59 protein-coding genes and 2 tRNA genes (1 of these 61 cut by a window edge) are annotated in these 56,015 nt (G+C 75.6%); 36 read left to right on the top strand and 25 right to left on the bottom strand.

Features of this window, described 5'->3' with window-relative positions; translation table 11 throughout:
• The 6 genes from FN207_RS15090 to nudC all read left to right on the top strand — a co-directional run.
• On the top strand, positions 1-591 hold the 3' end of the coding sequence (locus FN207_RS15090) for a M20/M25/M40 family metallo-hydrolase (RefSeq protein WP_142459285.1). 813 nt of this gene lie to the left of the window's left edge; the window shows 591 of its 1,404 coding nt (coding positions 814-1,404); the start codon falls outside the window, past its left edge; it ends in the stop codon at positions 589-591.
• Complete coding sequence (locus FN207_RS15085) at positions 588-2,204, top strand: serine/threonine-protein kinase (RefSeq protein WP_142459284.1); 1,617 nt, start codon at positions 588-590, stop codon at positions 2,202-2,204. Before FN207_RS15090 ends, FN207_RS15085 begins: the two co-directional genes overlap by 4 nt.
• A gap of 55 nt (positions 2,205-2,259) precedes the next feature.
• Entirely contained in the window at positions 2,260-3,171 is a 912-nt protein-coding gene (locus FN207_RS15080; RefSeq protein WP_142459283.1) for a DUF2510 domain-containing protein, read from the top strand.
• A 352-nt stretch (positions 3,172-3,523) separates the two neighbouring features.
• Positions 3,524-4,837 (top strand): M16 family metallopeptidase, encoded by a 1,314-nt coding sequence (locus FN207_RS15075; protein ID WP_142459282.1) that lies wholly within the window; start codon positions 3,524-3,526, stop codon positions 4,835-4,837.
• The gene (locus FN207_RS15070) at positions 4,834-6,213 is read left to right on the top strand and encodes a M16 family metallopeptidase (RefSeq protein ID WP_142459281.1); all 1,380 of its coding nucleotides are present in this window, start codon (positions 4,834-4,836) and stop codon (positions 6,211-6,213) included. Before FN207_RS15075 ends, FN207_RS15070 begins: the two co-directional genes overlap by 4 nt.
• A complete protein-coding gene (gene nudC, locus FN207_RS15065) occupies positions 6,210-7,175 on the top strand; it encodes an NAD(+) diphosphatase (RefSeq protein ID WP_142459280.1) in 966 nt (321 codons plus the stop codon). The genes FN207_RS15070 and nudC overlap by 4 nt, the downstream gene beginning before the upstream one ends.
• On the opposite strand, the gene FN207_RS15060 is transcribed toward nudC, so the two are convergent.
• From FN207_RS15060 to FN207_RS15050, 3 genes are all read right to left on the bottom strand, one after another.
• Positions 7,168-7,743: a nucleoside/nucleotide kinase family protein gene (locus tag FN207_RS15060; protein WP_246066075.1), complete on the bottom strand. Its 576-nt coding sequence runs from the start codon at positions 7,741-7,743 to the stop codon at positions 7,168-7,170. The two genes, nudC and FN207_RS15060, sit on opposite strands and share 8 nt — an antisense overlap.
• Positions 7,744-7,814: 71 nt before the next feature.
• Positions 7,815-8,420, bottom strand: coding sequence for an ANTAR domain-containing protein (locus tag FN207_RS15055; protein ID WP_246066074.1), 606 nt, complete (start codon positions 8,418-8,420; stop codon positions 7,815-7,817).
• A gap of 121 nt (positions 8,421-8,541) precedes the next feature.
• Positions 8,542-8,805, bottom strand: a complete 264-nt coding sequence (locus FN207_RS15050; RefSeq protein WP_221888211.1) for a mycoredoxin — start codon at positions 8,803-8,805, stop codon at positions 8,542-8,544.
• A gap of 206 nt (positions 8,806-9,011) precedes the next feature.
• On the opposite strand from FN207_RS15050, the gene FN207_RS15045 reads away from it, so the two are divergent.
• The 4 genes from FN207_RS15045 (at position 9,012) to FN207_RS26315 (ending at position 12,293) form a co-directional block, all read left to right on the top strand.
• Positions 9,012-11,042 (top strand): ATP-dependent helicase, encoded by a 2,031-nt coding sequence (locus tag FN207_RS15045; protein WP_142459279.1) that lies wholly within the window; start codon positions 9,012-9,014, stop codon positions 11,040-11,042.
• 193 nt (positions 11,043-11,235) lie between these two features.
• Positions 11,236-11,547: a hypothetical protein gene (locus FN207_RS15040; protein ID WP_142459278.1), complete on the top strand. Its 312-nt coding sequence runs from the start codon at positions 11,236-11,238 to the stop codon at positions 11,545-11,547.
• A gap of 144 nt (positions 11,548-11,691) precedes the next feature.
• The gene (locus tag FN207_RS15035; RefSeq protein WP_281282143.1) at positions 11,692-12,039 is read left to right on the top strand and encodes a WhiB family transcriptional regulator; all 348 of its coding nucleotides are present in this window, start codon (positions 11,692-11,694) and stop codon (positions 12,037-12,039) included.
• An 89-nt stretch (positions 12,040-12,128) separates the two neighbouring features.
• Positions 12,129-12,293, top strand: coding sequence for a hypothetical protein (locus FN207_RS26315; RefSeq protein WP_185938350.1), 165 nt, complete (start codon positions 12,129-12,131; stop codon positions 12,291-12,293).
• A 129-nt stretch (positions 12,294-12,422) separates the two neighbouring features.
• On the opposite strand, the gene FN207_RS15030 is transcribed toward FN207_RS26315, so the two are convergent.
• The 3 genes from FN207_RS15030 to FN207_RS26310 form a co-directional block, all read right to left on the bottom strand.
• Positions 12,423-13,745 carry an ABC1 kinase family protein gene (locus FN207_RS15030; RefSeq protein WP_142459277.1) on the bottom strand — a complete coding sequence of 441 codons (1,323 nt, stop codon included), beginning with the start codon at positions 13,743-13,745 and terminating at the stop codon, positions 12,423-12,425.
• Between the two features lie 53 nt (positions 13,746-13,798).
• Positions 13,799-14,851 (bottom strand): ThiF family adenylyltransferase, encoded by a 1,053-nt coding sequence (locus FN207_RS15025; RefSeq protein WP_142459276.1) that lies wholly within the window; start codon positions 14,849-14,851, stop codon positions 13,799-13,801.
• Positions 14,852-14,969: 118 nt separating this feature from the next.
• The gene (locus FN207_RS26310) at positions 14,970-15,122 is read right to left on the bottom strand and encodes a DUF5679 domain-containing protein (protein ID WP_012950213.1); all 153 of its coding nucleotides are present in this window, start codon (positions 15,120-15,122) and stop codon (positions 14,970-14,972) included.
• Between the two features lie 370 nt (positions 15,123-15,492).
• On the opposite strand from FN207_RS26310, the gene FN207_RS15020 reads away from it, so the two are divergent.
• On the top strand, positions 15,493-16,071 hold the full coding sequence (locus FN207_RS15020) for a M48 metallopeptidase family protein (protein WP_185938349.1): 579 nt from the start codon (positions 15,493-15,495) through the stop codon (positions 16,069-16,071).
• 134 nt (positions 16,072-16,205) lie between these two features.
• On the opposite strand, the gene FN207_RS15015 is transcribed toward FN207_RS15020, so the two are convergent.
• On the bottom strand, positions 16,206-17,591 hold the full coding sequence (locus FN207_RS15015) for a zinc-dependent metalloprotease (RefSeq protein WP_142459275.1): 1,386 nt from the start codon (positions 17,589-17,591) through the stop codon (positions 16,206-16,208).
• 107 nt (positions 17,592-17,698) lie between these two features.
• Between FN207_RS15015 and FN207_RS15010 the strand changes: the two genes are divergently transcribed.
• The 4 genes from FN207_RS15010 to FN207_RS14995 all read left to right on the top strand — a co-directional run bounded on the left by FN207_RS15010 (position 17,699) and on the right by FN207_RS14995 (position 23,880).
• Positions 17,699-18,724, top strand: a complete 1,026-nt coding sequence (locus tag FN207_RS15010; protein WP_142459274.1) for a YlbL family protein — start codon at positions 17,699-17,701, stop codon at positions 18,722-18,724.
• Between the two features lie 260 nt (positions 18,725-18,984).
• Positions 18,985-21,948, top strand: a complete 2,964-nt coding sequence (locus FN207_RS15005; protein ID WP_246066072.1) for a UPF0182 family membrane protein — start codon at positions 18,985-18,987, stop codon at positions 21,946-21,948.
• A 149-nt stretch (positions 21,949-22,097) separates the two neighbouring features.
• Positions 22,098-23,729, top strand: coding sequence for a glucose-6-phosphate isomerase (gene pgi / locus FN207_RS15000; RefSeq protein WP_142459272.1), 1,632 nt, complete (start codon positions 22,098-22,100; stop codon positions 23,727-23,729).
• Positions 23,730-23,803: 74 nt separating this feature from the next.
• Positions 23,804-23,880 (top strand) — tRNA-Met (locus FN207_RS14995).
• A gap of 76 nt (positions 23,881-23,956) precedes the next feature.
• Here FN207_RS14995 and FN207_RS14990 read toward each other — a convergent pair.
• The 4 genes from FN207_RS14990 to FN207_RS14975 form a co-directional block, all read right to left on the bottom strand.
• A complete protein-coding gene (locus tag FN207_RS14990) occupies positions 23,957-24,442 on the bottom strand; it encodes a methylated-DNA--[protein]-cysteine S-methyltransferase (protein ID WP_142459271.1) in 486 nt (161 codons plus the stop codon).
• A 110-nt stretch (positions 24,443-24,552) separates the two neighbouring features.
• Positions 24,553-25,671: a serine hydrolase domain-containing protein gene (locus tag FN207_RS14985; RefSeq protein ID WP_142459270.1), complete on the bottom strand. Its 1,119-nt coding sequence runs from the start codon at positions 25,669-25,671 to the stop codon at positions 24,553-24,555.
• Positions 25,672-25,677: 6 nt separating this feature from the next.
• Positions 25,678-26,436, bottom strand: a complete 759-nt coding sequence (locus FN207_RS14980) for an aspartate/glutamate racemase family protein (RefSeq protein WP_246066071.1) — start codon at positions 26,434-26,436, stop codon at positions 25,678-25,680.
• An 83-nt stretch (positions 26,437-26,519) separates the two neighbouring features.
• Positions 26,520-27,086, bottom strand: coding sequence for a hemerythrin domain-containing protein (locus FN207_RS14975; protein ID WP_185938348.1), 567 nt, complete (start codon positions 27,084-27,086; stop codon positions 26,520-26,522).
• A 125-nt stretch (positions 27,087-27,211) separates the two neighbouring features.
• Here FN207_RS14975 and FN207_RS14970 point away from each other — a divergent pair.
• The 5 genes from FN207_RS14970 to FN207_RS14950 all read left to right on the top strand — a co-directional run bounded on the left by FN207_RS14970 (position 27,212) and on the right by FN207_RS14950 (position 30,147).
• Positions 27,212-27,285: transfer RNA gene (locus tag FN207_RS14970), tRNA-Met, on the top strand.
• A gap of 98 nt (positions 27,286-27,383) precedes the next feature.
• On the top strand, positions 27,384-27,662 hold the full coding sequence (locus FN207_RS14965) for a GNAT family N-acetyltransferase (RefSeq protein ID WP_221888210.1): 279 nt from the start codon (positions 27,384-27,386) through the stop codon (positions 27,660-27,662).
• A gap of 59 nt (positions 27,663-27,721) precedes the next feature.
• On the top strand, positions 27,722-28,591 hold the full coding sequence (locus FN207_RS14960) for a polysaccharide pyruvyl transferase family protein (RefSeq protein ID WP_142459267.1): 870 nt from the start codon (positions 27,722-27,724) through the stop codon (positions 28,589-28,591).
• Positions 28,592-28,672: 81 nt separating this feature from the next.
• Entirely contained in the window at positions 28,673-29,962 is a 1,290-nt protein-coding gene (locus tag FN207_RS14955) for a cytochrome P450 (RefSeq protein ID WP_221888209.1), read from the top strand.
• Positions 29,962-30,147 carry a ferredoxin gene (locus FN207_RS14950; protein WP_142459266.1) on the top strand — a complete coding sequence of 62 codons (186 nt, stop codon included), beginning with the start codon at positions 29,962-29,964 and terminating at the stop codon, positions 30,145-30,147. The genes FN207_RS14955 and FN207_RS14950 overlap by 1 nt, the downstream gene beginning before the upstream one ends.
• 62 nt (positions 30,148-30,209) lie before the next feature.
• On the opposite strand, the gene FN207_RS14945 is transcribed toward FN207_RS14950, so the two are convergent.
• Entirely contained in the window at positions 30,210-31,352 is a 1,143-nt protein-coding gene (locus FN207_RS14945; protein ID WP_142459265.1) for a cystathionine gamma-synthase, read from the bottom strand.
• Positions 31,349-32,731 carry a cystathionine beta-synthase gene (locus tag FN207_RS14940; RefSeq protein WP_142459264.1) on the bottom strand — a complete coding sequence of 461 codons (1,383 nt, stop codon included), beginning with the start codon at positions 32,729-32,731 and terminating at the stop codon, positions 31,349-31,351. The genes FN207_RS14945 and FN207_RS14940 overlap by 4 nt, the downstream gene beginning before the upstream one ends.
• Before the next feature lie 95 nt (positions 32,732-32,826).
• Here FN207_RS14940 and FN207_RS14935 point away from each other — a divergent pair, with 95 nt between their 5' ends.
• Positions 32,827-33,642 (top strand): alpha/beta fold hydrolase, encoded by an 816-nt coding sequence (locus tag FN207_RS14935; protein WP_142459263.1) that lies wholly within the window; start codon positions 32,827-32,829, stop codon positions 33,640-33,642.
• Here the strand turns inward: FN207_RS14935 and FN207_RS14930 are convergent.
• Entirely contained in the window at positions 33,635-34,219 is a 585-nt protein-coding gene (locus tag FN207_RS14930; protein WP_142459262.1) for a hypothetical protein, read from the bottom strand. The two genes, FN207_RS14935 and FN207_RS14930, sit on opposite strands and share 8 nt — an antisense overlap.
• Before the next feature lie 99 nt (positions 34,220-34,318).
• Between FN207_RS14930 and FN207_RS14925 the strand changes: the two genes are divergently transcribed.
• From FN207_RS14925 to FN207_RS14905, 5 genes are all read left to right on the top strand, one after another.
• Positions 34,319-35,329: an aldo/keto reductase gene (locus tag FN207_RS14925; protein ID WP_142459261.1), complete on the top strand. Its 1,011-nt coding sequence runs from the start codon at positions 34,319-34,321 to the stop codon at positions 35,327-35,329.
• Positions 35,326-36,111: an alpha/beta fold hydrolase gene (locus FN207_RS14920; protein ID WP_142459260.1), complete on the top strand. Its 786-nt coding sequence runs from the start codon at positions 35,326-35,328 to the stop codon at positions 36,109-36,111. Before FN207_RS14925 ends, FN207_RS14920 begins: the two co-directional genes overlap by 4 nt.
• Positions 36,108-36,557 carry an XdhC family protein gene (locus FN207_RS14915; RefSeq protein ID WP_142459259.1) on the top strand — a complete coding sequence of 150 codons (450 nt, stop codon included), beginning with the start codon at positions 36,108-36,110 and terminating at the stop codon, positions 36,555-36,557. The genes FN207_RS14920 and FN207_RS14915 overlap by 4 nt, the downstream gene beginning before the upstream one ends.
• 11 nt (positions 36,558-36,568) lie before the next feature.
• Positions 36,569-37,903: an FGGY family carbohydrate kinase gene (locus FN207_RS14910; protein ID WP_246066070.1), complete on the top strand. Its 1,335-nt coding sequence runs from the start codon at positions 36,569-36,571 to the stop codon at positions 37,901-37,903.
• A 92-nt stretch (positions 37,904-37,995) separates the two neighbouring features.
• Positions 37,996-38,190, top strand: a complete 195-nt coding sequence (locus tag FN207_RS14905; RefSeq protein ID WP_142459257.1) for a hypothetical protein — start codon at positions 37,996-37,998, stop codon at positions 38,188-38,190.
• A 69-nt stretch (positions 38,191-38,259) separates the two neighbouring features.
• Here the strand turns inward: FN207_RS14905 and hisN are convergent, their stop codons facing one another.
• Complete coding sequence (gene hisN, locus FN207_RS14900) at positions 38,260-39,066, bottom strand: histidinol-phosphatase (protein ID WP_142459256.1); 807 nt, start codon at positions 39,064-39,066, stop codon at positions 38,260-38,262.
• A 22-nt stretch (positions 39,067-39,088) separates the two neighbouring features.
• The gene (locus tag FN207_RS14895; RefSeq protein WP_142459255.1) at positions 39,089-39,265 is read right to left on the bottom strand and encodes a DUF2795 domain-containing protein; all 177 of its coding nucleotides are present in this window, start codon (positions 39,263-39,265) and stop codon (positions 39,089-39,091) included.
• A 53-nt stretch (positions 39,266-39,318) separates the two neighbouring features.
• Here FN207_RS14895 and FN207_RS14890 point away from each other — a divergent pair, with 53 nt between their 5' ends.
• Both FN207_RS14890 and FN207_RS14885 read left to right on the top strand, forming a co-directional pair.
• Positions 39,319-39,861 (top strand): DUF2087 domain-containing protein, encoded by a 543-nt coding sequence (locus FN207_RS14890; protein WP_110905505.1) that lies wholly within the window; start codon positions 39,319-39,321, stop codon positions 39,859-39,861.
• 95 nt (positions 39,862-39,956) lie between these two features.
• A complete protein-coding gene (locus FN207_RS14885; RefSeq protein ID WP_142459254.1) occupies positions 39,957-40,598 on the top strand; it encodes a hypothetical protein in 642 nt (213 codons plus the stop codon).
• Here the strand turns inward: FN207_RS14885 and FN207_RS14880 are convergent.
• The 4 genes from FN207_RS14880 to FN207_RS14865 form a co-directional block, all read right to left on the bottom strand.
• The gene (locus FN207_RS14880) at positions 40,595-41,026 is read right to left on the bottom strand and encodes a VOC family protein (protein WP_142459253.1); all 432 of its coding nucleotides are present in this window, start codon (positions 41,024-41,026) and stop codon (positions 40,595-40,597) included. The genes FN207_RS14885 and FN207_RS14880 overlap by 4 nt on opposite strands.
• A 10-nt stretch (positions 41,027-41,036) precedes the next feature.
• Positions 41,037-41,933: a ribosome small subunit-dependent GTPase A gene (gene rsgA / locus FN207_RS14875; RefSeq protein WP_246066069.1), complete on the bottom strand. Its 897-nt coding sequence runs from the start codon at positions 41,931-41,933 to the stop codon at positions 41,037-41,039.
• 116 nt (positions 41,934-42,049) lie between these two features.
• Positions 42,050-43,330: a 3-phosphoshikimate 1-carboxyvinyltransferase gene (aroA, locus tag FN207_RS14870; RefSeq protein ID WP_142459252.1), complete on the bottom strand. Its 1,281-nt coding sequence runs from the start codon at positions 43,328-43,330 to the stop codon at positions 42,050-42,052.
• A 42-nt stretch (positions 43,331-43,372) separates the two neighbouring features.
• Positions 43,373-44,836 carry an NAD-dependent succinate-semialdehyde dehydrogenase gene (locus tag FN207_RS14865; RefSeq protein ID WP_142459251.1) on the bottom strand — a complete coding sequence of 488 codons (1,464 nt, stop codon included), beginning with the start codon at positions 44,834-44,836 and terminating at the stop codon, positions 43,373-43,375.
• 148 nt (positions 44,837-44,984) lie between these two features.
• Here FN207_RS14865 and FN207_RS14860 point away from each other — a divergent pair, with 148 nt between their 5' ends.
• Both FN207_RS14860 and FN207_RS14855 read left to right on the top strand, forming a co-directional pair.
• Complete coding sequence (locus tag FN207_RS14860) at positions 44,985-45,731, top strand: SOS response-associated peptidase (RefSeq protein WP_142459250.1); 747 nt, start codon at positions 44,985-44,987, stop codon at positions 45,729-45,731.
• A 113-nt stretch (positions 45,732-45,844) separates the two neighbouring features.
• On the top strand, positions 45,845-47,284 hold the full coding sequence (locus FN207_RS14855) for a fused MFS/spermidine synthase (RefSeq protein WP_142459249.1): 1,440 nt from the start codon (positions 45,845-45,847) through the stop codon (positions 47,282-47,284).
• Positions 47,285-47,367: 83 nt separating this feature from the next.
• On the opposite strand, the gene ybaK is transcribed toward FN207_RS14855, so the two are convergent.
• Positions 47,368-47,844, bottom strand: coding sequence for a Cys-tRNA(Pro) deacylase (ybaK, locus tag FN207_RS14850; RefSeq protein WP_142459248.1), 477 nt, complete (start codon positions 47,842-47,844; stop codon positions 47,368-47,370).
• Between the two features lie 219 nt (positions 47,845-48,063).
• Between ybaK and FN207_RS14845 the strand changes: the two genes are divergently transcribed.
• Both FN207_RS14845 and rsrA read left to right on the top strand, forming a co-directional pair.
• Positions 48,064-48,759: a sigma-70 family RNA polymerase sigma factor gene (locus tag FN207_RS14845; protein ID WP_110905497.1), complete on the top strand. Its 696-nt coding sequence runs from the start codon at positions 48,064-48,066 to the stop codon at positions 48,757-48,759.
• A complete protein-coding gene (gene rsrA, locus FN207_RS14840; protein ID WP_142459247.1) occupies positions 48,756-49,085 on the top strand; it encodes a mycothiol system anti-sigma-R factor in 330 nt (109 codons plus the stop codon). The genes FN207_RS14845 and rsrA overlap by 4 nt, the downstream gene beginning before the upstream one ends.
• Before the next feature lie 66 nt (positions 49,086-49,151).
• Here the strand turns inward: rsrA and FN207_RS27540 are convergent, their stop codons facing one another.
• The gene (locus FN207_RS27540; protein ID WP_099459150.1) at positions 49,152-49,226 is read right to left on the bottom strand and encodes a 50S ribosomal protein bL37; all 75 of its coding nucleotides are present in this window, start codon (positions 49,224-49,226) and stop codon (positions 49,152-49,154) included.
• A gap of 167 nt (positions 49,227-49,393) precedes the next feature.
• Here FN207_RS27540 and FN207_RS14835 point away from each other — a divergent pair, with 167 nt between their 5' ends.
• Positions 49,394-50,443 carry a biotin carboxylase N-terminal domain-containing protein gene (locus tag FN207_RS14835; RefSeq protein ID WP_142459246.1) on the top strand — a complete coding sequence of 350 codons (1,050 nt, stop codon included), beginning with the start codon at positions 49,394-49,396 and terminating at the stop codon, positions 50,441-50,443.
• Positions 50,444-50,505: 62 nt separating this feature from the next.
• Positions 50,506-50,730 carry a biotin/lipoyl-binding carrier protein gene (locus FN207_RS14830; protein WP_221888208.1) on the top strand — a complete coding sequence of 75 codons (225 nt, stop codon included), beginning with the start codon at positions 50,506-50,508 and terminating at the stop codon, positions 50,728-50,730.
• A gap of 3 nt (positions 50,731-50,733) precedes the next feature.
• Here FN207_RS14830 and FN207_RS14825 read toward each other — a convergent pair whose 3' ends face one another.
• Positions 50,734-51,525 carry an esterase/lipase family protein gene (locus tag FN207_RS14825; RefSeq protein ID WP_142459244.1) on the bottom strand — a complete coding sequence of 264 codons (792 nt, stop codon included), beginning with the start codon at positions 51,523-51,525 and terminating at the stop codon, positions 50,734-50,736.
• Between the two features lie 134 nt (positions 51,526-51,659).
• Between FN207_RS14825 and FN207_RS14820 the strand changes: the two genes are divergently transcribed.
• Positions 51,660-53,240, top strand: coding sequence for a WS/DGAT/MGAT family O-acyltransferase (locus FN207_RS14820; protein WP_142459243.1), 1,581 nt, complete (start codon positions 51,660-51,662; stop codon positions 53,238-53,240).
• A gap of 9 nt (positions 53,241-53,249) precedes the next feature.
• On the opposite strand, the gene FN207_RS14815 is transcribed toward FN207_RS14820, so the two are convergent.
• A complete protein-coding gene (locus tag FN207_RS14815; protein ID WP_246066068.1) occupies positions 53,250-53,756 on the bottom strand; it encodes a GNAT family N-acetyltransferase in 507 nt (168 codons plus the stop codon).
• Positions 53,757-53,799: 43 nt separating this feature from the next.
• Here FN207_RS14815 and FN207_RS14810 point away from each other — a divergent pair, with 43 nt between their 5' ends.
• Positions 53,800-55,299, top strand: coding sequence for a sensor histidine kinase (locus FN207_RS14810; RefSeq protein WP_142459242.1), 1,500 nt, complete (start codon positions 53,800-53,802; stop codon positions 55,297-55,299).
• A 186-nt stretch (positions 55,300-55,485) separates the two neighbouring features.
• Here FN207_RS14810 and FN207_RS14805 read toward each other — a convergent pair whose 3' ends face one another.
• Positions 55,486-55,785, bottom strand: a complete 300-nt coding sequence (locus tag FN207_RS14805; protein ID WP_425459852.1) for a WhiB family transcriptional regulator — start codon at positions 55,783-55,785, stop codon at positions 55,486-55,488.
• Positions 55,786-56,015: the final 230 nt, after the last annotated feature.

The raw sequence follows: 56,015 nt of genomic DNA, 5'->3' as shown, positions 1-56,015 counted from the left end.
CGGGTGCCCTTCGACGAGGCCGCCTGGCTGGCCGGCCCGGCCGCCTCGCGCGCCACCGCGGGGGAGGCGGGCTTCAGCACGCTGGAGCGGATCGGTGCCCGGCCGACCGCCGAGGTCAACGGCATGTGGGGCGGCTACACCGGCCCCGGCCACAAGACGATCGTCCCGGCCGAGGCGCACGCCAAGCTCACCTTCCGGCTGGTGGCCGACCAGCGCCCGGAGGACGTCGGCCCGCTGCTGCGGCAGTGGGTCGACGAGCGCGTGCCCGAGGGCATCGTGGCCGAGGTGCACACCCCGCCCGGCGGCGTCTCCCCGTGCGCCAGCGACCTCGACTCCCCGCACATGGGCGCGCTGCTGCGGGCCATCGGGCAGGCCTTCGACACCGCACCGGACGACGTCCTGTTCACCCGCGAGGGCGGCAGCGGCCCCGAGGCCGACCTGGTCGAGGTGCTCGGCGCCCCGCTGGTGTTCCTCGGCGCGGGGCTGCCCACCGACCGCATCCACTCGCCGAACGAGCGCGTGCTGCTGCCGATGCTGTACCGCGGCGCCGAGGCGGCGGCCCACCTGTGGCGGGAGCTGGCGGCCCGGTGACCGCCCCGGAGCCCGGCGGGCGCTTCGGTCCCTACCGCGTCCTCGGCGTGCTCGGCACCGGCGGCATGGGGTCGGTGCTGCGGGCGCACGACGACGAGCACGAGCGCGACGTCGCGCTGAAGGTCCTGCACCAGCAGTGGGCCACCGACGAGGGCTACCGCGAGCGGTTCCGCCGTGAGGCCCGCATCGCCGCCCGCCTCAACGAGCCGCACGTCGTCCCGATCCACCGCTTCGGCGAGATCGACGGGCAGCTGTTCCTCGACATGCGGCTGGTCGAGGGGGAGGACCTCGCCTCGCTGCTGCGCCGCTCGGGTCGGCTGGCCCCGGCGCGCGCCGTCGACGTCGTCGGCCAGGTGGCCCGCGCGCTCGACGCGGCGCACGCCGGCGGCCTGGTGCACCGCGACGTCAAGCCCTCCAACGTGCTGCTGGTCGCCCGGAGCGACGGCGGCGACCTCGCCGGCTCCACGCCCGGCGAGGACTTCTGCTACCTCGCCGACTTCGGCATCGCGCGCACCTCCGAGGACGCCGGCCCGGCCCTCACCGGCACCGGGATGGCCGTGGGCAGCACCGAGTACATGGCGCCCGAGCGGTTCGGCTCGACGCCGCTCGACGCCCGCGTCGACGTCTACTCCCTCGCCTGCGTGCTCTTCGAGGCGCTCACCGGCCGGCGGGTGTTCCCCGCCAACGAGCCGGTCGCCCTGATGGCCGCGCACATGCACTCCCCGCCGTCCCCGCCGTCGGCGCTGGCGCCCGGCATCCCGCCGGCGCTGGACGCCGTGGTGCTGCGCGGGCTGGCCAAGGACCGCGAGGAGCGCTGGCCGACCGCCGGCGCCATGGCCGCGGCCGCGCGCGCCGCGCTGGCCGACAGCGGCGTCCCGGTGCCCAGCCCCGACGCGGGGACGGCAGTGGGCCCGGGGGCCGGGAACGGCCGGGCGGCCACGCGCCGGCAGCAGGCCGCGCCCCGCCCGTTCGCGCCGCCCACGACCGTCGGACCGCGACCGCCGGCGGTGCCCGCCGAGCCGCGCCCCGCCCGCCTGCCGTGGGTGCTCGCCGCGCTCGGCGCGGTCCTGTCCCTGGCCCTCGCCGTCGCCCTCGTGGTGGTCGCCGTCCGGTCCGACGACGCCGGCGACGCCGCTGCCGGAGCCGGGCAGCGGCTCCTGGCGGCCACCCTGCCGGCCGGTCTGGACCCCGCCGACTGCTCCGTCGAGGAGCCCGCCGACGGCGTGCTGCGGGAGCTCAGCTGCCCGGCCGACCCCGAGGGTGTGCCCACCAGCAGCACCTTCACCGCCCACGAGGGCGACGGCGCGGCGCGGTCACTGGCCGCCGTCGTCGAGGGCCAGCAGCTCGCCGAGCTCGAGGACCGCTACGACTGCGGGTCGAGCAGCAGCGGCCCCGCCGGGTGGTTCGCCGTCGTCGACGGGGACCTCGACGACGGCGGGTCCGAGGTCGGCCGCGTGGCCTGCTGGGTCGACGGCGACGGTGACGCGGTGCTCGCCTGGGCCTGGAACGACCTGGGCACGTACGCGGAGGCCGAGGTCCGCGGCGGCGGCGAGTCGGCCCTGGCCGACCTGCGCACCTGGTGGGACAGCGGAGCCGACCGCGGCCACACCTGAGCGCCGGCGCCGCGGGAACCCGGATCGGGGCGCCGCCCGTCCTACGCTGCCCCCCGTGACCGGACCTGGGCTGACGACCGCGCCCGCGGGGTGGTACCCCGACCCCGACGGTGCCGCCGGGATGGTGCGCTGGTGGAACGGGGAGACCTGGTCGGACGTCACGACGCCGGCCGGCCCGGGTGTCGCCGTCCAGGCGCCCCCGGTGTCCGCCCCGCCGCGCCCGCCGGCGCCGTCGACGTGGGCGAGCGACGCCTGGCAGCCCGGCCCGGCGTCGGAGCCCCGCCCGCGCAGCCGCACGGCCTGGTGGATCGGCGGCTCGGTGCTGGCCGTGGTCGCCGTCGTCGTCCTCGCGCTCGTCGTCGGGCTCTCCGGCGGCGGCCCCGCCGGACCGGGCGCGGTCACCGACCCGCCCGTGGCGAGCTCCCCGCCGGCCGGCAGCACCTTCCCGCCGGGCACCGTGCGGATCATCGACGAGGACGCGGGCATCTCCTACCCGTTCCTCGGCAACGGCTGGTACGAGTACGACCGCGGCCTGATGCCCGAGACCCGCACCATCGCCGGGCAGTACTTCATCACCCAGGAGCAGACGCCCGACGGCGGCAACTTCATCGCCCAGTGCACGTCCGGACCGGTGGCCGACGGCTACGGCTGGGCCGGCCCGGGCAGCGAGCAGGCCACGGTGACCGCGCTGGCCGACAGCGTGCGCGCGGCCTACTACCCGTACCCGAACGAGCGGGAGGTGCTGCGCGACGAGGCCCTCACCGTCGACGGCCACGCCGCGCACCTCATCGAGTTCCAGCTGACCTGGGACGTCGAGGGCTACGACTCGACCGGTGAGCGCGCGGCGCTGCTGGTCGTCGACGTCGGCCGGCCCGACCCCGCGCTGCTCTACGTCTCGATCCCGAACACGCACGCCGAGCTCTACGGGACCATCGACCGGGTCATCGCCGACATCGACGTGCTCTGACATCGTCGGCCTACCGGCCGACACCGCCACCACGAGCTGTCCCCGGCCCGCGCTGAGCCGTTCCGCCGCACCCGGCGAGGACCCTCCGGGCCCGTCCCCGGGCACGGCCCCCGCAGGGCGGCTCACCCCTGCGGCGCGGCCACGAGCCGTCCCGGCCTGCGCTGAGCCGTTCCGCCGCACCCGGCGAGGACTCTCCGGGCCCGTCCCCGGGCACGGCCCCCGCAGGGCGGCTCACCCCTGCGGCGCGGCCAGGTGCCGTCCCCGGCCTGCGCTGAGCCGCTGCGGCCGCGTCCCTCCTCGGGGACCCTCCGGGCCCCGCTCGTCGGTCGCACACGACGGTTAGGGTCGGTGCGTGACAGCAGCGACTGGGGCCGACCTGACACTGCGGCACCCGGTGGAGCGCTTCACGCTCGACAACGGGCTGCGGGTCGTCCTCGCGCCCGACCGCAGCGTGCCGGTCGTCGCCGTGACCGTCTTCTACGACGTGGGCATGCGCAACGAGCCGGAGGGCCGCACCGGGTTCGCCCACCTCTTCGAGCACGTGATGTTCCAGGGCTCGGCGCACGTGCCGAAGATGGAGCACGCCCGCCTGGTGCAGGCCGCCGGCGGCACGTTCAACGGCTCGACCCACCAGGACTTCACGAACTACTACGAGGCGCTGCCGTCCGAGGCACTCGAGCGCGCGCTGTTCCTCGAGGCCGACCGGATGGCCGCCCCGGCCATCACCGAGGAGAACCTCCGCAACCAGATCGACGTGGTGAAGGAGGAGATCCGGGTCAACGTGCTCAACCGGCCCTACGGCGCCTTTCCCTGGCTGCAGTTGCCGCAGGTCGCGTTCGAGAGCTTCGCCAACACCCACGACGGCTACGGCTCCTTCGTCGACCTGGAGAGCTCCACCGTCGAGGACGCCACGGACTTCTTCTCCCGCTACTACGCGCCGGGCAACGCGGTCCTGTGCATCGGCGGGGACCTCGACGTCGGTGAGACCGAGCGGCTGGTCCGTCGCTGGTTCGGCCAGGTCGACGCCCGCGAGGTGCCGCCGACGCCGAACACCGGCGAGCCCTCGCCCACGACCGTGCGCCGCGACGTCGTCGAGGACCGGCTGGCCCCCGCGCCCGCCGTCGCCCTGGGCTGGCGGGTACCCGATCCGGTCGGTGATCTCGACACCTACCTCGGCACCGTGCTGCTCGCCGAGCTGCTCAGCGAGGGCGACGCCTCCCGCCTTGAGCGCCGGTTGGTGCACGACGACCGGCTGGCCGTGGCGCAGAGCAGCTACGTCGGGCTGTTCGGTGACCCCTTCGACGTCCGGGACGCCACGCTGCTCACCACCCAGGTCCACCACCCGGCCGCCGTCGGTGTCGACGACGTGATCGCCGCCGTGCACGACGAGATCGGCCGGGTCGCCACCGAGGGCGTGAGCGCCGAGGAGCTGGCCCGCGTGCAGGCCCGCACCAGCGCGCAGCTGCTGCGCCAGGCCGACTCCGTGCTCGGCCGCACGCTCGCCTTCGCCGGCGCCGAGCTGGTCCACGGCCGCGCCGAGCTGGCCGGTGAGCTCGCCGCCCGGCTGGCCGCCGTCACCCCGGACGCCGTGCAGGTCGCCGCCAAGGGACTCGATCCCGGCACCGCCGCCGTGCTGGAGCTGCGCGCCACCGGAGGAGCCAAGTGAGCGCCGCCGTGCTCGACCTCGACCTCGTCCCGCCGCTGGGTGAGCCGCGGCCGCACCCGGTCCCGGAGGTGGCGACGACGACGCTGCCCAGCGGGCTGTCCGTCGTCGTGGTCCCACGGCCCGGCGTCCCGCTCGTGGAGCTGCGGCTGCGCGTGCCGTTCGCCGCCACCTCCCCGCGCGGCGCGCTCCAGCACGTCGCCCGCGCCTCGGTGCTCTCCGGCGCGGTGCTCCTGGGCACCGCGCAGCGCGATGCGATCGGCATCGCCGAGGCACTGCAGGGCCACGGCGCCGAGCTGTCGGTCGCCGCCGACCCCGACCGGCTGCTGGTCTCCACCACGTTGCTGGCCGAGGGGCTGGCGCCGGTCCTCGGCGTGCTGGCCGAGGTGCTCATCTCCGCCGCCTACCCGGGCGACCAGGTCGAGGCCGAGCGCGACCGGGTGGCCGAGCGGATCGCCATCGCCCGCTCGCAGCCGGGCGTCATCGCCCGCAACGCGCTGGCCGCCCGCCGCTACGGCACCCACCCCTACGCCGCCCAGCTGCCCGCACCCGACCTGGTCGGCAAGGTCACCGCCGCCGCGCTGCGCAAGCTGCACCGCGAGCGGCTGCTGCCCGCCGGCAGCACGCTGGTCCTCGTCGGCGACCTCGACGCCGCCGCGGCCACCGACGCCGTCGCCGCCGCCCTCGGCGGGTGGACGGGAGAGGGGACCGCCGCCGGCGCCCCGCCCGCACCGACGCTCGCCCCTGGCCACCTGGAGGTCGTCGACCGGCCGGGCGCGGTGCAGTCCAACATCCGCCTCGGCGGCCCCGCGCCGGCCCGCACCGACCCCGACCTGCCCGCCGTCCGGCTGGCCAGCATGGTCTTCGGCGGCTACTTCTCCTCGCGGCTGGTCGAGAACATCCGCGAGAAGCGCGGCTACTCCTACAGCCCGCGCAGCGCCGTCGACCACCTGGCCGCCGCCTCGTCGTTCCTCGTCGAGGCCGACGTCGCCACCGAGGTGACCGGCGCGGCGTTCCTCGAGACCTGGGCCGAGCTCGGCCGGATGGCGCTCGCCCCGGTCACCGAGGCCGAGCTCGACGCCGCCCGCCGCTACGTGCTCGGCAGCATGGCGCTGTCGACCGCCACCCACGCCGGGCTGGCCAGCACGCTGTCGGCGCTGGCCGGGTCGGGGCTGTCGGCGGAGTGGCTCGCCGAGCACCAGCGGGCGCTGGCCGAGGTCACCGTCGAGCAGGTCCAGGAGGCCTCCCGCCGCTACCTGGCGCCGGCCGCGCTGACCGCCGTCGTCGTCGGCGACGCCGAGAAGGTGACCGACGCGCTGCGGGCCCTCGGCCCGGTCGACGTCACCGCCAGCGCCGCCGCCGTGCCGGACCCCGCGTGAGCGTCCCGCCGGGCGGCAGCACCGCGGCCGACAACCCGCCGGAGGCCGTGCGCGGGTTCTGGCCGGCCGGCACGCCCGACACCACCGGCACGGTGCCGGTGCTGTCCCGCTCGGCGCACGACCGCGACCACCTCGGCCGCTCGCTCGAGGACCCCACCCGCGGCCGCCCGGTGCGGGTGCTCACCGTCGACGAGCGCCGCGCCGTCCCCGTGCGCGAGACCGAGGGCGGTCCCGAGCTGGTCTGGGACGAGCAGCCGACCCTGCCGCTGGGCGCGGTCTACCTCGGCGAGGCCGGCGGGGTGCCCTACGCCGCCGTCCGCGGGGAGCGGGCGCTCACGGTCAACGGCCGGCCGGTGGACCTGTGGACCGGGCTGCGCGAGGTCGGCAGCGAGCTGGGCGACCTCGACGCCGGCCTGCTCGCCGAGGCCGTCGGCATCCTGGAGTGGCACGAGCGGGCCCGCTTCAGCCCGCTGTCCGGCGCCCCGACGACGATCGAGCGGGCCGGCTGGGTGCAGCGCGACCCGGTCACCGGTGCCGAGCTGTTCCCCCGCACCGACCCTGCGGTGATCATGCTGGTCCACGACGGCGGCGACCGCTGCGTGCTGGGCCGGCAGGCGGTGTGGCCGCCCGGGCGCTTCTCGATCCTCGCCGGGTTCGTCGAGCCGGGGGAGTCCGCCGAGGGAGCGGTGGCCCGCGAGGTCGCCGAGGAGGTCGGGCTGCAGGTCACCGACGTCCGCTACGTGAGCAGCCAGCCGTGGCCGTTCCCGCAGTCGCTGATGCTCGGCTTCACCGCCCGCCTCGACGGCGACGACACCCTCCGGCTGGACCCCACGGAGATCGAGGAGGCCCGCTGGTGGACCCGCGACGAGCTCCGCTCGGGCCGCGGTCCCGAGGCGCTGCCGCCGCCGGTGTCGATCGCCCGGCACATCATCGACCGCTGGGTGGCCGGCGAGCTCAGCTGAAGCGGCCCTGCAGCACCAGCGCCGGGTGCTCGGGGCGGTCGGCGAGCACGACGGCGTCGGCCAGCGCGACGGGGTCGACCTCGTCGTCGTAGCGGTCGAAGACGGGAAGCTCCCACGCCTGCTCGGCGGGGAAGCGCCGCCGACGGGCGGCCGGCGCCACCCGCAGGTGCACGACGACGTCGAAGGCCAGCCCCACGCCCTGCAGCAGCGGGCCGGGGACGAGCAGCACCCCGCGCGGCGGCATCGGGCGGTAGGCGGCCCGGGCGGCGCGGTCGCGGGCGACGTCCCACAGCACCGGCAGGTACTCCGCCGGCCCGCCGGGACCCACCCGGTCGAGGACCTCGCGGGCCAGCGCGCCGGCGTCGAGCCAGTCGGTGTACCGGGCGTCGGGATCGGTGCGGCCGTGCTCGAGCCGCACCGACGCCGGGCGCAGGAAACCGCCGGCCAGCACGACGACGGCCGGCCGGCCCAGGGCGGGCAGCCGCTCGGCGACCGCCGCGGCCAGGTCGCCCGGTGCCGCGACGTCGGGACCGTCGACGGCGACCCGCACCGCGGCCGCCCCCGGCACGGGTTCGACGTCGGAAAGGAGGGCGGCCAGCCGGTCGGCCAGCGCGCCCGGGGTCAGCGGCTCCGGACCGCTCAGCGGCGGCCCTCCGCCGGGACCGACGAGCCGTGCCGGGCGGCGCCGCGCTCGACACGGCGGCCCGGCGGGCGGCGGGGGACCGGCGGCAGCGACGCGACCGGCTCGGCGGGCGACGCCGCGGCCGCCCGGTCGAGCGCGGTGAGGACCTCGCGGGCCAGCTCGTGCACCGGCCGCCCGAGCGAGCGGGCCTGACCGCGCAGCGCCTCGAACGCCGCCCGCGGCGACGTGGTGTTCCGCTCGGCGAGCACGCCGATGGCCCGCTCGGTCGCGACCCGGGAGGCGAGCGCGTGCTCGAGCTGGGCGACGGTCCGCTCGAGCGCGGCGATCCGGGCGTCCCGCGGGTCGCCCGCGGCCTCGTCCTCCGCGGTGCCGCGGGCGGCGCGGCGGGTGGCGCGGTCGGGATCGGCGGGGCCGTCGAGCTCCTCGGTCACGAGGTCGGCCAGCGAGAGGCCCTCGAGCAGGTCGGCGACGTCGTCGGCCCGGCCGGGGGAGAGCAGGCTCCACCCCCGGCCGGTGCGCGCGAGCACGACGGAGGGCTGGTCGGCGGGGACCTCCTCCGCGGCCGGTCCGGGCGCGGGGAGGTGCACGGCGTCCGAGGTCACGTCAGCGGCTCCCGCGGGTGCTCCGGCCGGTGGCCGGGGGACGGTCGGCGCGTCACGGTCGCGACCCGCCGGGGGACGATGATGCACCGCCGGTGTCCGCGCCGTGTGAAGCACCCGCCGGTCAGGCCCCCGGCTGCTGCGCGAGCTGGGCCTTCACCTGGTCGATGCTCGGGTTGGTGAGGGCGCTGCCGTCGGCGAAGACCAGGGTCGGGACGGTGCGGTTGCCCCCGTTGGCCTGCATCACGACGTCGGCCGCGGTGGCGTCGCGCTCGATGTCGACCTCGGCGTAGTCGATGCCCTCGACCTGCATGAGCTTCTTGAGTCGCACGCAGTACCCGCACCAGGTGGTGGTGTACATGGTCACGGCGGCGGGTGCGGCAGTCACTCGGGGTCCTCCCAGGGACGGGTCGGTCGGGGCGGGACGGACGACGTCCCGGGGGAGCCAACGCCCGGGCGGCGTCCCCTCTTCCCCAGGTGTCCCCGCCGTCCACCGGTGCGGGGTGTCCCCGCCGTCTGTCGCTGCCGGCTGGGACACTCGCGGGTGCGGCCGGCCGGCCGCCGCTCGACCCCCGCCCGTGGAGGACGCACCGCATGCTCCGGACAGCCGACGCGCGCCCCGTGGCCCCGGGGACCCCCGCCGGCGCCGAGGCGGTACTGGCCGGCCTGGACGAGGAGCAGCGCACCGCGGCGTCGGCGGTCTCCGGCCCCGTGTGCATCCTGGCCGGCGCCGGCACGGGCAAGACGCGCACGATCACCCACCGCATCGCCTACGGCGTGCACACCGGCGCGTTCGTCCCCGAGCAGGTGCTCGCGGTGACCTTCACCGCCCGCGCGGCCGGGGAGCTGCGCACCCGGCTGGCCGGTCTCGGCGTCGGCGGGGTGCAGGCGCGCACCTTCCACGCCGCGGCGATGCGCCAGCTGCGCTACTTCGCCCCGCGGGTGCTCGGCGGGCCGCTGCCGCCCCTGGTGGAGAACAAGCTGCGGGTGGTCGCCTCCGCGGCCACGCGCAACCGGCTGACCACCGACCGCACCAGCCTGCGCGACCTCGCCAGCGAGATCGAGTGGGCCAAGACCACGCTGGCCACCCCCGACGACTACCCCGTCCGCGCCGCGGCCGCCGGGCGCGAGCCGCCGTTCGACGCCGAGACCGTCGCGCGGGTGTACGCCTCCTACGAGTCGGCCAAGCAGCGCGACGGCGCCCTCGACTTCGAGGACCTGCTGCTGGTCACCGCGTACGCGCTCGAGGAGCACCCCGATGTCGCCCGGCAGGTGCGCGGGCAGTACCGCCACTTCGTCGTCGACGAGTACCAGGACGTCAACCCGCTGCAGCAGCGCCTGCTCGACGCGTGGCTCGGCGGCCGGGCCGACGTCTGCGTCGTCGGCGACCCGAACCAGACGATCTACTCCTTCACCGGGGCCGACCCCGACCACCTGCTCGGCTTCGCCGACCGCTATCCCGACGCCGCGGTGGTCAAGCTGGAGCGGGACTACCGGTCGACGCCGCAGGTCGTGGCGCTGGCCAACAAGCTCATCGGCCAGGCGCCGCCGCGCAAGGGGCTGCCCGGGCTCCGGCTGCTCGGCCAGCGCGCCGAGGGCCCGGCGCCGCGGTTCTTCGAGCACGCCGACGAGCCGGCCGAGGCCGCCGCCGTCGCCCAGGCGTGCCGGGCGCTGATCGAGGCGGGCACCCCGGCGTCGGAGATCGCCGTCCTGTTCCGCATCAACGCCCAGTCGCAGGTCTACGAGTCGGCGCTGGCCGACGTCGGTGTGCCCTACGTGCTCAAGGGCGGCGAGCGGTTCTTCGAGCGGCCCGAGGTCCGCGAGGCCATCGTCCTGCTGCGCGGCGCGGCCGCCGGCGGGAGCGACCCCGGCGCGCTGGTGCCCACGGTGCGCGACGTGCTGGCCTCGACCGGCTGGGTCGAGCACCGCCCGCCGGCCGGGGGAGCCGCGCGCGACCGCTGGCAGTCGCTGGCCGCGCTGGTCGACCTCGCCGTCGACCTGGTGGCCGAGGACCCGACCACCGACCTCCCGCGGTTCGTCGCCCACCTCGCCGAGCGGGCCGACGCCCAGCACGCGCCGACCGTCCAGGGCGTCACGCTGGCGTCGATGCACGCGGCCAAGGGCCTGGAGTGGGACGCCGTCTTCGTCGTCGGCCTCGTCGACGGCGTGCTGCCGATATCGCAGTCCCTGTCCCGTCCCGAGGCGGTCGAGGAGGAGCGCCGGCTGCTCTACGTGGCCGTCACCCGGGCCCGCGAGCAGCTCACCCTGTCCTGGTCGCTGGCGCGCAACCCCGGTGCCAAGCGGGCCCGGCCGCGCAGCCGGTTCCTCGACGGGCTGGTGCCCGGGTCGACGCCCACGGCACCGCCGCCGCAGCGGAAGGCGAAGAAGGCCAAGGTCGTCCTCGAGGGCGAGGCCGGCGAGATCTTCGAGCGCCTGCGGGCCTGGCGCAGCACGACGGCGCAGGCCGCCTCCGTGCCCGCCTACGTCGTGTTCAGCGACGCCGTCCTGCAGGCCATCGCCGAGGCCAAGCCCACGAGCGTCCGCGAGCTCTCCGGCCTGCCGGGCATCGGCGCCCGCAAACTGGAGATGTACGGCGAGGACGTCCTCGCCACCGTCAGCGGCTGACCCGTCACGGGCCGTGCAGACCGCACGGCCGCTCCGGCGTGTTCCCCGACACGGGGGAACGCGCCCGTTAAATGCGTTGCGCCGCTCGCGTGACCTTCCCTACTGTCCTCATCGCGCCCGACGGACGACCGCGGGCGCGCCAGACCGAGACCGGCCCGACCGCCGGACTCCGACCCCGGGAGGAGGGGGAACGATGATCGACATGCGCTGCGCCTTCGCCCCCGCCGGGGTCTCCGCCTGGGGCGCCCTCGTCGTGCGTCCGGCTGCCGGCGGCGCCGTCCTGACGGCACGCCCGCGCTACGCCGTGGTCCGGACCCTGACGCCGTTCGACCTGACCGGCACGGCCACTGCTGCGCCCACCGCTCCGTTCCAGGGGACCGGTCTGCCCGCTGCCGGCCAGTTCGGCATCGGCACCGGCGTCCTCGGCACCGATGCGCCCACCACCGACATCTCCCACACGCGCCACACCCTCGGGATCCACTCCCCGGGGAGACCGCAGAGCTAACCGCTCGACCGGTCCTCCTCGAGGCCGCGGAACCCGAACCCCGGGATCCGCGGCCTTCGTCTTTCTCCGCGGCACCCGGCCCCGACCACCCGGTCGGCGGGCCCCCGCCGGCCGCGCAGACGACGAGTACGAGGAGGAGCGGCAGTGCAGCAGACGATCGACCGCCCGACGTCCCACCGCCGACCCGGGCTCCCCCGGACCGGTGGTGCCACCCCGAGGGCACCGCACACCCCCCTGGCTCCGGCCCCGATCCGGCGTCCCCTGCCGTGCCGCGGGACCGACGACCCGGACCTGTGGTTCGCCGAGAGCCCCGCGCTGCTCGAGCAGGCCAAGGTCCTGTGCGGGGAGTGCCCGGTCCGCGACGCCTGCCTGGCCGGCGCCATGGACCGCGGCGAGCCGTGGGGCGTGTGGGGCGGCGAGATCTTCGAGCGGGGTGTGGTCATCCCGCGCAAGCGCCCGCGGGGCCGTCCCCGCAAGGTCGTCGCGGCGTGACCGCGACGGCGACGACCCGGACCACCGACATCCGACACCGATCCCCATCCGATCGGGCACCGACGCCCGGCGAACACCGAGGACCAGTCATGAACACCCACGAGTACGACCTGGCCACCACGCGGCTGCGCGAGCTGCGCGCCGAGGCCGACACCGCCGGCCGCGTGCGCCGGCTGCGGGCCGCCCGCCGGTGGGCCCGTCGCGCGGAGTACGCCTCCCGGCGTGCCGCACGCGCCAGCGCCGCCGTCCGGTAAGGGCGGGGCCATCCCTGGTCCGGCCCTGCGCCGGACCCCTCCGGTCGAGGCCGGGCTCCCGACGCTCCCGGTGCGTCGGGGGCCCGGCCTCCTGTCGTCGGGGTCCCTCCGGCTCCCCGGAGGAACTCCTCAGGCCTTGAAGCCGGGCAGCCACTCCTCGAGGACGCCGCGGTAGCCGGCGGCGGCGTCGAGCTGGCAGAGCACGCCGATGGAGCCGACCGTCACCCGGTGGATGAGCAGGTAGGCCGGGGGCAGGTTGAGTAGGCGGCCCAGCTTGTTGGCCTCGCTGCGGGGGTCGGCGAGGCGGGCGGCCTGCTCCTGCATCCAGGCGCGGGTGAAGCGGAAGGTCGCGCTCTCGATCGGCTCGAGCATCGGCCGCAGGTAGTCGAGCACGGCCTGGGCGTCGACCTGGATCCCCGGCCGGACGAACCCCTCGGCGCGCAGGTCGGTCAGCACCTCCTCGGCGCGGCCCTCGAGGGCCCACCGGACCAGGCGGCCGATCGGCTCGGGCAGCCCGTCGGGGAGCCGCGCGGTGGCGCCGAAGTCGATGACGCCGAGCCGGTCGCCGTCGACGAGCCGGAAGTTGCCCGGGTGCGGGTCGGCGTGCAGCAGCCCGGCCCGGCTCGGCGCGGAGAAGTGCAGCTGCGCCATGAGGTGGCCGGCGCGGTCGCGCTGCTCGCGGGTGCCGTCGGTGATGACCCGGGACAGCGGCAGGCCCTCCAGCCACTCGGAGACGATCACCTTGGGCGCGCTGGCCACCACGCGCGGGACGACGATCTCCGGGTCGCCCGCGTAGGCGGCGGAGAACTGCCGTTGCGCGTCGGCCTCCAGCCCGTAGTCGAGCTCCTCGACCACCCGGGCCTTGAGCTCGGCGATGAGCGGCTTGACGTCCATGCCGGGGAACACCGCGGCGAACAGGCGGGCGAAGCGGGCCAGTTGGTTGAGGTCGGCCATCAGCGCGGTGGCCGCACCCGGGTACTGGATCTTGACGGCGACGTCGCGGCCGTCGCGCCAGGTGGCGCGGTGCACCTGGCCGATGCTCGCCGCCGCGGCCGGCTGGTCGTCGAACTCGCGGAACCGGGTGCGCCACGTCCCGCCGAGCTGCTGGGCGAGCACCGCGTGCACGGTGCGCACCGGCATCGGGGGCGCCTCCTCCTGGAGCTTGACCAGCGCCTGCCGGTAGGGCGCGGCCACCTCCTCGGGGACCGCGGCCTCGAACACCGACAGCGTCTGGCCGAGCTTCATCGCGCCGCCCTTGAGCTGGCCGAGGACGGCGAACAGCTGCTCGGCGGTGCGCTGCTGCAGCTCGGCGGTCACGGCGTCGGGCGACTGGCCCGACAGCCGCTTGCCGATGCCGAGCGTCGCGCGGCCCGCCGCACCGAGGGGCAGCGAGGCCAGCCGCGCGGTGCGCGAGATCGAGCCCCTGGGGATCCCCCGTGCGTCGTCGGTCACGCTCCCATTGTCCCCGACGCGGTGCCCGGACCGCTGGTGGAGCGTGTCCGCCGTCACCCGGAGGGACTGGTGGCGCCCGTGCACCCGCAGGAGGGGTGCGCCGGCCGGCGCCGCAGCCGCGGCACCAGCCCCGGCGGGCACAGCTCCACCGACGCCGAGAGCGCCGCCGGGCTGCCGCTGCCGTCGAGGTAGGCCAGGGCCTGCTGCGCCGCGACCACCGCCGTCGCCCAGCAGGTGAGGGTGGCCCCGCCCGGCGCGCCGGCCGCGGTGAGCTGGGCGGCGAGCACCGGCCAGTGCGGGTCGGCGTCGCGGCGGTGCAGGTCGGCGCAGCGCAGGCAGCTGGTGACCCCCGGGACCACCAGCGGGCCGACGACGCCGGTGTCCCCGCGGACGGTGGCCACCAGGTGCGCGACGCCGGCGTCCTGCAGGCCGGCGAGCAGGGGGTCGGAGGCCGCCCACGGGCGGGCGAGGACCACGAGGTCGGGGGCGGTGCCCGGCGGCAGGGGGCGCAGGTCGGTCAGCGGGCTGGCGCGGCGGACGGCGTCGGCGGCGGCGAGCGCCCGCGGCCGGCCCTCGTCGGAGGCGGCCAGTCCGCCGGCGACGGCGTCGCCCGCGGTGGCCACGCCGTCGTCGCGGACGCCGACCCGGCCCACGCCGCTGGCGGCCAGCAGCGTGGCCAGCGGGACGCCGACCCGGGTGGCGCCCTCGACCACGACTGACGCCCGGCGCCGGACGTGCCAGCGCACCGCGCCGTCGGGATCGCGGGCGGCGGGCAGTTCGGCGGCGGTGCGGGCCGCGGCGGCCGGCCCGGCGTCGGAGGCCAGCAGGTCGGCGGCGTCGAGGTCGACCAACGCCCCGGTGACGCGGAGGTGGTCGAGGAGGGCAGCGACCGAGCGGGGTTCCAGACCGGCGTCGGCGGCGTCGGCGACGACGGCCCCCTGGGTGCGCCGGCCGTCGAGGCCGCGCAGCAGTGCGGTGACCGCGGCGGGGGCCGAGCCCACGAGGACGCCGTCCCCGCCGTCGACCCCGCCGACCTGGACGGCGTCGGCGGAGCGCCGCAGCAGCGGCGTGCCCGGGGGCAGGAGGGGGTGGGCGGTGTCGGACACCCGGGCAGGGTCGCAGCCGCGGGCCCGGTCGCGCCGGCGTCGTCCACAGGCGGGACCGGAGACGACGACGGCGGCGCCCGCCGTGCGGGACGCCGCCGTCTCGACAGCCGGGAGGCTCTTACGCCTTGCCGAGGATCCGGTTCATCTTGGTGCCGCAGACCGGGCAGGTGCCCTGGGCCATCCGGCGACCGGACTCGCTGACCTTGACCTCGCCGTCGAAGTCCCGCTTCTCCTTGCACTTCACGCAGTAGCCGTTGTAGCTCTCCGCCACGGTGCCCCCTCCCTCAGCTGCTCGGCCCCCGTCCGGGCGCCGTCCTCCGCGAAACGCTACCCGGACGATCCCGTCCGTCCGGCGCGGCCGGGGGAGTCGGGACGACGCGGTTCCCACAGCCTGTGGACAGACCTGTGGAGACGGTGGGGACCCGTCGGCGTGTCCCTGTGTGCAGCCGGGGGAGGGGCCGGTGGCCACCCGGTGGTCCCGCGCCGGCCATGCGACCGTCACCTGCGGGGATGCCCTCCGGACGGTTGTGGACGGACGGCATCCCGGAGCGGGCGCCGGCTGTCCACCGTCCGTGCGACTCGTACCCGAGCGGGTGGCGCCCCCGGGCGCATCGACGTCCGGCGGTGGCTACGGTCCTCCCGTGCCCGGTTCCACCTCCGACCCCTCGCGCGGCCCCCTCTCGACGAGCGGGCCGGTCGAGGTGCGCCGCAGCGCGCGCCGCCGTCGGACGGTGACCGCCTACCAGGAGTCCGGGCGGACGGTCGTGCTCATCCCGGCGGCCTTCACCCCCGCCGAGGAGCGGCGCTGGGTGGCGCAGATGGTGGCCAAGCTGCAGACCCGCGAGGAGCGCCGGCGGAGGTCGCTGGGCGGCGACGAGGAGCTCATGGTCCGTGCGCGGGCGCTGTCGGCCGCGCACCTCGACGGCGTCCCGCAGCCTGCCAGCGTCCGGTGGGTGGACAACCAGCAGCGCCGCTGGGGCTCGTGCACGCCGGCCGACGGCAGCATCCGGCTGTCGAGCCGGCTGCGGTCGATGCCGGAGTACGTCGTCGACTACGTGCTCGTCCACGAGCTCGCGCACCTGATCGAGCCCAGCCACGATGCCCGCTTCTGGGCGCTGGTGACCCGCTACCCGCGCGCCGAGCGGGCCCGCGGCTTCCTCGAGGGCGTGGAGTCCGTCCGGGCCGACGGCGGCGGCGGGGACGACGACCTCGTGGATTGAGGTGCCAGGCACCTCGTCGGCCTACCGGCCGACACTGCGGCCAGGTGCCGTCCCCGACGTGCGTGGAGCCGCTTCCGCCACTCGATCGCGGGAGCCTCCGGCCCCCACTCCTCGCGGCGCCTCGCAGGGCGTCCTCAGCGAGCCGGGGAGTCGTCGTCCGGCGGGGTGGTGTCGGTGTCCGTGTCGTTGTCGGTGCCGGCGTCCTCGGCGCTGAAGGCGCGCAGCTCGTCGTCGATCCCCTGACGGGCCACGAAGTCCAGCGGCTCGTCGAGGTCGTCGGACGTGGGCAGCAGGTCCGGGTGCGACCAGAGGCGGTCCCGCTCGGCCGTGCCGTACCGCTGCGCCATCGCGCCCCACACGGTGGCGGCGTCGCGCAGCCGGCGCGGGCGCAGCTGCAGGCCGACCAGCGTGGCGAAGGTCTGCTCGGCCGGCCCGCCGGAGGCGCGACGGCGGCGCATCGTCTCGGCCAGCGCCCCGTGCCCGGGCAGCCGCTCACCGGCGGCCGCGGCCACGACGGCGTCCACCCAGCCCTCGACCAGCGCGAGCAGGGTCTCCAGCCGGCGCAGCGCCATCTGCTGCTCCGGCGTCTCCTCCGGCTCCAGCAGGCCGCTGCCGAGCAGCTCCTGGATGGCCTCGGGGTTGGACGGGTCGAAGCCACCCTCCATCGATCCCATCGCCTCGGTGAGGCCGCGCTCGATCGCCTCGCGGTCGATGGTGATGCCGCGGGCGTAGGCGTGGACGGCGTCGTGCAGCTGCTGGCGCAGCCACGGCACGTGGGCGAACAGCCGCAGGGAGGCGGCCTCGCGCAGCGCCAGGAAGAGGCGGACCTCGTCGGCGGGGCGGTCGAGACCCTCGGCGAACGCGGCCACGTTCTGGGGGACGAGCACCGCCGACCCGGCGGGCGCCAGCGGCAGCCCGACCTCGGTGCCGGTGACCACCTCACCGGCCAGCCGGCCGAGGGCCTGGCCGACCTGGGCGCCGAACATCAGGCCGCCCATCTGGCCCATGATCCCGGCGAGCGGGCCGGCCATCGCCATGGCCTCCTGCGGCAGCGCGGCGGTCATCGCGGCCACGACCTTCTCGGCGAGCGGGTCGATGAGCGCGCTCCACGCCGGCAGGGTCTGCTCGACCCACTCGACCCGCGACCAGGCCAGCGGCCGGTCGGCGCCCGAGGGGAGGTCGGTGACCTGGTCGAGCCACAGGTCGGCCAGGCGCACGGCCTCGGCGACGGCGGCCCGCTCGGCCTCCGACGTCGGCTGGGTACCGGTGGCCAGCGAGCTGATCGCCCCCTGGCGGGCGAGGTCCCAGTTGACCGGCCCGCCCGACCAGTTCATGAGCTTCTGCAGCTCGGCGAACAGCGGCATCTTGCCCAGGAGGTCCTCCGGGCTGCCGCCGCCCGCACCGCCCGGGCCGCCGAACCCGAACAGCGCCCCGAAACCGAACGGGTCGCCCGAGCCCGGCTGGTCCCGGCGCTCCGGGTCGCGGTCGGGAGGTCCGAAGCCGAACGGCACGTCGCTCATGCCCCCCACGGTAGACGCGTGATCACGCCGGAGCGGACGGATCGGGGCCGCTCCTGTCCGCTCTCGGCGGACGGGCCGGACAGGGACGGCACCTAAGCTGGCCGGTCGTGACCCGTCGGATCGCCGTCCTCGCCGTCGGTGTGGTGCTGCTGCTCGTCGCCGGGGTCCTCGGCGCGGCCCTGCCCGTGCCCTACGTCGCGCAGGTCCCCGGCCCCACCTTCAACACCCTCGGCGACATCGACGGCGACCCGGTCATCACCGTCCGCGGCCGCGACCGCAACGACGTCGACGGGAACCTCAACCTGACCACCGTCGGCGTCGGCCGGGCGGGGCTGAGCCTGGTCGAGGCGGTCCGCGGCTGGTTCGACGACGAGGTCAGCGTGGTGCCCGAGGAGTCGGTGTACCCGCCCGACCAGACCCCGGACGAGATCGAGCGGGCCAACCGGCAGGCCTTCCTCACCTCCGAGGAGTCGGCCGAGGCCGCGGCGCTCGGCGAGCTCGGCTTCCCGGTGAAGGTCGTCGTCCGCAGCATCTCCGGCGAGGACTCGCCCTCCGACGGGCTGCTCGAGGAGAACGACGCGATCGAGTCGGTGGACGGACAGGCCACGCCGGACTCCGCCACGCTGGCCACCGTCCTCACCGCGATCCCGGCCGGCTCGACCGTGCAGGTGGCCTACACCCGGCTCGGGCAGCCGGGCACGGCCACGGTCACCACGGGGGAGGCGCCGGACCGGGAGGGCTCGGTGCTCGGCGTCACCGTCCGCGAGCAGCCCTCGGCGCCCTTCGACGTCGACATCGACGTGGCCGACGTCGGCGGCCCCTCGGCGGGGCTCATGCTCACGCTGGGCATCCTCGACCTCGTCGGCGACACCGACCTCACCGAGGGCGCGGTGGTGGCCGGCAGCGGCACGATCGACCCCGAGGGCACCGTCGGCCCGATCGGCGGGATCCAGCTGAAGATGGTCGCCGCGCAGGAGATCGGCGCCGAGCTCTTCCTCGTCCCGGCCGACAACTGCGCCGACGCCCTCGGTTCCCCGGCCACCGGGCTGACCCTGGCCCGGATCGGCACCCTCGACGACGCCCTGACTGCGCTGGAGGACGTGCGGGAGGGCCGCACCCCCGTCGGCTGCTGACCGGACGGGGGACCGTGCGGGCGCACACCCCGGTGCGTGGGGGAAGCTGTCGGCCAGCACGGGGGCCGCGGGGAACCCGGTGCCGCGCCGAGCGTTGGCTAGGGCGTCACCGGATGGTCCTGCGCCGGCCCGGCGCCCGTGCCGACGCAGTCCGTCCCGCACACGTACGACCGCCCGCGGTCGCCCCACCGCGGCGGTGCACCCCCGGTGCTCGCCGCGCCTGCAACTGAAGGAGACCGCTCGTGGCCATGAGGCCCCCCGTGTCCGTGCCGACGCTGTCGCGGCGCGCGAAGGTGGTCATCGGGTCCATCGCCGTGCTGCTGGTGCTGTTCACGGCCATCGGGACGTTGACCAACGTCTACGTCGACTACCTCTGGTTCGACGAGACCGGCTACACCGAGGTCTTCTGGACCGAGCTCCAGACGCGCGCGCTGCTGTTCGCGGTGGCCGGCGTGGCCACCGGCGGCCTGACCGCGCTGGCGATCTACCTGGCCTACCGCTTCCGCCCGGCGTTCCGGCCGATGTCGCTGGAGCAGCAGAACCTGGAGCGCTACCGGCAGTCGCTGGAGCCGCGCCGCACGCTCGTGCTCAGCGCCGTCGCCGTCGTCGTCGGCCTGTTCGCCGGCTTCACCGCGCAGGGCAGCTGGCAGACGTGGCTGACCTTCCGGCACGCGGTGCCCTTCGGGGACACCGATCCGGAGTTCGGCCTGGACCTGTCGTTCTTCGTCTTCGAGTACCCCTTCTACCGGCTGCTGCTGAGCTTCGGCTTCGCGATCGTGCTGCTGGCGCTGATCGGCTCGCTGCTCACCCACTACGTGTTCGGCGGGCTGCGGCTGCAGACGCCGGGGCAGAAGCTCACCGGCGCGGCGATGGTCCAGCTGTCGGTGCTGCTCGGCCTGTTCGTGGCGCTCAAGGCGCTGGCCTACTGGTTCGACCGCTACGGGCTGGTCTACTCCGACCGCGGTGAGCTGTTCAGCGGCGCGAGCTACACCGACGTCAACGCGCTGCTGCCGGCCAAGACGATCCTGGTGTTCGCGGCGGCCTTCTGCGCGGTCGCGTTCTTCGCCAACGTCGTCGTGCGCAACTTCCGGCTGCCGGCCGCGGCGCTGGTCCTGCTGCTGCTGTCGAGCCTGGTGATCGGCGTGGCCTACCCGGCGATCGTCCAGCAGTTCGTGGTCCGCCCGAGCGCCAACGAGCGCGAGGCCGACTACATCGAGCGGGCCATCGCCTCCACCCGCCAGGCCTACGGCCTGACCGACGAGGACGTCGAGTACCGGGACTTCGCCCAGGAGGCCACCGGCGACGACGTCGACACCGACGCCGCGCTCGCCCAGCTGCGGGCCGACGACGCGACGATCCCCAACGCCCGCCTGCTCGACCCCAACGTGCTGGCCGGGACGTTCACCGCTCGCCAGCAGATCCGCAACGTGTACGGCTTCCCCGAGAAGCTCGACATCGACCGGTACACGATCGACGGCGAGACCCGCGACTACGTCGTCGCCGTCCGCGAGCTCGACAGCGACAGCCTGTCGGAGAACCAGGACACCTGGATCAACCGGCACACCGTCTACACGCACGGCAACGGCTTCGTGGCCGCGCCGGCCAACCAGGTGGTCACCGGTGCCGAGGGCGGCGAGCCGAACTTCACCAGCCGCGACCTGCCCACCACCGGCGACATCGAGGTCGAGCAGGGCCGCATCTACTACGGCGAGCTGATCGGCAACGACAACTACTCCGTCGTCGGTGCGCCCGAGGGCGCCGACGCGCGCGAGTTCGACCGTCCCGAGGACGGCTCCGAGGGCGAGGTGAACAACACCTACGACGGCGAGGGCGGCGTCGCGATCGGCAGCTTCTTCCGGCAGCTGACGTTCGCCATCTACTACCGCGAGCGCAACTTCCTGCTCTCCGGCGCGGTCAACGACGCCTCGAAGGTGCTCTACGTCCGCGACCCCCGCGAGCGGGTGGAGAAGGCCGCGCCGTTCCTCGAGGTCGACGGCGACCCGTACCCGGCGGTCATCGACGGGCGGGTCACCTGGATCCTCGACGGCTACACGACGTCGGACGCCTACCCCTACAGCGAGCGGATGGAGCTCGGCGAGGCCGCGGCCGACGCCCTCACCGGCCAGGGCACGTCGGCACTGCCGAACGAGCAGTTCAACTACATCCGCAACTCGGTCAAGGCCACGGTCGACGCGGAGAACGGCACCGTGACCCTCTACGAGTGGGACCCCGAGGACCCGGTCCTGCAGGCCTACGAGGCCGCGTTCCCCGGCACCATCCAGCCCCGGGGGGACATGAGCGACGAGCTCGTCGCCCACGTGCGCTACCCCGAGGACCTGTTCAAGCTGCAGCGCGACATCCTCACCCGCTACCACGTGACCAACCCCAGCGACTTCTACAGCCAGAACGACCGCTGGGCGGTGCCGTCGGACCCGACGCAGGACACGCAGACCGAGGAGGCGCAGCCGCCGTACTACATCCTCGCCGCGCGTCCGGACGAGCCGGGGGCGACCTTCCAGCTGACCAGCGCGCTCAACGCGTTCCGCCGGCAGAACCTCTCGGCGTTCATCTCCGCGTCGAGCGACCCGGAGACCTACGGGAAGATCCAGGTGCTGCGGCTGCCGGGCAACACGCCCTTCCGCGGACCGCAGCAGGTCCAGCAGTCGTTCAACACCGACGACGAGGTCGCGCAGGACCTGACGCTGTTCAACAGCCGCGACTCCCGCGCGGTGTTCGGCAACCTGCTGACCCTGCCGATCGGCGGCAACGGCCTGCTCTACGTCCAGCCGCTGTACGTGCAGGGGACGGGGGAGAACTCCTTCCCGCTGCTGCGCAAGGTGCTGGTCAACTACGGCGGCCGGGTCGGCTACGCCGACACGCTGTCCGAGGCGCTGGACCAGGTGTTCGGCGCCGGGGCGGGGGACACCGCCGCCGACTCCGACGACGCCGGCACCACGCCGGACAGCCAGGAGCCGACGACGCCCACCGAGCCGACGACGCCCACCGAGCCGACCCCGCCGCCGGCCGACGACGGCAGCGGGTCCAGCCCGGCGCTGGACCAGGCGGTGGCCGACCTCGACGCCGCCCTGCAGCGGCTGGAGGACGCACAGCGCAACGGCGACTTCGCCGCGCAGGGGCAGGCGCTGGAGGACCTGCAGCGGGCCGCGGAGGCCTACGAGGCCGCCCAGGGCGGCGCCGCGGCGCCGGCGACACCCACCGGCTAACCCCGCGCGGGCACGGCAGTCCGGACCCCGGTCCTCCCTGGAGGACCGGGGTCCGCTGCGTCTCGGGGACGGGGGACCGCCGGCTTCCGTGGCCGGGGAGCCGCCCGTGCGCAAGGGTGGGGACGACGGACGCGCGCGCAGGAGGACAGATGCGGATCAGCGAGACCCCGGAGTGGCAGGCCCTGACCGAGCACCACCGCGAGATCGGGGACCGCCACCTCCGCGACCTCTTCGCGGAGGAGCCGGAGCGGGGCACCGACCTGGTGGTCACCGCCGGCGACCTCCGCCTCGACTACTCGAAGAACCGGCTGACCCGCGAGACGGTCCGGCTGCTGGCCGCGCTGGCCGACGCCGCCGGGCTTCGCGAGCGCACCAAGGCGATGTTCCGCGGGGAGCACGTCAACACCACGGAGGACCGCGCGGTCCTGCACGTCGCGCTGCGCGACCCGGCCCCGAGCGGGCTGGTCGTCGACGGCCGCGACGTCAACACCGAGGCGCACGAGGTGCTGGGCCGGATGGCCTCCTTCGCCGAGCGGGTCCGCAGCGGCGAGTGGACCGGGCACACCGGCGAGCGGATCCGCGCGGTGGTCAACATCGGCATCGGCGGCTCCGACCTCGGCCCGGCGATGGCCTACCAGGCGCTGCGCGACTACTCCGAGCGGTCGATCACCTTCCGGTTCGTCTCCAACATCGACCCGACCGACCTCGCCGAGGCGACCCGCGACCTCGACCCGGCCAGCACGCTGTTCATCGTCGCGTCGAAGACCTTCACCACCCAGGAGACCCTCACCAACGCCCGCGAGGCCCGGCGGTGGCTGCTCGAGGGACTCGGCGGCGACGAGGCCGCGGTCGCGAAGCACTTCGCCGCTGTCTCGACCAACGCGGAGAAGGTCGCCGACTTCGGCATCGACACCGACAACATGTTCGGGTTCTGGGACTGGGTGGGCGGGCGGTACTCGTTCACCTCCGCGATCGGCCTGTCCCTGATGGTCGCCATCGGGCCCGAGCGGTACCGCGAGCTGCTCGACGGGTTCCACGCGATGGACCAGCACTTCCGGACCGCGCCGTGGGAGGAGAACCTGCCGGCGCTGCTCGGGCTGATCAGCGTCTGGTACATCGACTTCTTCGGCACCCGCACCCAGGCGGTGCTGCCCTACGCGCAGTACCTGGCCCGCTTCCCGGCCTACCTGCAGCAGCTCTGCATGGAGTCCAACGGCAAGTCGGTGCGCCTGGACGGGTCGCCGGTCGACGTCGCGACGGGCGAGATCGTCTGGGGCGAGCCGGGCACCAACGGTCAGCACGCCTTCTACCAGCTGCTGCACCAGGGCACGGTGCTCTGCCCGGCAGACTTCATCGCCTTCGCCCAGCCCAACCACGACCTCGACGGGATGCACGACCTGTTCCTGTCGAACTTCCTCGCCCAGCCCCGGGCACTGGCCTTCGGGCGCACGGCCGAGGAGGTGGCCGCCGACGGGACGGCGCCGGACGTGGTGCCGCACAAGGTCATGCCCGGCAACCACCCGTCCAGCGCGATCGTGGCGCCGAAGCTGACGCCGTCGACACTGGGCCAGCTGGTCGCCGCCTACGAGCACCGCGTCTTCACCCAGGGCGTGGTCTGGGGCATCAACAGCTTCGACCAGTGGGGCGTGGAGCTGGGCAAGGTGATGGCCAACGAGCTGGCGCCGAAGCTGCAGAGCGAGGGCCCGCCGGACTACGACTCGGACTCCTCGACCAACGCGCTGGTGCGGGTGCTGCGCGAGGGCCGCGGCAGACCGGCCTAGCGAGGGAGGGGGCGGACCCGGGTCCGCCCCCGGCGGCGGGGCCCCGCGCGGGCGTGTAGAGTGGTGACTACCGACGCGGGGTGGAGCAGCTCGGTAGCTCGCTGGGCTCATAACCCAGAGGTCGCAGGTTCGAATCCTGCCCCCGCTACCACACGACGACGGCCCCCACAGGTTCCTGTGGGGGCCGTCGTCGTCTGCGCGGGTGGTCGACCGGTTCGACCCGCGCGTCAGAACAACCGGCGGTCGCGCTGCTCCAGGTCGAGCAGGAAGCGCTTGCGGGCCAGCCCGCCGCCGAAGCCGACCAGGCTGCCGTCGGCGCCGATCACCCGGTGGCAGGGGACGACGATCGCCAGCGGGTTGCGCCCGTTGGCGGCACCGACCGCCTGCGCGCCGCCGGGCTCGCCGACCGCCGCGGCCACGTGGCCGTAGGAGCGGGTCTCGCCGTAGGGGATCCGGGTCAGCTGCTCCCAGACGGCCAGCTCGAAGTCGCTGCCGACCGGCCGCAGCGGCAGGTCGAAGTCGGTCCGTTCGCCGGCGAAGTACTCACCCAACTGCCGGACGACGTCGTCGAACCCCTCGTCGGACCGCTCGCCGATCTCGGGGTCCACGAGGCGCCCCGGTGGGGACATGGCCAGCCGGACCAGGACCCCGTCCTCACGGACGACGGTCAGCGGTCCGATCGGCGAGGGCACCACGGTGTGCGTCCTGCTCATCGTTTCGCGTCTCCCCATCGGGTGGACGTCCCGGACGCCGCGATTGTGAGGTCGGGGGACGACATCTCCTGCCACGGTGGACCCGCCCGGTCCGCGGGGCGGCGGGGTGCTCATCCCGCGAACGCGGCGACCAGCGCGGCCATGAGCGCGGAGTGGTCGTACGCGCGGGTGGTGTTGGCCATGACCACCACGCCGAGGCCCAGGTCGGGGTAGAGACGCATCGCGTTCCAGAAGCCGCCCCCGGTGCCCCAGTGCTCGACGAAGCCCGGCCGGGCGCCGCGGTCGGCGGGGCGGCGGAACCACCCCAGGCCCAGGTCGAACGGCCGCCCCGGCATGACGATGGTGCGCATCGCCCGCGTGCTCTCCGGGAAGAGGATCCGGGTGCCGTCGACCACGCCGTCGGACAGGTGCAGCCGCAGCAGCCGGGCGGCGTCGGGTGCGCTGCCGATGAGACCGCCGTAGCCGGCACCGGCCACCCGGAACGGGCGCAGTGCGACGTGTCCGCCGTGCCGGTCACCGACGATCCCGGCCGGCAGTGCGGCCCGCAGCGCCGGAGCCAGCGGTCGCGGCAGGCGCACGTAGCCGGTGGCGGAGGCGGCGTCGTCCCGGTGGCCGTAGCCGGTGCCGGTCATGCCGGCCGGCGCCAGCAGCGCCCGTCGCACGTGGTCGGGGAACGGCGCACCGGCGGCCCGGCTCACCGCCTCGGCGAGGACGAGGTATCCGAGGTTGGAGTAGCGCGCCGGCCCGCCGGCGGGCCGTGTCGGCCGGCCGTGGCGGGCCAGCACCCGTCGGGCGAAGGCGTCGACCTCGGCGTCGTCGGCGTCGGCGGGGAGCACCCAGCGGACCGGCAGCGGGTTCGGGGCGCCGGCGGTGTGGTCGAGCAGCTGGCGCACCCGGGGCTGCGGACCGGAGCGGGCCGCGTACGCCGGCACCAGCTCCTCGACCGGGGCGTCGAGGTCGAGCCGGCCCTCGTCGGCGAGCCGCATCGCCACGGTGGCGGTGGCGATCTTCGACATGGAGAACCACAGGTAGGCGGTGTCGGCGGTGGCCGGCCGCCGGGCGGCGAGGTCGGCGTTGCCGAAGCCCTCGGCGTACAGCAGCCGGTCGGGGCCGGTGACGGCGACGGTCAGACCGGGCACGGAGTGACGGGCCATCAGGCCGGTGACGGTGGCGCGGGCGGCGGCGAGCAGGTCGGGGTCGGCGGGCGGGGTGGACGGGGTCGGGGACATCGCGGGTCACCCCACCGGCACGCCGTCCAGGGCGGCGGTGACCGCCGCCTCGACGTGCAGCCTCGTGGTCGGGAAGACCGGGACGGGACTGTCCCCGGCACCGACGAGCAGCTCGATCTCGGTGCAGCCGAGGACCACGCCCTCCGCGCCGGCGTCCACGAGCCGCCCGATGACCTGCCGGTACGCCTCGCGGGACTCCTCGCGCACGACGCCGAGACACAGCTCGTCGTAGATGACCCGGTGCACCTCGGCCCGGTCGGCCGCGCCGGGCACCAGCACGTGCAGCCCGTGCCCCGCCAGCCGGTCTCGGTAGAACGCCTGCTCCATCGTGAACGCGGTGCCCAGCAGCCCGACCGTGGACAGCCCCGCGGCGCGGACCGCGGCGGCGGTCGCGTCGGCCAGGTGCAGCAGCGGGACGTCCACGGCGGCCTGCACCTGGTCGGCCACGCGGTGCATGGTGTTGGTGCACAGCACCAGCAGCTCGGCGCCGGCCGCCTCCAACCGGGCCGCCTCCCCGGCCAGGAGCTCCCCGGCTCGGTCCCACTCGCCGGCGACCTGCAGGCGCTCGATCTCGGCGAAGTCGACCGAGGCGAGCAGCAGACGGGCCGAGTGCAGCCCGCCGAGGCGCTCGCGGACCAGCTCGTTGGCCAGCCGGTAGTACTCGGCGGTCGACTCCCAGCTCATCCCGCCGAGCATGCCGACCACCCGTTGGCGGGCGGCCTGTGTGCTGCGGTCCGGACGGGGGCCGGCGGGCGGTGCGGGCACGAGACGTCCTCCAGGGAGTGCGGGGGCCGGTCGGCGCCGGCGATCATCGGTCCCCGCGGGCCGGAGGTCGAGGGGTGCCGCCCTCAGGTGTTCTTCGACCGGCCGGTCAGGGCGTCGCGGAGGCGGTCGACCATCCCGACGCCGGGTCCCAGCGTCTTGTGGAACAGCGCGCTGTGCGGCGCGGACGGGTGGGGGCGGGTCGGTGCGGCCTTCTTCGCCGTCTCCACCTTCCGGCCGAGCCCCAGCAGCTGCCCGCGAGGCAGCCGGGCCCGCAGCTGGGGGAACTGCTCGGTCTCCTCGTCGGAGACGTGGTGGCGCAGCACCCCCTCGAGCCGGCCGAGGACCTCGAGGAAGCGGGGGTCGGCGGAGTCGACGCCCTCGAGCTCCTTCATCACCTCCACGAGCTGCTGGTGCTCCTGGATGTCGTCCTGGACGGCGGCGTCGCCGTCGGGCAGGTGCTCGCGCATGGCCGGGTAGACGTACATCTCCTCGGCCACGGAGTGCCGCATCAGCTCGGCGATGACGGTGTCGGCCATGTCGCGCCGCTCGGCGGGGTCGGCGGTCGGGATCCGGCCGACCAGGTCGAGGACCTCGTGGTGGTCGGTGGTCAGGACGTCGACGACGTCGCGGTCGTCGGTGCTCGCGGTCATCGGTCGCTCCCGGGGGTGCGGGTGCCGCCGGGCGTTGCTCCCCGGCGCGCCCGTCCTACCCGGGCGCCCGCCCCTCCACCCCCGCGGCGGCCGCCCGGAGGGGTGTGTACAGTGGGATCTACCGACGCGGGGTGGAGCAGCTCGGTAGCTCGCTGGGCTCATAACCCAGAGGTCACAGGTTCGAATCCTGTCCCCGCTACTGGCACGAGGGCCCCGGAGCACCTGCTCCGGGGCCCTCGTCGTGTCGGTGGAACAGTCCGGCGTCCGCCGCCGTTGGGCGACGTCATGGAGCCGACCGTGCAGGACGCCCCCGAGGCCGCGCGCTACGAGATCCGCGACGGCGACCGCCTCCTGGGGCTGGCCGCCTACGACCGCCGCGGAGACCGGGTGGTGTTCACCCACACCGAGATCGATCCCGACGCCGGGGGTTCCGGGCTGGGCGGCAAGCTCGTCCGCGCCGCTCTGGACGACGTCCGGTCGCGCGGTGAGCGGGTCGTGCCGCGCTGCTCGTTCGTGCGGGGCTGGATCGAGCGCCACCCCGAGTACGGCGACCTGGTCGACCGCACCGACGCCTGAGCCGCACCGGAACGGGTCAGTCCGCGCGCCGCCCGGCGGGTGCTGCGAGCCTCGAGCGTGTGCGTGTCCTCCTGGCCGGCTGGTTCAGCTTCGACGAGGTGATCGCCACCGTCGGCGACGAACTGGGGGCCGGCACCGTCGCCCGCTGGCTCGCCGAGGCGGGCGTGGACTTCGACGTCGCCGAGGCACCGTTCCTCGAGCGCGGGGTGAACTGGCGCGACGTCGACCCGGCCGACTACACGCACCTGCTGTTCGTCAGCGGCCCGATCCGGGACGCCCCGCTGCTGCGTGACCTGACGTCGGCGTTCGCGGGGGCGGCGCGCTGGGCGGTCAACGTCTCGGTGGTCGAGGAGGCCGGCCGGGCGCTGTTCGACGAGGTCTGGGAGCGCGACGCCGACGACGTCGCCCGGCCCGACCTGGCGATCGAGGGTCCGGTGCCGGACGTCCCCGTCGTCGCGGTGGCCTACACCCCGGCGCAGGGCGAGTACGGCGAGCGCAGCCGGGCCGAGCGGGTGCGCGGCGTCATCGAGGAGTGGCTGGCCACCCGGCGGCTGCCGTGGTTCGAGCTGGACATGGACCAGTTCGAGAAGCCGCACCCCCGCCGGCCGGCGCAGGTCGAGGCGCTGATCGGCCGGGCCGACGTCGTCGTGAGCATGCGGCTGCACGCGCTGGTCCTCGGCCTCAAGCACGGCCGCCCGGTGGTGGCCTGCGACCCGATCGCCGGCGGCGCGAAGGTGACCCGCCAGGCCGGCGCCCTCGGCTGGCCGCTGGTGCTGCCGGCCGAGGAGCTCACCGCCGACGGTCTCGACGCCGCCCTGGACCGCTGCCTGTCCGGCGAGTTCGGCGCGGCGGTCGAGGAGGCGCGCGGACGCGGCCGCGCGGGCAACGCCCACGCCCGGGAGTGGCTGCACGGGCGGCTCGCGCACTGACACACCGAGGTGTGTTGCTGATCACAGGGCGCGCTCTCTAGGTTGACGGTCACTGCTGACCGTTCGACGAGGAGGTCGTCCGTGAGCGTCGAGGCCCCGATCCCGCCGGCGGAGGTCGATCTGGCGACCGTGGACCTGTCCGACCGCGAGTGGTGGGTGCGCCCGCCGGCCGAGCGGCACGCGGCGCTGGACCGGCTGCGCGCCGAGCGCCCCTTCGCCTTCTTCGCCGAGCCCGAGATCCCCGGCATCCCGTCCGGACCCGGCTACCACGCGGTCACCCGCTACGCCGACCTGGAGGCGATCAGTTCGCAGCCGGCGGTGTTCTGCTCCGGCAAGGGCGCGGTGTCCATGCAGGACGTCCCGGCCGAGCTGCACGAGTTCTACGGCTCGCTGATCAGCATGGACGACCCGCGGCACGCCAAGATCCGCCGGATCGTGTCGAAGACGTTCACCCCGCGCATGCTCGAGCGCACGCTGGACTCGGTGCGCACGATCGTCGACGACGTCCTGGCGCGGGCCCGGGCGACGGCGGAGGCGAACGACGGCGTGATCGACGTCGTCGCCGACATCGCCGCGCCGATCCCGCTGCGCGTCATCTGCGACATGATGGGCGTCCCCGAGGCCGACCGGCCGGGCGTGCTGGCCAACTCCAACATCATCCTGAGCGGCGGGGACCCGGAGCTCATCGAGAACGACGACCCGCTCACCGCCTTCCTCACCGCCGGCATGGAGATGGCCGCGCTCATGGAGCGGCTGGCGGGCGAGCGGCTGGCCGATCCCCGGGACGACCTGACCACGGCGCTGGTCCGCTCCGAGGTCGACGGCGAGCGGCTCTCGCACCAGGAGATCGCGTCGTTCTTCATCCTGCTGCTGGTGGCCGGCAACGAGACCACCCGCAACGCCATCTCCCAGGGCCTGCTGGCGCTCTCGGAGTGGCCGCAGGAGCGGGCGCGGTGGGCCGCCGACCCGTCCCTGGACCGCACCGGCGTCGAGGAGGTCGTGCGCTGGGTCAGCCCGGTGACCTGGATGCGCCGCACCGCCACGCAGGACGGCGAGGTCGGCGGCCACCGCTTCACCGCGGGGGAGAAGTTCCTGCTGTTCTACAACGCCGCCAACCGCGACCCCGAGGTCTTCGCCGACCCGCAGCGCTTCGACGTCGGCCGCGACCCCAACCCGCACGTCGGCTTCGGGTCCAAGGGCCCGCACTTCTGCCTGGGCGCGCACCTGGCCCGCCGCGAGCTGCAGGTCACCTTCCGGGCGATCTTCGACCAGCTGCCCGACCTCGAGGTGACCGGCCCGCCGCACCGGCTGGCGTCGTCGTTCGTCAACGGGCTCAAGCGGCTGCCGGCCCGGCTCGGCGGGACCCGCTGATGCGGGTCACCGCCGACCGCGAGCTGTGCGTGGGCTCGGGTGCCTGCGAGATGCTCGCCCCCGACGTCTTCGAGGTCTCCGACGACGGCGTGGTGCACGTGCTGCAGGACCGGCCGGACGACGAGGAGTCCGTCCGGCAGGCCGCGCAGCAGTGCCCCACCCGGGCCCTGACGGTCACCGACTGATGTGAGGACCCCGTCCTCCCCACCCCTCGCGAGCTCGGGGCGGGACCCTGGACGGGGCCGGGTCAGCGGAGCGCCTGCTCCAGGTCGGCGAGCAGGTCGTCGACGTCCTCGATGCCCACCGAGAGCCGGACCAGGTCGGCCGGCACCTCCAGCGGCGAGCCCGCGGCGCTGGCGTGGGTCATCCGGTGCGGGTGCTCCACCAGCGACTCGACGCCGCCCAGGGACTCGGCCAGCGTGAACAGCCCGAACCGCTCGCACGCCCGCAGTGCCTCCTCCTCGCCGCCGGCCAGCCGGAACGACAGCATCCCGCCGAAGCCGGACATCTGCTTCGCGGCGATGTCGTGGCCGGGGTGGTCGGGCAGGCCCGGGTAGAGGACGCGCGAGACCGCGGCGTGCTGCAGCAGGTACTCGGCGATCCGCGCGGCGTTGGCCTGGTGGCGGTCCATCCGCACGCCGAGGGTCTTGATGCCGCGCACCACCAGCCAGTCCGACAGCGGCCCGGAGACGGCCCCCATCGCGTTCTGGTGGTAGGCCAGCTGCTCGGCGAGGTCCCCGTCGCGGACGACGAGCGCCCCGCCGACGACGTCGGAGTGCCCGCCGAGGTACTTCGTCGTCGAGTGCACCACGACGTCGGCGCCCAGGGTCAGCGGCCGCTGCAGGTAGGGCGAGGCGAAGGTGTTGTCGACGACGAGCAGCGCGCCGGCCTCGTGCGCGATCTCGGCGGTGCGCGTGATGTCGGCGATGTTGAGCAGCGGGTTGGTCGGCGTCTCGCACCAGACCACCCGCGTCTCCGGCCGGATCGCCGCGCGCAGGGCGTCGGCGTCGTTGAGGTCGGCCGGGGTGTGCTCGACGCCCCAGCGCGAGGCCACCCGCGAGATGAGCCGGAACGTGCCGCCGTAGGCGTCCCCGCCGAGCACCACGTGGCTGCCCGGCTGGCACACGGTGCGCAGCAGCGTGTCCTCGGCGGCGAGCCCGGAGGCGAAGGCGAGGCCCGCGGTGCCCTCCTCGAGCGAGGCGAGCAGGTCCTGCAGCGCGGTGCGCGTCGGGTTGCCGCTGCGGGCGTACTCGTAGCCGTCGCGCAGCCCGCCGACGCCGTCCTGCTTGAACGTCGTGGCCAGGTGCAGCGGGACGACGACGTCGCCGGTGGCCGGGTTCGGGTCCTGCCCGGCGTGGATCGCCCGGGTGTCGAAGCCGGAGCCGCTCACTTGGCCACCCCCGCGAGGTGGCCGAGGACGTCCTGGCGGGTGACGACGCCGGCGGGCTTGCCGTCGACGTGCACCACGAGGGCGTCGGCCTCGCCGAACTCGGCGACCGCGGCGCTGACCGGCTCGCCGGAGCCGATGATCGGCAGCGGCGCGGACATGTGCTTCTCCACCCGGTCCGACAGCGAGGCCCGCCCGGCGAACAGCGCGTCGAGCAGCACCTTCTCGTCGACCGACCCGACCACCTCGCCGGCGGTCACCGGGGGCTCGGCGCGGACGACGGGCAGCTGGCTCACCCCGTACTCGCGCAGGATGTCGATCGCGTCGCGGACGGTCTCGTTGGGGTGGGTGTGCACGAGGACCGGCGTCGCGCCGTCCTTGGCCTCGAGCAGCTCGCCCACGGTCTCGCCGGACGCGACGTCGAGGAAGCCGTAGTCGGCCATCCAGCGGTCGTTGAAGATCTTGTTGAGGTAGCCGCGGCCGCCGTCGGGCAGCAGCACCACGACGACGTCGTCGGGACCGAGCTGCTCGGCCGCCCGCAGCGCGCCGACGACGGCCATCCCGCACGAGCCGCCCACCAGCAGGCCCTCCTCGCGGGCCAGCCGCCGGGTCATCCGGAAGGAGTCGGCGTCGGTGACGGCGACGATGTCGTCGGCGATCGAGCGGTCGTAGGCGTCGGGCCAGAAGTCCTCGCCGACACCCTCGACGAGGTAGGGCCGGCCGGTGCCGCCGGAGTAGACCGAGCCCTCCGGGTCGACGCCGACCACGCGCACGCGGCCGTCGCTGACCTCCTTGAGGTAGCGGCCGATGCCGCTGATCGTCCCGCCGGTGCCGACGCCGGTGACGAAGCAGGTCACCCGGCCCTCGGTCTGCTCCCAGATCTCCGGGCCGGTGGTCTCGTAGTGCGAGCGCGGGTTGGCCGGGTTGGCGTACTGGTCGGGCTTCCAGCCGCCCGGGGTCTCCCGCGCCAGCCGGTCGGACACCGAGTAGTACGACCGCGGGTCGGACGGGTCGACGGCGGTGGGGCAGACCACGACCTCGGCGCCGTAGGCCCGCAGCGTGTTGACCTTGTCCTGGCTGACCTTGTCGGGGCACACGAAGATGCACCTGTACCCGCGCTGCTGGGCGACCAGCGCCAGGCCGATGCCGGTGTTGCCGCTGGTCGGCTCCACGATCGTCCCGCCCGGCTTCAGCTCCCCGCTGGCCTCGGCGGCGTCGACCATGCGCACGGCGATGCGGTCCTTCACCGACCCGCCGGGGTTCATGTACTCGACCTTGGCCAGCACCAGCGGCGCGTCCGGGCCGAGGTCGGCGGTGACCCTCGACAGCCGGACCAGCGGGGTGCCGCCGATCAGGTCGACGACGGACTCGGCGTACTGCACGCGGACCTCCTCGCCGGCGCCCGGGGTGGGCGCCGCATTCGCTCCCCATCCCACCACCACCGGTGAGTTCCGGTCGCCCGTGCCGTCCCACCGGCATGACGACGACGGGCCTGCGGGCCGACGAGGGGTACGCACCGGTCACCGGCGGCGTGCGGATGTACTGGCGGAGCCTGGACGAGGGCGGCACGCCGCTGGTCGTCGTCCACGGCGGGTTCGGCGTGGTGGACGTGTTCGGCGACGTCCTCGAGCGGCTGGCCGCGCACCGGCGGGTGGTCGCCGTCGAGCTGCAGGGCCACGGGCACACCGCCGACGTCGACCGGCCGTTCACCTGGGACGACCTCGCCGACGACGTGGCCGCGCTGGTGCGCGGGCTCGACCTCGGCCCGGCCGACCTGATGGGCTACTCGCTCGGCGGCGGCGTCGTGCTGCGCGTGGCGATCCGGCACCCGGAGGTCGTGCGCCGGCTGGTCGTCGTCTCGGCACCCTGCCGCCGGGACGGCTGGTTCCCCGACGTCCTGGAGGGGATGGCCGCCGTGAGCGCCGCCGGCATCGAGGGGATGCGGCAGACGCCGATGTACGCCGCCTACGCCGCCGTCGCGCCCGACGTCGACGCGTTCGGCACGCTCATGGACAAGACCGGCGACCTGCTCCGCACGCCCTACGACTGGAGTGCGGAGGTGCGGGCGATCACCGCGCCGGTCCTGCTGGTCTACGGCGACGCCGACGGCATCCCGCCGGCGCACGCGGCGGAGTTCTTCGCGCTGCTGGGCGGCGGGTTGCGCGACGCCGGCTGGGACGGGTCGGGGCGCCCCGCCTCGCGGCTGGCGATCCTGCCCGGGCGCACCCACTACGACGTCTTCTCCGCCCCGGAGCTGGCGACCGTCGTGGACGGCTTCCTGACCGTCAGCTGACGGCGGGTCCGCCCGGCGCGCCGGCGGGGGCCTGCGTCGGGGTGCCCGTCGTCAGGGCGTCCGACGCCCGCACGTCCGAGGCCTGCGCCTTCGCCGCCGGCACGACCGGCCGGCGGGGCTCGCCGGCCAGCGCCGGGCGGACGTCGACCAGCGGGGCGACCAGGCCGGTGCCGCCGGGGCGCGTGTCGGCCGACGGGACCGGGTTCCGCCGCCGCCCCCGCGAGCGCAGCGCCGTCAGCAGGTCGAGCGCGGCGAGGACGGAGGCGCCGACGAGGACGTTGCGCAGCTGCCGCTCGCGGGCACCGCGGCGGTTGGACAGCGCGACGCCCATGGCGGTGAGGTCGACGGCGTCGCCGAGGACCCGCGTCCACGCCCAGCCGGGCCGGCCGGCGAGCAGCCCGGCGGCGTGCGCCAGCTCCCGCGCGCCGACGGCGGTGATGACCGGCACGGCCACCGGGGAGTCGTCGACCCCCGCGAAGCGGGCGACCCCGGTGGGGGACACCAGCATCGAGGTGCCGAGGCCCAGGCTGGTCAGGCCGAGCAGTCGGGCCGTGCGGCGGGCGGGGCGCGCGCTCATGGGTCCTCCCGGGGAGTCGTCGCCCGGGGCGGCTACCCGTGCCGCCGGACCGGAAACGGCCGGTGGCGGGTCCGCGCCCGCCGGGACGAGGATGCGGGCATGACCTCCCCCGCCGCTCCCCGCACGCTCGGCCGGGACGGCCTGACCGTCTCCGCGCTCGGCCTGGGCTGCATGGGCATGAGCCAGATGTACGGCGCCGCCGACCGCGACGAGTCGATCGCCACCGTGCACCGGGCGCTCGACCTGGGCGTGACCTTCCTCGACACCTCCGACGTCTACGGGGACGGGCACAACGAGGAGCTCGTCGGCGAGGCGATCCGCGGCCGGCGCGACGAGGTGCAACTCGCGACCAAGTTCTCGCTGCGGAGGAACGACCGCGGGGGCATGGACATCGACGGCCGGCCCGAGAACGTGCGCGCCTGCGCCGAGGCCAGCCTGCGCCGGCTCGGGGTCGACGTCGTCGACCTCTACTACCAGCACCGGGTCGACCCGCGGGTGCCGATCGAGGACACCGTCGGCGCGATGGCCGAGCTCGTGCAGCAGGGGAAGGTCCGGTACCTCGGGCTGTCGGAGGCCTCGGCCGCCTCGGTCCGGCGGGCGGTGGCCGTGCACCCGATCGCGGCGCTGCAGAGCGAGTGGTCGCTGTGGACGCGCGATCTCGAGACCGAGGTACTGGGCGTCGCCCGCGAGGCGGGGATCGGCATCGTGCCGTTCAGCCCGCTGGGCCGTGGCTTCCTCACCGGCGCGATCACCAGTCCCGACGACTTCGCCGAGGACGACTGGCGGCGCACCCACCCCCGCTTCACCGGCGAGGCGTTCGCGGCCAACCTGCGCCTGGTCGACGCCGTCCGCGACCTGGCGACGGAGAAGGGCTGCACGCCCGGGCAGCTCGCGCTGGCCTGGGTGCTCGCGCAGGGCGACGACGTCGTCCCGATCCCGGGCACCAAGCGGCGCTCCTACCTGGAGGAGAACGCCGGCGCCCTGGCCGTCGAGCTCAGCGCCGGGGACCTGGCCCGCCTCGGCGAGATCGCCCCGCCCGGCGTCGCCGTCGGCGGCCGGTACGCCGACGCCGGCTACGCCTACGGCGACAGCCCCGAGCGCGCCGCGTGACGGCGGTGCTGGCGACCCTGCGGGTGCCCGGCGCCGACGGCGTCGCGGTCGCCGTGCATCGGTGGGGGGACCCCGGCCCGCTCCCGCCGGTCTACCTGCAGCACGGCTTCGTCGCCGACACCCGGCTCAACTGGGTCGGCACCGGGACGGTCGCGGTCCTGGTGGCGGCCGGGCGGGAGGTCGTCGGCGTCGACGCCCGCGGGCACGGACGGTCGGACAAGCCGCACGACCCGGCCGCCTACGGCGAGCTCCGCATGGCCGACGACCTGCGGCGGGTGGCCGACGCGCTCGACCACGACTCGTTCGACCTGGCCGGCTACTCGATGGGGGCGACGGTCGCGGTGCTGGTCGCGGTCGCCGACCGGCGGGTGCGCCGGCTGGTGGTCGGCGGAACCGGCGCCGCGTTCGTGGAGCCCGCCGGTGCGCGGGCCCACGCCGTCCTGATGGCCGAGCTGGCCGACGCGCTGGAGGCGCCCGACGTCGCCGCCGTGCGTTCTCCCGCCACCCTGCCCTTCTGCCGGATGGCCGATGCCCTCGGCGCCGACCGGCGGGCCCTCGCCGCGCACGCCCGGGCGGTGCACACCCGGAGTGCCGACCTGGCCGCGATCACCGCGCCCACCCTCGTCCTCGCCGGCGACGCCGATCCGCTCGCGGCCCGCCCCGGCACGCTCGCCGCCGCCATCCCGGGCGCCCGGGTGGCCGTCGTCCCTGGCGACCACGCCACCGCGCTCCGGGCGCCGGCCTTCGCCGCGGCGCTCACTGACTTCCTGGGGGAGCCGTGACCGACCGGGTGCTGGTGGCGGTGTTCGACTCGCCGGTGGCCGAGGTGCTGCTGCGCTGGGCGCCCGAGCTCGGCTTCCGCACCGTGCTGCTCGACCCCGACCCCGCCCGCGGGGCCGGCGTCCTCGGGTTCGCCGACCTCCCCGAGGACCTGTCCGACGCCGACGTCGTGGTCACCGACCACCACCGGCCCGAGCTCGGCGAGGTGCTGCGCGACGCGCTGGCCCGGCCGGTCCGCTGGGTGGGCGTCATGGGCAACCCGCGGCACGAGGGCCCGCACGTGGCAGCGCTGGCCACGCTCGGCGTGCCGCCGCAGGAGGTGGCCAGGGTGCACCGGCCGATCGGGCTCGACATCGGCTCGCGCGCCCCGGCCGAGATCGCGCTGAGCACGCTCGCCGGGCTGCTGGCCGACCGCAACGGCCGCTCCGGCGCCCCGCACGGCCGCTGACGGTGTCCGGCGTGCTGCTCGGCGCGGACCTGGGCACCAGCGGGCTCAAGCTCGTCGCGCTCGGGGAGGACGGCGGCACGGTCGCAGAGACAGAGGCGGGCTACGCGGTGGACAGCCCCCGGGAGGGCTGGGCCGAGTGCGCGGTCGGCACCTGGCGCGCCGCGTTCGACGACGCGCTGGCCCGGCTGCTGCCCGCGCTGGGCGGCCGGCCGGTGGCCGGGCTCGGCCTGTCGGGCCAGATGCACGGCACGGTGCTCGTCGACGACGCCGGCGCCGCTCTGGCCCCCGCGGTGCTCTGGCCCGACCGGCGCGCCGCCGCGGAGGTCGCCCGGTGGCGGGCGCTGCCGGCCGCCGACCGCGCCGCGCTGGCCAACCCGCTGGTGCCGGGGATGACCGGGCCGGTGCTGGCCTGGCTGGCCGCCCACCGCCCCGACCTCGTCGACCGCGCCGCCGCGGCGCTGCTGCCCAAGGACGCGTTCCGGGCGACCCTGCTCCCCGGCGCCGACCCGCGGGTCACCGACCGCAGCGACGCCTCGGCCACGCTGCTCTGGGACGTCGTCGCCGACGGCTGGTCCGGCGCCGCGCGGGCCGCGGCCGGGGTGCCGGCGGAGCTGCTGCCCGCGGTGCGGCCCTCGGCGGAGGTGGCGGGAACGGCGGTGGTCGGCGGCGCCGAGGTGCCGGTCGTCGTCGGCGGCGGGGACACCCCGCTGGCGCTGCTCGCGGCCGGGACGACCGGGGGGCTGCAGGTCAACCTCGGCACCGGGGCGCAGGTCCTGCGGCCCGGGTGGACGCCGGCGCCCGCCGACGACCCGCCCGTGCACGGCTACGCCGACGCCGCGGACGGCTGGTACGCCATGGCCGCGCTGCAGAACGGCGGCTCGGCGTGGACCTGGGTGGCCGGCGTGCTCGGCGTCCCGTCGGGGGAGCTGCTCGAGCTGGCCGCCACGTCGCCGCCCGGGGCCGGGGGAGCGGTGTTCCGGCCGTTCCTCACCGGCGAGCGCGGCGGGGTGGCCGGGCCCGACGACCGCGGCGGGTGGAGCGGCCTCGGTGCCGGTACGACCCGCGCCGACCTCGCCCGCGCCGCCGTCGAGGGCGTGATGTCGGCCGTCGCCGCCGCGGCCGGGCTCCTGGGCGAGGCGCCCGGCGGGCCGGTCGTCCTGACCGGGGGCGGCGGGCGCTCGCGGCTGGTGCGGCAGGTGCTCGCCGACTCCCTCGGCCGGCCGGTCGCGTACCTGCCGCTGCGCAGCGCGTCCGCCGTCGGGGCGGCGGTGCTGGCCGGCCGGGGCGTGGGCCTGGCCGTGGAGCCGCGGCGGGTGTCCGGGCCGCCGGTGCCGCCGCGGGCCTGACCTGCTCCGGCGCGGGGAACGGCGCCCGTGCGGGATCCGTTGATCGTGGTGAGGGACCCAGGACGGGTCCCCGGCGAGAGGAGGCGCACGAGATGGCGTCGGTGTTCGACAAGGTCGCCCAGTTCGCACGCAGCGGGAAGGGCCAGCAGGCACTGAAGCAGGCGTCCGCGAAGGCGCAGCAGGTGGCCAGGGACCCGAAGACGAAGGCGCGGATCGACGACGCCCGCCGCCGGCTCTCCGGAGGCCGCGGCACGGGCTCCGGTGGAGGCACCACCCCCACCGTCTGACTCCGCACCGCACGACGGCGGCCCTACCCGTTCCCCGGGGAGGGTCGCCGTCGCCGGTTCATCGCCGGTTCAGGCCGCCGGGTCGGGCAGCCGCAGGTGTCCCAGCGCCGCGTCGTGCAGCGCACCGTTCGTGGCCAGCGCGCTGCCACCGGCCGGGCCGTCGGCGCCGGTGAGGTCGGTGAAGCGCCCGCCGGCCTCGCGCACGATGACGTCGAGCGCGGCGAGGTCCCACAGCGACACCTCCGGCTCGCACGCGACGTCGACGGCCCCCTCGGCCAGGAGCACGTAGCTCCAGAAGTCGCCGTAGGCGCGGGTGCGCCACACCGACCGGGTCAGGTCGAGGAAGCCTTCGAGCAGCCCGCGCTCCTCCCAGCCGGACAGGCTGGAGTAGGACAGGCTCGCGTCGGCCAGGTCGGTGACGCCGGAGACGCGGCAGCGGGCGGCCGACTCCAGGCGCCGGCCGGTCCAGGCCCCGACGTCCTTCGCCGCCCACCAGCGCCGGTTGAGCGCTGGCGCGGAGACCAGGCCGACCACGGCCTCGTCGCCGTCGAACAGGGCGATGAGCGTGGCCCAGACCGGCACGCCGCGGACGAAGTTCTTCGTCCCGTCGATCGGGTCGAGCACCCAGCGGCGCGGGCCGTGGCCGGTCACCCCGAACTCCTCACCGAGGACGGCGTCGCGCGTGCGGGCACGGGCGAGGGTGATCCGCAGTTGCTCCTCGACGGCGCGGTCGGCGTCGGTGACCGGCGTGAGGTCCGGCTTGGTCTCGACGGTGAGGTCGAGGGCCCGGAAGCGCTCCATGCTGATCGAGTCCGCCTGGTCGGCGAGCACGTGCGCGAGGTGCATGTCCCCCGTGAAGTCCCGGCCCGGTGTCATGGGCACCGAACCTAGCCGGGCGTCAGTTGAAGACGGCGGCACTCACGCCGCTGGGCCCCTCGTACTCGCGGTCGTCGATCTTCTGCAGCGCGTCGAGGACGTCCTTGTCGCCGCCCTTGGCGTGCTCGAGGATCTGCTCCTTCGTCGCCGGGTAGTCCATGCCCTTGAGGGCCTTCTGGATGTCGATGGGGCTCACCATGACGTCCCGCTACCCCCGCCCACGTGCTCCGATGCGCGGATACCGTCGCTCCCGTGGAGGCGGGAACGATCGTGGGGCTGCTGGCCGACCCCACCCGGCTGAAGGTGGTGGCGGCCCTGGCCCTGGGCGCGGGGACGATCGAGGAGGTCGCCGGCGCCTCGGGTCTCGCGCTCAAGGACGTGGCCCTGGCCGCCCGGCGGCTCGCCCGCGCCGGGCTGGTGCGCCGCGACGGGCACGTCCTCGAGCTGCTGACCGACCGCTTCGGTGCCGCCGCCCGGGCCGCGGCCGCCTCCGCGCCGCCGCCGGAGCCGCTGTCGGACGACCCCGCCGAGTCCGCGGTCCTCGCCGCGTTCATCCGCGACGGCCGGCTGACCACGATCCCGGCCCAGCAGAGCAAGCGGCGCGTGGTGCTCGAGCACGTGGTGCGGGTGTTCGAGGTCGGCGTCCGCTATCCCGAGCGCGAGGTCAACGCCCTGCTCGGCGTCTGGCACCCCGACACCGCGGCGCTGCGCCGCTACCTGGTCGACGAGGGACTGCTCTCCCGCGAGGCGGGGCTGTACTGGCGCTCCGGCGGCTGGGTCGACGTCGACCGCTAGTCCTCCTCCGGCCGGCGCTCGTGCTCTGCCCCCGATACGGACCAGAGCACGAGTACTCGCACGACAGGTGCCCGGCCGCGGCCCACACTGCGCACGTGCCCACCGCCGACGACCTCCGCGCGTTGGCCCGCTCCTCGGCCAAGCGGTGGACGACGCTGCGGTTCACCGAGCGCCGGCGACACGCCACGACGTGGTCCGCGCCGGTCCGCGCGTGGCTGCGCCGGCCTGACCTGCTCCGTGTGGAGGACGCCGAGGGACGGCTGCTCGACGTCATCCGGGAGGTCGGCGCCGACGACGACCCGATGTGGCAGGACTACCGCTGGGTGGCCGCGCTACGGCCGCTCGAGCTCGCCGAGGGCTTGGACCAGGAGACCCGGTTTCCCGTGCCCGGGGCGGCGCTGGACGTCGACGGGCTGCGCGAGGTCGAGCACGCCGGCCGCCCGGCCTGGGAGGCGCTCGTCGTGCCGACCGACCGCTACGAGCCGCGCTGCTCCTGCTGCCCGCTGCTGCGAAGCCGGCGGATCGACGAGCTGGAGTGGGGGAGCGTCGACGAGGCCGCCGTGTACCCGACCGTCCACCTGGTGCGGCTCGACGTGCAGACCGGGGTGTGCGTGTGGGCCGAGGCGCTCGACGGGACCTTCGCCGGGGACACCCACGACCTGCGCATCGAGGCGGTCGACGAGCCGATGGGCGACGACCTGTTCCCCCGGCCGCGCCACCAGGGCGCGGTCGGCTAGGACAGCCGCACGGTCCCGTCGGGGGCGACCGACCAGCCGGGGTTGTGCCCGATCTCCCAGACGACGCCGTTCGGGTCGCGCACCAGCGCGTGGAACACGCCGCCGAACGCGCCCTCCTCCGGAGCGGTCAGCACCGTGCCGCCGGCGGCGGCCATGCGGTCGGTCAGCGCGCGGACCGCGTCGCGGTCGCCGACGTTGTGCGCCAGCGTCAGGCCCGACACCTCCGGCCGCGCCGGGCCGGTGCCGAGGTCCTGCGCGAACTGTGCCGCCTCGAAGAACGCGAGCACGGTGCCGGGCGCGATCTGGAAGAACACGATCTCGCCGGGCACGTCGAGCAGCGGCGTCCAGCCGAGGCCCTCGACGTAGAACCGCCGCGCCGCGTCGAGGTCGGCGGTGGCCAGGGTGAGGAAGTGGACCTGCTGCTCCATCGGGCGCCTCCTAGTGGGTGGGGCCGGTCTGGCCGACGGCGTCGAGCAGCCGCCGCACGCTGGCCAGCCGCTCGGCGCGGCCGGGCGGTCCGGCGGCGGCCCAGGCGTCGAGCGCGCAGTCGGGGTCGTCGGCCGAGTGCCCGCAGCCGGGCGGGCAGTCGACGGCGGCCTCGGCGAGGTCCTCGAACGCCCCGACGACGTCGTCGGCCGTGACGTGCGCCAGCCCGAGCGAGCGGATGCCGGGGGTGTCGACGATCGTGCCGCCGCCGGGCAGGTCGAACAGCACCGCCGACGACGACGTGTGCCGGCCCTTCCCGATCTTGCTCACGTCGCCGATGGCCCGGTCGGCGTCGGGCACCAGCCGGTTGACCAGCGTCGACTTGCCCACCCCGGACTGGCCCACGAACACGCTGGTGCGGTCGGTCAGGCGCTCAAGCAGCGGGTCCAGCGGCGTCTCGCGCGACACCGGCACGGCGCCGACGTCCAGGCCGGCGTAGCGGTCCAGCAGCGGTTGCGGGCTGGCCAGGTCGGTCTTGGTCAGGCAGAACAGCGGCTCCAGGCCGCCGGCGTAGGCAGCCACCAGGCACCGGTCGAGGAAGCCCAGCGCCGGGTCGGGGTCGGTCACCGAGGTGACGACGACGAGCTGCTCGGCGTTGGCGACGACCACCCGCTCGGTCGGGTCGGTGTCGTCGGCGGTGCGCCGCAGCGACGTCGTGCGGTCCTCGATGACCACGATCCGGGCCAGCGTGTCCGGGCGGCCGGTGGTGTCGCCGACCAGCCGCACCCGGTCCCCGACGACGACGCCGTGCCTGCCGAGCTCCCGGGCACGCATCGCGGTCACCTCGACGGGCCCGCCGCCGGGGTCCTCGACCCGCACCGTCATCCGGCCGCGGTCGACCGCGACCACCAGGCCCGGGACGGCGTCGCTGTGCGCCGGGCGGGTGCGGGTGCGCGGCCGCGAGCCGCGCCGGTTGGGCCGGACCCGGACGTCGTCCTCGTCCGACCGGCTGTCGTGCCGGCGGCTCAGGAGGCCACCTCCGCCGCGGCCGAGAGCATCCCGGCCCAGCGCTCGCGGAAGTCCGGCAGGGTCTTGGTGACCGCCTCGGGCCCGGACACCCGGACGCCGTCGACGGCCAGCCCGAGGATCGCGGCGGCGTGCACCATGCGGTGGTCGGCGTAGGAGTCCACCAGCGCCGGCCGCAGCGGCCCCGGCTCGATCTCCAGCCCGTCGGGCAGCTGCCGCACCCGGGCACCGACCGCGGTGAGCACCTCGTCGAGGGCCTGCAGCCGGTCGGTCTCGTGGCCGCGCAGGTGCCCGATGCCGGTCAGCCGGGAGGGGCCGTCGGCCAGGGCGCACAGCGCGGCGAGCACCGGCGTCAGCTCCCCGACGTCGCCGAGGTCGGCGACCAGCGGGGCGACGCGGCCGGTGCCGGTCACCTGCAGGCCGTCGGGCGTCCGCTGGACCTCGGCGCCCATCGCGGCCAGCAGCCGGTCGAGCTGGGCGCCGGGCTGGGTGGTGACGGCGGGCCAGTCGGGCACCGTCACCCGGCCGCCGGTGACCAGCGCCGCGGCGAGGAACGGGGCGGCGTTGGACAGGTCGGGCTCGACGACGCGGTCGAGCGCGGCGACGGGCCCGGGGGAGACCCGCCACCCGCGGTCGGTGGCGGCCACTGCGACGCCGTGCTCGCGCAGCGCGACGACGGTCATCTCGACGTGCGGCATCGACGGCACCCCGCCGGCCAGGGCCAGGTCGATCCCGTCGGTGAACCGCGCGGCGGCCAGCAGCAGGCCCGAGACGATCTGCGAGGACTCGCTCGCGTCGACCGTCACCGCTCCGCCGCGCACCGCGCCGCTGCCGTGCACGGTGAACGGCGCCCGGCCGCGGCCGTCGTCGTCGACCGGCACGCCGAGGTCGCGCAGGGCCGTGATCAGCCCCGCGTTGGGGCGCTCGCGCAGCCGCGGGTCGCCGTCGAGCCGGACCGGGCCGTCGGCCAGCGCGGCCACCGGCGGGAGGAAGCGCAGCACGGTGCCGGCGAGACCGGCGTCGACGTCGGCCGGCCCGCGCAGCCGCCCGGGGGTGACCAGCCAGGCGTCGCCGTCGTCGGTGATCCCGACGCCGAGCGCACGCAGGCCGGCGGCCATCAGGTCGGTGTCGCGGGCGCGCAGCGGGCGCACGATGCGGCTCGGACCGTCGGCCAGCGCCGCGAGGACCAGCGCCCGCGCGGTGATCGACTTCGACCCGGGCAGCGGGACGTGCGCCGCCACGGGCGTCGGGCGGTGCGGCGTCGTCCAGACCTGGCTCACGGGGCCATCCTGCCCGGTCCGGGACGCCGCACCGCCCACGCCTCAGCCGCCGACCGGCCGGTCGGCCTTCTTCACCGGCACCGTGCGGACCAGCCGCCGGTTGGCGAACTCGAACATGGCCAGCTCGGAGAGCTCGCGCCCGTAGCCGGAGCGCTTCACGCCGCCGAAGGGCAGCTCGGGGGAGGAGCCGGTGGGCTGGTTGATCCACACCATGCCGGCCTCGAGCCGCTCGGCCACCGACCGGGCGCGGTCGAGGTCGCTGCTCATGACGGTGGCGCCGAGGCCGAAGTCGCTGTCGTTGGCCAGCGCGACCGCCTCGTCGGCGTCCTTGACCTTGTAGACGACGGCCGCGGGGCCGAACAGCTCCTCGCGGAAGGCCCGCATCTCCGGCGTGACGTCGGTGAGGATGGTGGCCTCGACGAACGCGCCCGGGTGCTCGGGCCGCGTGCCGCCGGCGACGACGGTGGCGCCCTTGTCGATCGCGTCCTGGATCTGCGCGTGCAGGTCCTGCGCGGCCCGCTCGCTCGACAGCGGCGCCAGCGACGTCGACGGGTCGGCCGGGTCGCCGGGGGAGAAGGTGGAGAACGCCTGCTTGAGGCCCTCGACGAAGGGCTCGTAGAGCTCCTCGGTGACGATCAGCCGCTTGGAGGCGGTGCAGGCCTGGCCGGTGTTCTGCATCCGGCCCATGGTCGCGGCCTTCACGGTGGCGCCGAGGTCCTCGGCGTCGAGCACGATGAACGGGTCGCTGCCGCCGAGCTCGAGCACCGACTTCTTCAGGTGCTTGCCCGCCAGGGCCCCGACGGCGCTGCCGGCCCGCTCGCTGCCGGTGAGGGTCACGCCCTGGATGCGCGGATCGGCGATGACCTGCTCGACGTCTTCGATGCGCAGGAAGGTGTTGGTGAAGACGCCCTCGGGTGCGCCGGCGTCGGTGAACAGCTGCTCGATCGCCTCGGCGCACTGCGGGGTGATCTCGGCGTGCTTGAGGATGACGGTGTTGCCCAGCACCAGGTTCGGGCCGGCCACGCGGACCACCTGGTAGAAGGGGTAGTTCCACGGCTCGATGGCCAGCAGGACGCCGACCGGCTTGGTCTCGATGACCGCCTCGCCCTTGCCCATCAGCGGCTGGATCGACTGCGGCTGCAGGAAGCCGGGGCCGTTGTCGGCGTAGTACTTGAGGATCATCGAGCAGAGGTAGAGCTCGCCGGTGGCCTCCTCCTTGCGCTTGCCCATCTCCGTGGTGACGAGGGCGGCGAGGGCGTCGCGGCGCTCGTCCATGAGCTCGGCGGCCCGCCGGACGACGGCGGCGCGGTCCTCGACCGGGCGCTCCCGCCACTCCTGGTAGGCGGCGTGCGCGCGCTCGACGATCCCGTCGATCGCCTCGGTGGGCGTGAAGTCGTACTCCTTCTCGACCTGCCCGGTGAAGGGGTTGACCGTCGCGTAGCGCCGCTCGGCGGACTCGCTCGCGGTCTTCGGCTGCTCGTGCGGGGGGTTCTGGGTCGCGGTCACGGGAGTGATCCTCGTCTCTGCTCGTCGTGGACTCCACCCCGGGCGTACCCGGCGTCGTGAGGCACAGTCGCGCTGTCGGCGGTCCCGCCTAGAGTCGGTCCCGCGGGCCCGTCCGGGGCCGGCCCGACTGCAGCCGGGAGGACCAGCCATGTGCGGTCGCTACGCCGCCAGCCGCCGTCCCGAGGACCTCGTCGTCGAGTTCGAGGCGGTCCCCGCCGAGGGGCAGCAGCCGCTGCCGGCCGACTACAACGTCGCGCCGACCAAGGACGTCTACGTCGTCCGGACCAAGCGCGAGCGCGACCCCGAGGGCAGCCCCACCGGCGCCGGGCACCGCGAGCTGCGCGCCGTCCGCTGGGGGCTGGTGCCCTCCTGGGCCAAGGACGTCTCGGTGGGCAACCGGCTGCTCAACGCCCGCGTCGAGTCGCTGACCGAGAAGCCGGCGTTCCGGTCGGCCGCCCGGTCCCGCCGCTGCCTGGTGCCGGCCGACGGCTGGTACGAGTGGCAGAAGAAGCTCGACTCCCCGGGCAAGCAGCCGTTCTTCATCACGCCGGCCGACGGGTCGGTGCTCGCCATGGCCGGCCTCTACGAGGTGTGGGGGAAGGGCGAGGACCGCCTCTACACCTGCACCGTGGTGACCGCGCCCGCCGTCGGGGCGCTCACCGAGATCCACGACCGCATGCCGCTGGTCCTGCCGCGCGAGCGGTGGGCCGACTGGCTCGACCCGGCCCGCGACGACGTCGAGGCGCTGACCGAGCCCACCCCGCCGTCGGTGGTCGAGGGCTTGGAGCTGCGCCCCGTCGCCACCGCGGTCAACAACGTCCGCAACAACGGCGCCGAGCTGGTCACCCGCGTCGAGGGCACCAGCGCCCCGGCCGACCAGCCCGCGCTCTTCTGAGGAGCCGTCCCCTGAGCGAGCGCGCCCCCGCCGTCGCACCTCCCGTCCCCGCCGGCGGTGGCGCGCTGCCCGGCTGGGTCGCCGCCGGCGTCACCTTCCTGGCCTCCGGCGCCGTGCTGGTGCTCGAGATCGTGGGGCTGCGGCTGATCGCGCCGTACGTCGGCATCACGCTGCAGACCAACACCGCCGTCATCGGGTTCGCGCTCGCCGCGATCGCGATCGGCGCGTGGTCCGGGGGTGCGGCCGCCGACCGCCGGGACCCGCGCGGGCTGATCGCGCCGCTGCTGGTCGCCGGCGGCGCGCTGGTGGTCGCCGTCCTGCCGCTGGTGCGCTTCGCCGGCTCGTTCCTCACCGGCGCCGACGCGGGGGCCGTGCTGCTGCTGGCCGCCGTCGCGGTCGTCGTGCCCGCGGCGCTGCTGTCGGCGGTGCCCCCGATGGTGGTCAAGCTGCAGCTGGCCAGCCTGGCCGACACCGGCTCGGTCGTCGGGAAGCTGTCGGGCATCGGCACCCTCGGCGGCATCGCGGCCACCTTCGTCACCGGGTTCCTGCTCATCGCGGTCTTCCCCAGCAGCGGCATCCTCGTCGGCACCGGGCTGGTCACCGCCGTCGCCGGGGTCGCCGTCTTCCTGCTGCTGCGCCGGTCGTCCGGCGGTGCGGGGCGGGTGCCCGTCGCGCTGCTGCTGCTCGCCGTCGTGGGCTCGCTGCTGGCCGCCGTCGCGCCGACGCCGTGCGAGGAGGAGACCGCCTACCACTGCGCCCGGGTCGTGGCCGACCCCGAGCGGGACACCGGCCGGGTGCTGGTCCTCGACACCCTGCGGCACAGCTACGTCGACCTCGCCGACCCCACGTACCTGGAGTTCGAGTACGTCCGGGCGATCGCCGCGGTCACCGACGTCCTCGCGCCGCCCGGTGAGCCGCTGTCGGCGCTGCACCTCGGCGGCGGTGGCGCCACCGTGCCGCGCTACCTCGCGGAGGTGCGCCCCGGCACCGAGAGCCTCGTGCTGGAGGTCGACCCCGGCGTGGTGGCCATCGACCGCGAGCAGCTGGGCCTGGAGACGTCGGAGGACCTGCGGGTGCGGGTCGGTGACGCCCGCGTCGGGCTGGGCGCGGAGCCGGCGGGCACCCGCGACCTCGTCGTCGGCGACGCCTTCGGCGGGTTGTCGGTGCCCTGGCAGCTGACCACCGTGGAGGCGCTGCGGCTGGTCGACCGCGCGCTCACCGACGACGGTGTGTACGTCGCCAACCTCATCGACCACCCGCCGCTGGCCTTCGTCCGCGCGGAGCTGGCCACGATGCGTGAGGTGTGGCCGCACGTGCTGCTGCTCGCCCGCGCCCCCGTGCTGGCCGGGGAGGACGGCGGCAACCTGGTCGCCGTCGCGTCCTCGCGGCCGCTGGACGAGGCGCTCCTCGCCGACGCGCTGCTCGCGCAGGACTCGACCTGGCAGGTCGCCTCCGCCGACGAGGTGGCCGCCCTCGCCGGCGACGCGGAGGTCCTCACCGACGACGCCGCGCCGGTCGACCAGCTGCTCACCCCCTACGGCGCTCCGGAGTAGCTGAGGGAGATCCTTCCGGTTCCAGCGGCCTCCCTGCAGGGTCCCGGCGCGAGCCTGCGAGTGGCGGGGGGCAGGGAGGTCCTTCAGCAGCGGCCGATGGGGGCGGTGCGGGCGCGGGTCAGGCGGACCAGGTCGGCCGGCGGCAGCTCCACCTGCAGCCCGCGCCGGCCGGCGCTGACCATCACCGTCGCGAAGCCCAGCGCGGACTCGTCGACCACCGTCGGCAGCGCCCTGCGCTGACCCAGCGGGCTGATCCCGCCGAGGACGTAGCCGGTCGTGCGCTCGGCGTCGGCCGGGTCGGCCATCGCCGCCTTCCGCCCGCCGGCCGCGGCGGCCAGGGCCTTGAGGTCCAGCGTGCCGCTCACCGGGACGACGGCCACGGTCAGCGCGCCGTCGACGCGGGCGACCAGTGTCTTGAACACCTGCCGCGGGTCGGCGCCGAGCGCGGCCACCGCGGCCTCGCCGTGCCCCTGGTCGCTGGGGTGCTCGGGGTCGTAGGGGTGGAGGGTGTGCGCCACCCTCGCCTTCTCCAGGGCCCGCACCGCGGGGGTCGCCGCCACGGCCGGGCACTGTAGCGACGGCTCCCGGTCGACGCCGTCGACTTCCGGGCACGGGGAATGACCGCGCGGGGCTCTCCCGTTGCAGGGACCGTGAGCAGCACCGTCTCCAGCGCCCGTACACGGGCCCCGCGCCGGCGGCCCCCGGGCCGGCCCGACGCCGCGCGACTAGGATCGTCCGTTGTGGTCGCCCGCTCCCGGGCGCCGCAGAGAGGACGGCTGGTGCCTGAGGAGTCCGCAGGCGGGAACCCCGCTGTCGAGCCGGTCGTCGGTGCGCCGGTGGAGGTGCCCGAGGCCCGCGAGGGCGGCAGTCGCACTGAGGTCGCCGAGACGCGCGCCGAGCGCGACGCGCGCTTCGAGCGCGACGCGCTGCCCTACCTCGACCAGCTCTACCCGGCGGCTCTGCGGATGACCCGCAACCCCGCCGACGCCGAGGACCTGGTCCAGGAGACGTTCGTCAAGGCCTACTCCGCGTTCCACCAGTTCGCCGAGGGGACCAACCTCAAGGCCTGGCTGTACCGGATCCTGACGAACACCTACATCAACAGCTACCGCAAGAAGCAGCGGCAGCCGCAGCAGTACCCCACCGACCAGGTGCAGGACTGGCAGCTGTACGCCGCCGAGGAGCACAGCTCCAGCGGACTGCGCTCGGCCGAGATCGAGGCGCTGGACCACCTGCCGGACTCCGACATCAAGGAGGCCCTGCAGCAGCTGCCCGAGGACTTCCGGCTGGCGGTGTACCTGGCCGACGTCGAGGGCTTCGCCTACAAGGAGATCGCCGAGATCATGGGCACGCCCATCGGCACGGTGATGTCCCGGCTGCACCGCGGCCGGCGGGGCCTGCAGAAGCTGCTGGCCGACTACGCCCGCGAGCGCGGCTTCGTCCGCGCCGGAGCCGGGGAGGAGGGCCGGTCGTGAGCACCGACCACGAGCACGCCTCCTCCTGCGACGACGTCCTGTCGCACGTCTTCGAGTTCCTCGACCACGAGACCGACGACGCCCGCCGCGCGGTCATCGCCGAGCACCTCGAGGACTGCTCCCCGTGCCTGCGGCAGTTCGGCATCGAGCAGGAGTTCAAGGCGCTGGTCCGGCGCCGCTGCGGCGGTGACCCCACGCCGCTGGGCCTGCGGGACCGGATCAAGATGCAGCTGACCACCGTCTCCTTCGACGAGGACGGCACCCGCGTCAGCGTCGAGCAGGTCAGCGTCGAGCAGGTCACCACCGACTGGTCCGACCAGAGCTAGCGCACACCCCCGACACACGACGGCGCCCCGCACCCGGTCTCCGGGGGCGGGGCGCCGTCGTGTCGTTCAGGCGTTGGGGCGCTTGCCGTGGTTGGCCTTGCTCCCCTTGCGGGAGCGCCGCTTGCGTCCACGCTTGGACATCGCTGCCCTCCTCTCGTCGTCGTGTCCGTGGTGCTCGAGGTCGTACCCAGGGTCCCACAGCGGGGGAGTCGGTCCCCGGCCGGTGGCGTGGGTGTCGGCCCGGGAGGGCACCATGCAGGGGAGACCGGGCCCGCGGGGTCCGGCACGGGGACGGGAGGCCGGGGAGCGTGGCCCAGCACGGGATCGAGAGCGTGCTCGTGGCGGGGCGGGGGCCCGCGGCGTGCGCGGTGATCGCGGCCTGCTCCCGGCTCGACGTGAAGTCGGTGGCCGTCTACTCCGAGGCCGAGCGCTCCGCGCGGCACGTGCGGCTGGCCGACGACGCCGTGCTGCTCGGGCCGGCGCCGGCCACCGAGTCCTACCTCGCCGTCGACCGGATCGTGGAGGCCGCCCGCCGCAGCGGCGCCCGCGCCGTCCTGCCGGTGCCCCCGGCGCTGGCCGGGAACGCCGCCCTGGCCGGTGAGGTCGCCGCCGCCGGACTGACCTGGGTCGGCCCGCCGGCCGAGGTGCTCGAGCGGCTCGGCGGCGACGGCGTGGAGCCGGCCAGCGAGCACGGCCTGCTCGCCGTCGTCACCGAGGACGGCCTGCGCTTCCCCACGGCGGTCGCCCGCGACCGTGCGGCCGGCATCGCCCGGGTGTCCTGGACGCCCGAGCCGGCCGGCGACGTGCCGCCCGGCGCCAAGCGCCTGGCCGAGGTCGGCTGGCGCGGGCTGGTCACCGTCGGTGTCTCCGACGACGGCGAGCTGGGCGAGGTCGCGGCCGGGTTCTCCCTCGACATGGCCGTGCTGGAGCGGGCCCACCGGGTCGACGCGGTCGACCTCGCGCTCGCCGCGGCGGCGGGACGCCGGGCCCCGCGCCGCCGCACGGCCGACGAGCACCCGCCGCGGGCCGCCGTCGTCGTGCAGCTGCGCGCGACGCTGCCGCCGGGGAGGGCCGGCCGGGTGTCCGGTGCGCTGCCGTCGGCGGACCGGCTGCGCGGCACGACCGGGCAGACCGAGGTGGTCGCGGTCAGCGGCTACGACCCCGGCGACCGGCTCGACGGCTGGTACGACGCCCTGCTGGCCACCGTCAGCGCCGGCGCGGCCGACACGGCCACCGCGGCCCGGGCCGCCGCCTCGGCGCTGTCCGGGCTCCCCGAGACCGGCGTGCCCCACGACGGCGAGGAGGTCTGCGCGGTGCTGCAGCAGCTGGCCGACGGGGATCCCGCGCCGGGCGCCTGAGCTGCGGTCCGACGACGCGCCCACCTGGTTGGATGGGGGTTCCGAGTCGAGGGAGGTGCCGCGTGGCGGTCGAGGAGATCCACGCCGAGATGGTCTCCAGCGTCTGGAAGGTGCTGGTGGCCCCGGGCAGCGAGGTCTCCGCGGGGGACACCCTGGTGATCCTCGAGTCGATGAAGATGGAGATCCCCGTCCTCACCGAGCGCACCGGCGTCGTGCAGGAGCTGCACGTCGTCGAGGGCGAGGTGCTGCAGGAGGGCGACCTGATCGCCACCGTCGCGGACGGCTGAGGCTCAGCCCACCCCGACCAGGGCGGGCAGCCGCTCGCCGAGCAGCCGGTAGACCTCCGGGTGCACGCTCATGCCGACGTGGCTGGAGTCGATCTCGACGTTGTCGGCGGCCGGGTCGAGGCAGGCACGCCAGTCGACCACCCAGTCGCTGCGCGAGTGCACCGACAGGTACGGGACGTGCGCGGGGAACGGCCGGTCCAGCTCCTCGGCGAGCTCCCCGGCGCACTCTCCCTGCAGGCAGTCGTCGAGGAACATGCCGGGCACGCCCGCGGTCCCCAGCGCGGCGACCAGCCGCACCTGGGCGGCGACCACCGGGTTGATGGCCATGTGGTCGACGTTCGGGCTGCCCAGCGTGACGATCCCGGCGACGCGGTCGGGCCGGCGCATGGCCACGAGCTTGGCGAACAGGCCCCCGCGGCTCTGCCCGACGACCGCCGCGGGCCGTCCGGTCCGGTCGGTGAACTCGACCAGGCGGCGCTCCAGGCGTTCGACCGCCCGGCGGGTGCAGTCGACGTTGACGCGGATCTGCGAGGTGCAGGTCCGGTAGCCCCGGGCCCGCAGCCAGCGCTCCATCACCGCCAGCGACGGGTCGCCGGCCAGGAAGCCCGGCACGAGCAGGACCGGCAGGCCGCTGCCGTCCGGGACACCGCGGCCGCGCCACACGGGGGAGCGGAGCAGGGCCGCCGCCTCGAGCCACGGCCGCTGCGCGGCGCGCACCGCGGCGACCGGTGACGCGCCGACCCACGGGGGTGCTCCCTCGTCCGCTGCCCGGTGCAGCGACGTCGTCATCGCCATGTCCCCGTCCTCCTCTCCGCCGTCGCCCGGGCGGACCGGTCGTGGGCCGACCCGCCCCCTGCGCAGCAGTGTGACGCCTGCCACACTGCTGCCACACCCGGGGGCGCACGAGAACCGGCTCAGGAGGGCAGGCGATGAAGCAGCTGTCAGGACTGGACGCGACGTTCCTCCACCTCGAGACCTCCGCGCAGTTCGGCCACGTCTCGAGCCTGTCGATCTACACGCGTCCCGACTCACCGGACTACCGGCCCTACGACGCATGGAAGGGGCAGCTGCAGCAGCGGCTGCACCTGCTCGAGCCGCTGCGCCGGCGGCTGGCCGAGGTGCCCCTGGGCCTCGACCACCCGTACTGGATCGCCGACCCCGCGTTCGACATCGACTTCCACGTCCGCCACACGGCCGTCCCGCCGCCCGGCACCGACGACCAGCTCGCGAAGCTGGTCGGGCGTCTGGTCTCCCGCCCCCTGGACCGCCGCAAGCCGCTGTGGCTCTCCTACGTCATCGAGGGCCTGCCCGACGACCGGTTCGCCGTCCTCACGATCGTCCACCACGCCACGATCGACGGGGCCTCCGGCGTCGAGCTGATGACGCTGATGCTCGACGACAGCCCCGAGGGCTCCACCGCGCCGTCCGAGCCCGACCGGTGGACGCCCGAGCGGCCACCCGGCGACCTGGAGATGCTCGCCCGCGGAGCGCTCGGTCTGGCCCGCAAGCCGGGCCGCGGGGTGCTGCTCGCCGCCTGGTCTGCCCGGGAGATCGGCCGGGCCACGCGCAACCCCGTGCTGGTCCGCGCCGCCAACGACGTCCGCCGCAGCCTGCGCGGACCGCTCGGCACCGTGCTCAACCTCGGCCGGCAGCGCCCCGAGGAGCCCGACCAGCCGCCCGCCATGCCCAGCGTCCGGCCGCCTCGTACGCCGTTCAACGGGCCGATCACCCCGCACCGGAAGCTGGCCATCCGGTCGACGTCGCTCGACGTGGTCAGGCAGGTGAAGTCGGCGCTCGGCGTCACGGTCAACGACGTCGTCATGGCCGCGTGCGCCGGTGGCCTGCGCACCTTCCTCGAGCGGCGCGGCGCGCTGCCCTCGGACCCGCTGGTGGCGCTGGTCCCCGTCTCGGTGCGGACGGGCGAGGAGACCGAGCGCTGGACCAACCGGGTGTCGATGCTCTCGGCCGTCCTGCCCACCGACGAGCCCGACCCCGTCCGGCGGCTGCGGCGGGTGCACGAGTCGATGGCCAGCAGCAAGGAGCTGTTCTCGGCGCTGCCCGCCGACCGGCTCACCGACTTCGCCGAGTTCCCGCCGCCGGCCGTCTTCGCCCGGGCGATGCGGCTGAGCGCCCGGCTGCGGCTGGGCTCGCGGCTGAGCCCGGGCAACCTCGTCATCTCCAACGTGCCCGGCCCGCGCGCGCCGCTGTACGCCGCGGGCGCGCGGCTGGAGCACTACTTCCCGGTCTCGACGATCGTGGAGGGGCAGGGCCTCAACATCACGGTGCAGAGCTACCTCGACCGCCTCGACTGGGGTCTGGTCTCGTGCGCGGAGCTGCTGCCCGACGTCGACGTGCTGCTCGCCGACATCCTCGACGAGCTGGACCGGCTCGCCGCGGCGGCTGGCGTCGCGACGCCGCGGCCGGAGCCGGAGCCGGCCGCGGCCCCGGCTGCTCCCGCGCCCCGCCGTCCGGCGCGGTCGGGCGGCACCCGGGCGCGGACCCGGGGGTGACCGCGCGGCTCAGAGATCCCGCGCGTACACCAGCAGGTCGATGCCCGGCCGCGGCGCCCAGTCGCGCTCGGGCAGCCGGGTGAACCCCAGCCGACCGTAGAGCCGGTGCGCGCTGGTCATCACCGGGTCGGTGGAGAGCACCATCCGGCGTTTGCCCGCCGCGCGCGCCCGCTCCAGGCACTCGGTGACCAGCAGCTCCCCGACGCCCTGCCCGCGCACCGCGGGGTCGACGACGAGCATCCGGAACGCTGCCTCGTCCGGGGACTCGGTGATCTCGCCGAAGTCGCCGTCGAGCACGAGCGCCACCGACCCCACCACCCGGCCGCCCTCCCGCGCGACGATCAGCTGCGAGCGCCCCGCCCGCCCCTCGACGTCGGCCAGTTGCGGCAGGTACGCGTCGGAGGCCAGCTCCTCGTCGCGGTAGACCCCGACGGTCAGCTCGGCGATGGCCGGGAAGTCGGCGGGGACGGCGTCGTCGACGGTCACGGGCAGGGGAGCGGGGGACGGTGCGGCCACGGGTGACCAGCCTAGGACGGCGCCGGCCATACGCTCGGGGGCGATGAGCACCCTCTCCGAGCGTCTGCACCGCGGTGCGGCGACCGCCCCGTCCCAGGTCGACCACGCCCGCCGGCTGGTGGCCGACTGGCAGCTGCTGGCCGACCTGGCGTTCGCCGACCTCACCCTGTGGGTCCCCCTGCGCACCGGCGCGTGGTGGTGCGTGGCGCAGGTCCGCCCGCTCACCGCGCCGACCAGTCAGCCCGAGGACCTGGTCGGCAGCGAGGTCCAGGGGCCCGACGCCGACCCGTTCCGGCTGGCGCACCGCGAGGGCCGGCCGGTCACCGAGGGCGAGCCGGACTGGTCGGGCACCAGCCCCCGGCGGCGCGAGGTCATCCCCGTCCGGCACGACGGCGTCGTCGTCGCGGTCCTGGCGAAGGACACCAACCTCGCGGTGACCCGGTCGCCGTCGACGCTGGAGCTGACCTACCTCGACATCGCCGCCGACCTCTGCCTCATGGTCTCGGCCGGCACCTTCCCGCCGGAGAAGCTGCTCGACGCCGAGATGAGCCCGCGGGTGGGCGACGGGCTGGTGCGCCTGGACGCCGCCGGCCGGGCCGTCTACGCCAGCCCCAACGCCCTGTCGGCCTACCGGCGGCTCGGGGTGAACGGCGACCTCGTCGGGGCCGACCTGGCCCGCGTGACCCGTGGCGCGGCGGTCGACGGCGTGGCGGGGGAGGCGGTGGCCGCCGGGATCGCCGCGGCGGTGGCCGGACGGTTCCCCGACCCGATGGACGTCGAGGCCCCCTCGGCGACGCTGCTGGTGCGCGCGCTGCCGCTGCAGGCGCCCGGCGCGGAGGAGGGGGCGCTGGTGCTGGTCCGCGACGTCACCGACGTCCGGCGCCGGGACCGGGCGCTGCTCACCAAGGACGCGACCATCCGCGAGATCCACCACCGCGTGAAGAACAACCTGCAGACGGTGGCGGCGCTGCTGCGGCTGCAGGCCCGGCGGATGACCGAGCCGGCCGCGCGGGCGGCGCTGGAGGAGTCGGTGCGGCGGGTGGCCTCGATCGCCGTCGTCCACGAGACGCTCGCCGGCAGCCGGGAGGACGTCGTCGACGTCGACGACGTGCTCGACCAGGTGCTGCCGATGCTCGGCGACCTCACCTCGATCGGCCCGGCCGCGCGGACCCGCCGCGTGGGCGGCTTCGGCGAGCTCCCGGCCGCCACCGCGACGCCGCTGGTCATGGCGGTCACCGAGCTGCTGCACAACGCCGCCGAGCACGCGTTCCCGGCCGACGGGCCGCCGGGGTCGATCGAGCTGGTCGCCGAGCGGGACGGCGACGACCTGGTGGTGCGCGTCCGCGACGACGGCCAGGGGCTGCCCGACGGCTTCGACCCGGCGCTCAGCGACGGCCTCGGGCTGCAGATCGTGCGGACGCTGGTGACCAGCGAGCTCGGCGGGTCGCTGCTCATGCGGACCCCGGAGGACCCGCCGGGGCCGGGCCGACCGGGCACCGAGGTCGTCCTCGACATCCCCGGCGCCGCCAGGCCCCGCCGGTAGGCGGTGGCTGCGATGAGTGGGGGCCGGAGGCCTCCGCGAGGAGTGGCCGGGTGGGCTCGGCGCGGCCGGGGGACGGCACCTGGCCGCGGTGTCGTCCGGTAGGACGACGGTGAAACGGCGTGAGGCCGGTCCCCGGGCGGGGACCGGCCTCACGCCGGTGTTCTGCCGGCGGGTGCCGGCGGTCCGTCAGGCGCGGACGCGGGTGCGGGACTGACGGCGCTTGAGCGCGCGCCGCTCGTCCTCGGAGAGCCCGCCCCAGACGCCGGAGTCCTGGCCGGAGCGCAGGGCCCAGTCCAGGCAGGACTCGACGACCGAGCAACGGCGGCAGACCGCCTTGGCCTGCTCGATCTGTACCGTGGCCGGGCCGGTCGTCCCGATGGGGAAGAACAGCTCAGGGTCCTCGTCCCGGCAGAGGGCGCGGTGGCGCCAGTCCATGTCGGTGCACTCCTCGGTGTCGACTACATTGCTTGCGGAATTCGCTGACATCGGGCCGCTCGCGCAGGCGCGACACCGGTTGCCCAGCGCCTCGTTCAGCGACCGCCTACCGCTTTGTTACCGGCAGGTTGCGTTCCTCTCGCGATGTTTTCACCTGAGGACTGCGTGTCAAGCGCGCGGAGGCCCTGGGTCGACCCCGCGTGAGCAAGCTCACCACGGGCGTGCTAGGGCCGCCACTCGGGTGTGCGGTGGTGCTTGACACAGCCTCTCGGGCGTGTCCT

The organism is Geodermatophilus aquaeductus (genome assembly GCF_900182545.1).
In the GTDB taxonomy this organism is placed as follows: Bacteria; Actinomycetota; Actinomycetes; order Mycobacteriales; family Geodermatophilaceae; genus Geodermatophilus; species Geodermatophilus aquaeductus.
Note: the sequence above shows the minus strand (reverse complement) of the source record. Positions and strands in the feature narration are given on the sequence as shown.

Coding starts and splice junctions, on each gene's coding strand:
- FN207_RS15045 (WP_142459279.1), top strand. CDS start 9,012: ATGCTCCGGACAGCCGACGCGCGCCCCGTGGCCCCGGGGACCCCCGCC.
- FN207_RS15040 (WP_142459278.1), top strand. CDS start 11,236: ATGATCGACATGCGCTGCGCCTTCGCCCCCGCCGGGGTCTCCGCCTGG.
- FN207_RS26315 (WP_185938350.1), top strand. CDS start 12,129: ATGAACACCCACGAGTACGACCTGGCCACCACGCGGCTGCGCGAGCTG.
- FN207_RS15015 (WP_142459275.1), bottom strand. CDS start 17,591: ATGAGCGACGTGCCGTTCGGCTTCGGACCTCCCGACCGCGACCCGGAG.
- pgi (WP_142459272.1), top strand. CDS start 22,098: ATGCGGATCAGCGAGACCCCGGAGTGGCAGGCCCTGACCGAGCACCAC.
- FN207_RS14990 (WP_142459271.1), bottom strand. CDS start 24,442: ATGAGCAGGACGCACACCGTGGTGCCCTCGCCGATCGGACCGCTGACC.
- FN207_RS14985 (WP_142459270.1), bottom strand. CDS start 25,671: ATGTCCCCGACCCCGTCCACCCCGCCCGCCGACCCCGACCTGCTCGCC.
- FN207_RS14975 (WP_185938348.1), bottom strand. CDS start 27,086: ATGACCGCGAGCACCGACGACCGCGACGTCGTCGACGTCCTGACCACC.
- FN207_RS14950 (WP_142459266.1), top strand. CDS start 29,962: ATGCGGGTCACCGCCGACCGCGAGCTGTGCGTGGGCTCGGGTGCCTGC.
- FN207_RS14935 (WP_142459263.1), top strand. CDS start 32,827: ATGACGACGACGGGCCTGCGGGCCGACGAGGGGTACGCACCGGTCACC.
- FN207_RS14930 (WP_142459262.1), bottom strand. CDS start 34,219: ATGAGCGCGCGCCCCGCCCGCCGCACGGCCCGACTGCTCGGCCTGACC.
- FN207_RS14925 (WP_142459261.1), top strand. CDS start 34,319: ATGACCTCCCCCGCCGCTCCCCGCACGCTCGGCCGGGACGGCCTGACC.
- FN207_RS14905 (WP_142459257.1), top strand. CDS start 37,996: ATGGCGTCGGTGTTCGACAAGGTCGCCCAGTTCGCACGCAGCGGGAAG.
- hisN (WP_142459256.1), bottom strand. CDS start 39,066: ATGACACCGGGCCGGGACTTCACGGGGGACATGCACCTCGCGCACGTG.
- FN207_RS14895 (WP_142459255.1), bottom strand. CDS start 39,265: ATGGTGAGCCCCATCGACATCCAGAAGGCCCTCAAGGGCATGGACTAC.
- FN207_RS14880 (WP_142459253.1), bottom strand. CDS start 41,026: ATGGAGCAGCAGGTCCACTTCCTCACCCTGGCCACCGCCGACCTCGAC.
- FN207_RS14860 (WP_142459250.1), top strand. CDS start 44,985: ATGTGCGGTCGCTACGCCGCCAGCCGCCGTCCCGAGGACCTCGTCGTC.
- FN207_RS14825 (WP_142459244.1), bottom strand. CDS start 51,525: ATGGCGATGACGACGTCGCTGCACCGGGCAGCGGACGAGGGAGCACCC.
- FN207_RS14820 (WP_142459243.1), top strand. CDS start 51,660: ATGAAGCAGCTGTCAGGACTGGACGCGACGTTCCTCCACCTCGAGACC.
- FN207_RS14810 (WP_142459242.1), top strand. CDS start 53,800: ATGAGCACCCTCTCCGAGCGTCTGCACCGCGGTGCGGCGACCGCCCCG.
- FN207_RS14805 (WP_425459852.1), bottom strand. CDS start 55,785: ATGTCAGCGAATTCCGCAAGCAATGTAGTCGACACCGAGGAGTGCACC.